Origin of the sequence: Mycobacterium sp. E2733, assembly GCF_001667585.1 — a bacterium.
In the GTDB taxonomy this organism is placed as follows: Bacteria; Actinomycetota; Actinomycetes; order Mycobacteriales; family Mycobacteriaceae; genus Mycobacterium.
Genome location: NZ_LZJZ01000012.1, coordinates 114,755 through 171,216, shown reverse-complemented (window position 1 = coordinate 171,216; position 56,462 = coordinate 114,755). Strand labels below are relative to the sequence as shown.

General features: G+C 66.1%; 53 protein-coding genes and 2 pseudogenes (1 of these 55 cut by a window edge). 30 read left to right on the top strand and 25 right to left on the bottom strand.

Annotation, left to right across the window (positions count from 1 at the left end):
* Positions 1-130 carry the 5' portion of a DUF1508 domain-containing protein gene (locus tag A5678_RS01325; RefSeq protein ID WP_068037244.1) on the bottom strand. 71 nt of this gene lie to the left of the window's left edge, so the window shows 130 of its 201 coding nt (coding positions 1-130); the start codon lies at positions 128-130; its stop codon lies off the left edge, out of view.
* A 1,264-nt stretch (positions 131-1,394) separates the two neighbouring features.
* Between A5678_RS01325 and A5678_RS01320 the strand changes: the two genes are divergently transcribed.
* The gene (locus A5678_RS01320; protein ID WP_068037243.1) at positions 1,395-1,703 is read left to right on the top strand and encodes a hypothetical protein; all 309 of its coding nucleotides are present in this window, start codon (positions 1,395-1,397) and stop codon (positions 1,701-1,703) included.
* Here A5678_RS01320 and A5678_RS01315 read toward each other — a convergent pair.
* Positions 1,700-2,122 carry a thiol-disulfide oxidoreductase DCC family protein gene (locus tag A5678_RS01315; RefSeq protein WP_068037240.1) on the bottom strand — a complete coding sequence of 141 codons (423 nt, stop codon included), beginning with the start codon at positions 2,120-2,122 and terminating at the stop codon, positions 1,700-1,702. The genes A5678_RS01320 and A5678_RS01315 overlap by 4 nt on opposite strands.
* Before the next feature lie 145 nt (positions 2,123-2,267).
* Here A5678_RS01315 and A5678_RS01310 point away from each other — a divergent pair, with 145 nt between their 5' ends.
* The 3 genes from A5678_RS01310 (at position 2,268) to A5678_RS01300 (ending at position 7,750) form a co-directional block, all read left to right on the top strand.
* The gene (locus tag A5678_RS01310) at positions 2,268-4,850 is read left to right on the top strand and encodes an ABC transporter ATP-binding protein/permease (protein ID WP_068037237.1); all 2,583 of its coding nucleotides are present in this window, start codon (positions 2,268-2,270) and stop codon (positions 4,848-4,850) included.
* A complete protein-coding gene (locus A5678_RS01305; RefSeq protein WP_068037547.1) occupies positions 4,847-6,586 on the top strand; it encodes an ABC transporter ATP-binding protein in 1,740 nt (579 codons plus the stop codon). Before A5678_RS01310 ends, A5678_RS01305 begins: the two co-directional genes overlap by 4 nt.
* 87 nt (positions 6,587-6,673) lie before the next feature.
* Positions 6,674-7,750 (top strand): phosphotransferase family protein, encoded by a 1,077-nt coding sequence (locus tag A5678_RS01300; protein ID WP_068037545.1) that lies wholly within the window; start codon positions 6,674-6,676, stop codon positions 7,748-7,750.
* A gap of 4 nt (positions 7,751-7,754) precedes the next feature.
* Here the strand turns inward: A5678_RS01300 and A5678_RS01295 are convergent, their stop codons facing one another.
* The 3 genes from A5678_RS01295 to A5678_RS01285 are packed head-to-tail and all read right to left on the bottom strand — an operon-like array spanning position 7,755 to position 10,258.
* The gene (locus tag A5678_RS01295; protein ID WP_068037234.1) at positions 7,755-8,183 is read right to left on the bottom strand and encodes a pyridoxamine 5'-phosphate oxidase family protein; all 429 of its coding nucleotides are present in this window, start codon (positions 8,181-8,183) and stop codon (positions 7,755-7,757) included.
* Between the two features lie 51 nt (positions 8,184-8,234).
* The gene (locus A5678_RS01290) at positions 8,235-9,056 is read right to left on the bottom strand and encodes a mycofactocin-coupled SDR family oxidoreductase (RefSeq protein WP_068037231.1); all 822 of its coding nucleotides are present in this window, start codon (positions 9,054-9,056) and stop codon (positions 8,235-8,237) included.
* Positions 9,057-9,085: 29 nt separating this feature from the next.
* The gene (locus tag A5678_RS01285) at positions 9,086-10,258 is read right to left on the bottom strand and encodes an acyl-CoA dehydrogenase family protein (protein ID WP_197502001.1); all 1,173 of its coding nucleotides are present in this window, start codon (positions 10,256-10,258) and stop codon (positions 9,086-9,088) included.
* Between the two features lie 111 nt (positions 10,259-10,369).
* On the opposite strand from A5678_RS01285, the gene fabG reads away from it, so the two are divergent.
* The 6 genes from fabG (at position 10,370) to A5678_RS01255 (ending at position 15,887) form a co-directional block, all read left to right on the top strand.
* Positions 10,370-11,119 carry a 3-oxoacyl-ACP reductase FabG gene (gene fabG / locus A5678_RS01280; RefSeq protein ID WP_068037543.1) on the top strand — a complete coding sequence of 250 codons (750 nt, stop codon included), beginning with the start codon at positions 10,370-10,372 and terminating at the stop codon, positions 11,117-11,119.
* Positions 11,116-12,342, top strand: coding sequence for an acetyl-CoA C-acetyltransferase (locus tag A5678_RS01275; protein WP_068037226.1), 1,227 nt, complete (start codon positions 11,116-11,118; stop codon positions 12,340-12,342). Before fabG ends, A5678_RS01275 begins: the two co-directional genes overlap by 4 nt.
* Positions 12,343-12,407: 65 nt before the next feature.
* A complete protein-coding gene (locus A5678_RS01270) occupies positions 12,408-13,532 on the top strand; it encodes a CoA transferase (RefSeq protein ID WP_231983550.1) in 1,125 nt (374 codons plus the stop codon).
* A 25-nt stretch (positions 13,533-13,557) separates the two neighbouring features.
* The gene (locus A5678_RS01265; RefSeq protein ID WP_068037220.1) at positions 13,558-14,751 is read left to right on the top strand and encodes an acyl-CoA dehydrogenase family protein; all 1,194 of its coding nucleotides are present in this window, start codon (positions 13,558-13,560) and stop codon (positions 14,749-14,751) included.
* Positions 14,752-14,753: 2 nt separating this feature from the next.
* Entirely contained in the window at positions 14,754-15,446 is a 693-nt protein-coding gene (locus tag A5678_RS01260; RefSeq protein ID WP_068037217.1) for a GntR family transcriptional regulator, read from the top strand.
* A gap of 78 nt (positions 15,447-15,524) precedes the next feature.
* Positions 15,525-15,887, top strand: a complete 363-nt coding sequence (locus A5678_RS01255; protein WP_068037213.1) for a hypothetical protein — start codon at positions 15,525-15,527, stop codon at positions 15,885-15,887.
* Here the strand turns inward: A5678_RS01255 and A5678_RS01250 are convergent.
* Genes A5678_RS01250 through A5678_RS01225 form a run of 6 tightly spaced genes read right to left on the bottom strand, consistent with a single transcriptional unit; the run spans position 15,884 to position 22,900 of the window.
* Positions 15,884-17,410 (bottom strand): class I adenylate-forming enzyme family protein, encoded by a 1,527-nt coding sequence (locus A5678_RS01250; RefSeq protein WP_068037209.1) that lies wholly within the window; start codon positions 17,408-17,410, stop codon positions 15,884-15,886. The two genes, A5678_RS01255 and A5678_RS01250, sit on opposite strands and share 4 nt — an antisense overlap.
* A complete protein-coding gene (locus A5678_RS01245) occupies positions 17,403-19,007 on the bottom strand; it encodes a class I adenylate-forming enzyme family protein (RefSeq protein WP_068037206.1) in 1,605 nt (534 codons plus the stop codon). Before A5678_RS01245 ends, A5678_RS01250 begins: the two co-directional genes overlap by 8 nt.
* A complete protein-coding gene (locus A5678_RS01240; RefSeq protein WP_068037203.1) occupies positions 18,997-20,475 on the bottom strand; it encodes a class I adenylate-forming enzyme family protein in 1,479 nt (492 codons plus the stop codon). The genes A5678_RS01245 and A5678_RS01240 overlap by 11 nt, the downstream gene beginning before the upstream one ends.
* Complete coding sequence (locus A5678_RS01235) at positions 20,475-21,275, bottom strand: enoyl-CoA hydratase/isomerase family protein (RefSeq protein WP_068037201.1); 801 nt, start codon at positions 21,273-21,275, stop codon at positions 20,475-20,477. Before A5678_RS01235 ends, A5678_RS01240 begins: the two co-directional genes overlap by 1 nt.
* Entirely contained in the window at positions 21,266-22,078 is an 813-nt protein-coding gene (locus tag A5678_RS01230) for an enoyl-CoA hydratase/isomerase family protein (RefSeq protein WP_068037199.1), read from the bottom strand. Before A5678_RS01230 ends, A5678_RS01235 begins: the two co-directional genes overlap by 10 nt.
* Before the next feature lie 9 nt (positions 22,079-22,087).
* On the bottom strand, positions 22,088-22,900 hold the full coding sequence (locus A5678_RS01225) for an enoyl-CoA hydratase/isomerase family protein (protein ID WP_068037197.1): 813 nt from the start codon (positions 22,898-22,900) through the stop codon (positions 22,088-22,090).
* A 131-nt stretch (positions 22,901-23,031) separates the two neighbouring features.
* Between A5678_RS01225 and A5678_RS01220 the strand changes: the two genes are divergently transcribed.
* Both A5678_RS01220 and A5678_RS01215 read left to right on the top strand, forming a co-directional pair.
* Positions 23,032-23,727, top strand: coding sequence for a hypothetical protein (locus tag A5678_RS01220; RefSeq protein WP_068037195.1), 696 nt, complete (start codon positions 23,032-23,034; stop codon positions 23,725-23,727).
* The gene (locus A5678_RS01215) at positions 23,724-24,620 is read left to right on the top strand and encodes an enoyl-CoA hydratase/isomerase family protein (protein WP_068037192.1); all 897 of its coding nucleotides are present in this window, start codon (positions 23,724-23,726) and stop codon (positions 24,618-24,620) included. Before A5678_RS01220 ends, A5678_RS01215 begins: the two co-directional genes overlap by 4 nt.
* Before the next feature lie 19 nt (positions 24,621-24,639).
* Here A5678_RS01215 and A5678_RS01210 read toward each other — a convergent pair whose 3' ends face one another.
* Positions 24,640-25,452 (bottom strand): TetR/AcrR family transcriptional regulator, encoded by an 813-nt coding sequence (locus tag A5678_RS01210; RefSeq protein ID WP_068037189.1) that lies wholly within the window; start codon positions 25,450-25,452, stop codon positions 24,640-24,642.
* A gap of 223 nt (positions 25,453-25,675) precedes the next feature.
* Here A5678_RS01210 and A5678_RS01205 point away from each other — a divergent pair, with 223 nt between their 5' ends.
* Complete coding sequence (locus A5678_RS01205) at positions 25,676-26,473, top strand: SDR family NAD(P)-dependent oxidoreductase (RefSeq protein WP_068037184.1); 798 nt, start codon at positions 25,676-25,678, stop codon at positions 26,471-26,473.
* Positions 26,474-26,514: 41 nt separating this feature from the next.
* Positions 26,515-27,522, top strand: coding sequence for a dihydrodipicolinate synthase family protein (locus A5678_RS01200; RefSeq protein ID WP_068037181.1), 1,008 nt, complete (start codon positions 26,515-26,517; stop codon positions 27,520-27,522).
* Positions 27,523-27,602: 80 nt separating this feature from the next.
* On the opposite strand, the gene A5678_RS01195 is transcribed toward A5678_RS01200, so the two are convergent.
* On the bottom strand, positions 27,603-27,839 hold the full coding sequence (locus A5678_RS01195) for a general stress protein CsbD (RefSeq protein WP_068037179.1): 237 nt from the start codon (positions 27,837-27,839) through the stop codon (positions 27,603-27,605).
* Positions 27,840-28,134: 295 nt separating this feature from the next.
* Between A5678_RS01195 and A5678_RS01190 the strand changes: the two genes are divergently transcribed.
* Genes A5678_RS01190 through A5678_RS01165 form a run of 6 tightly spaced genes read left to right on the top strand, consistent with a single transcriptional unit; the run spans position 28,135 to position 34,948 of the window.
* Positions 28,135-28,977 carry an enoyl-CoA hydratase gene (locus tag A5678_RS01190; protein ID WP_068037175.1) on the top strand — a complete coding sequence of 281 codons (843 nt, stop codon included), beginning with the start codon at positions 28,135-28,137 and terminating at the stop codon, positions 28,975-28,977.
* A 29-nt stretch (positions 28,978-29,006) separates the two neighbouring features.
* Positions 29,007-30,209 (top strand): amidohydrolase family protein, encoded by a 1,203-nt coding sequence (locus A5678_RS01185; RefSeq protein WP_068037540.1) that lies wholly within the window; start codon positions 29,007-29,009, stop codon positions 30,207-30,209.
* An 11-nt stretch (positions 30,210-30,220) separates the two neighbouring features.
* On the top strand, positions 30,221-31,888 hold the full coding sequence (locus tag A5678_RS01180; protein WP_068037172.1) for an acyl-CoA synthetase: 1,668 nt from the start codon (positions 30,221-30,223) through the stop codon (positions 31,886-31,888).
* The gene (locus A5678_RS01175; protein WP_068037167.1) at positions 31,869-32,705 is read left to right on the top strand and encodes an amidohydrolase family protein; all 837 of its coding nucleotides are present in this window, start codon (positions 31,869-31,871) and stop codon (positions 32,703-32,705) included. Before A5678_RS01180 ends, A5678_RS01175 begins: the two co-directional genes overlap by 20 nt.
* A 2-nt stretch (positions 32,706-32,707) precedes the next feature.
* Positions 32,708-33,754 carry an acyl-CoA dehydrogenase family protein gene (locus tag A5678_RS01170; protein WP_068037163.1) on the top strand — a complete coding sequence of 349 codons (1,047 nt, stop codon included), beginning with the start codon at positions 32,708-32,710 and terminating at the stop codon, positions 33,752-33,754.
* Positions 33,755-34,948 carry an acyl-CoA dehydrogenase family protein gene (locus A5678_RS01165; protein WP_068037160.1) on the top strand — a complete coding sequence of 398 codons (1,194 nt, stop codon included), beginning with the start codon at positions 33,755-33,757 and terminating at the stop codon, positions 34,946-34,948. It abuts the gene before it with no gap.
* 25 nt (positions 34,949-34,973) lie between these two features.
* Here the strand turns inward: A5678_RS01165 and A5678_RS26920 are convergent, their stop codons facing one another.
* On the bottom strand, positions 34,974-35,147 hold the full coding sequence (locus A5678_RS26920; protein WP_156746712.1) for a hypothetical protein: 174 nt from the start codon (positions 35,145-35,147) through the stop codon (positions 34,974-34,976).
* A gap of 12 nt (positions 35,148-35,159) precedes the next feature.
* Positions 35,160-36,617, bottom strand: coding sequence for an NAD(P)/FAD-dependent oxidoreductase (locus tag A5678_RS01160; protein WP_068037157.1), 1,458 nt, complete (start codon positions 36,615-36,617; stop codon positions 35,160-35,162).
* A 222-nt stretch (positions 36,618-36,839) separates the two neighbouring features.
* On the opposite strand from A5678_RS01160, the gene A5678_RS01155 reads away from it, so the two are divergent.
* On the top strand, positions 36,840-37,217 hold the full coding sequence (locus tag A5678_RS01155) for a carboxymuconolactone decarboxylase family protein (RefSeq protein WP_068037154.1): 378 nt from the start codon (positions 36,840-36,842) through the stop codon (positions 37,215-37,217).
* 88 nt (positions 37,218-37,305) lie between these two features.
* Positions 37,306-37,679 (top strand): annotated as a pseudogene (locus A5678_RS01150) (thioredoxin family protein).
* Positions 37,680-37,860: 181 nt separating this feature from the next.
* On the opposite strand, the gene A5678_RS01145 reads toward A5678_RS01150, so the two are convergent.
* From A5678_RS01145 to A5678_RS01115, 7 genes are all read right to left on the bottom strand, one after another.
* Positions 37,861-39,006 carry a thiolase family protein gene (locus A5678_RS01145; RefSeq protein ID WP_068037151.1) on the bottom strand — a complete coding sequence of 382 codons (1,146 nt, stop codon included), beginning with the start codon at positions 39,004-39,006 and terminating at the stop codon, positions 37,861-37,863.
* Positions 39,007-39,060: 54 nt separating this feature from the next.
* Positions 39,061-40,278, bottom strand: coding sequence for a CaiB/BaiF CoA-transferase family protein (locus A5678_RS01140; protein WP_068037537.1), 1,218 nt, complete (start codon positions 40,276-40,278; stop codon positions 39,061-39,063).
* A 22-nt stretch (positions 40,279-40,300) separates the two neighbouring features.
* Positions 40,301-41,506 (bottom strand): cytochrome P450, encoded by a 1,206-nt coding sequence (locus tag A5678_RS01135; protein ID WP_068037148.1) that lies wholly within the window; start codon positions 41,504-41,506, stop codon positions 40,301-40,303.
* Positions 41,507-41,713: 207 nt separating this feature from the next.
* Positions 41,714-43,366, bottom strand: a complete 1,653-nt coding sequence (locus A5678_RS01130) for an acyl-CoA synthetase (protein ID WP_068037145.1) — start codon at positions 43,364-43,366, stop codon at positions 41,714-41,716.
* An 8-nt stretch (positions 43,367-43,374) separates the two neighbouring features.
* Positions 43,375-43,995 carry a PaaI family thioesterase gene (locus tag A5678_RS01125; RefSeq protein WP_068037143.1) on the bottom strand — a complete coding sequence of 207 codons (621 nt, stop codon included), beginning with the start codon at positions 43,993-43,995 and terminating at the stop codon, positions 43,375-43,377.
* Positions 43,992-44,612: a cysteine hydrolase gene (locus A5678_RS01120; protein ID WP_068037140.1), complete on the bottom strand. Its 621-nt coding sequence runs from the start codon at positions 44,610-44,612 to the stop codon at positions 43,992-43,994. Before A5678_RS01120 ends, A5678_RS01125 begins: the two co-directional genes overlap by 4 nt.
* Positions 44,609-45,601 carry a Rieske 2Fe-2S domain-containing protein gene (locus A5678_RS01115; protein WP_068037137.1) on the bottom strand — a complete coding sequence of 331 codons (993 nt, stop codon included), beginning with the start codon at positions 45,599-45,601 and terminating at the stop codon, positions 44,609-44,611. The genes A5678_RS01120 and A5678_RS01115 overlap by 4 nt, the downstream gene beginning before the upstream one ends.
* 90 nt (positions 45,602-45,691) lie before the next feature.
* Between A5678_RS01115 and A5678_RS27715 the strand changes: the two are divergent.
* The 4 genes and pseudogenes from A5678_RS27715 to A5678_RS01100 form a co-directional block, all read left to right on the top strand.
* Positions 45,692-45,790, top strand: a pseudogene (locus tag A5678_RS27715) (DUF4440 domain-containing protein); the annotation flags it as partial.
* Positions 45,791-45,879: 89 nt separating this feature from the next.
* Entirely contained in the window at positions 45,880-46,998 is a 1,119-nt protein-coding gene (locus A5678_RS01110; RefSeq protein WP_068037134.1) for a PHB depolymerase family esterase, read from the top strand.
* Positions 46,998-47,378, top strand: coding sequence for a nuclear transport factor 2 family protein (locus tag A5678_RS01105; protein WP_068037131.1), 381 nt, complete (start codon positions 46,998-47,000; stop codon positions 47,376-47,378). The genes A5678_RS01110 and A5678_RS01105 overlap by 1 nt, the downstream gene beginning before the upstream one ends.
* The gene (locus A5678_RS01100) at positions 47,375-48,418 is read left to right on the top strand and encodes a TIGR03857 family LLM class F420-dependent oxidoreductase (RefSeq protein WP_068037534.1); all 1,044 of its coding nucleotides are present in this window, start codon (positions 47,375-47,377) and stop codon (positions 48,416-48,418) included. Before A5678_RS01105 ends, A5678_RS01100 begins: the two co-directional genes overlap by 4 nt.
* A 6-nt stretch (positions 48,419-48,424) precedes the next feature.
* Here A5678_RS01100 and A5678_RS01095 read toward each other — a convergent pair whose 3' ends face one another.
* Entirely contained in the window at positions 48,425-49,921 is a 1,497-nt protein-coding gene (locus A5678_RS01095) for an acyl-CoA carboxylase subunit beta (protein ID WP_068037128.1), read from the bottom strand.
* Positions 49,922-50,023: 102 nt separating this feature from the next.
* On the opposite strand from A5678_RS01095, the gene A5678_RS01090 reads away from it, so the two are divergent.
* The 4 genes from A5678_RS01090 to A5678_RS01075 all read left to right on the top strand — a co-directional run bounded on the left by A5678_RS01090 (position 50,024) and on the right by A5678_RS01075 (position 54,045).
* Complete coding sequence (locus A5678_RS01090; protein ID WP_068037125.1) at positions 50,024-51,046, top strand: LLM class F420-dependent oxidoreductase; 1,023 nt, start codon at positions 50,024-50,026, stop codon at positions 51,044-51,046.
* Positions 51,043-52,278: a cytochrome P450 gene (locus A5678_RS01085; protein WP_068037121.1), complete on the top strand. Its 1,236-nt coding sequence runs from the start codon at positions 51,043-51,045 to the stop codon at positions 52,276-52,278. Before A5678_RS01090 ends, A5678_RS01085 begins: the two co-directional genes overlap by 4 nt.
* A gap of 79 nt (positions 52,279-52,357) precedes the next feature.
* Entirely contained in the window at positions 52,358-53,179 is an 822-nt protein-coding gene (locus A5678_RS01080) for an SDR family NAD(P)-dependent oxidoreductase (RefSeq protein WP_068037117.1), read from the top strand.
* A 113-nt stretch (positions 53,180-53,292) separates the two neighbouring features.
* Positions 53,293-54,045, top strand: coding sequence for an SDR family NAD(P)-dependent oxidoreductase (locus tag A5678_RS01075; RefSeq protein ID WP_068037114.1), 753 nt, complete (start codon positions 53,293-53,295; stop codon positions 54,043-54,045).
* Here A5678_RS01075 and A5678_RS01070 read toward each other — a convergent pair.
* Complete coding sequence (locus A5678_RS01070; protein WP_068037111.1) at positions 54,038-55,195, bottom strand: Zn-dependent alcohol dehydrogenase; 1,158 nt, start codon at positions 55,193-55,195, stop codon at positions 54,038-54,040. The genes A5678_RS01075 and A5678_RS01070 overlap by 8 nt on opposite strands.
* Before the next feature lie 9 nt (positions 55,196-55,204).
* Positions 55,205-56,431: a cytochrome P450 gene (locus A5678_RS01065; RefSeq protein WP_068037107.1), complete on the bottom strand. Its 1,227-nt coding sequence runs from the start codon at positions 56,429-56,431 to the stop codon at positions 55,205-55,207.
* Positions 56,432-56,462 lie beyond the last annotated feature (31 nt).

The following is a 56,462-nucleotide window of genomic DNA, read 5'->3' as shown; positions in this document are numbered from 1 at the left end:
CGATGCCTTTTTCGGCGCCTGCCTTAGTGTCATAGGCCTGGCTGGCGGCGATGATTTCGCCGTTGGCGGCTTTGAGGTGGAACCGGAATTTGCCGGACTTGTCCCTGCTGACTTCGAACTTGGCTGCCATGGCAGTTCTCCTCGTTCGCTTACTCAACAGCGAAAACGCTACGCCTCTACGGCTTGTGGCGCACGTGCGGAGCCTACGGGTTGCAGCCGTCCGCTAGCTCGAAGACGCTCGTCCAGCAGCGCATCCACCGCGACTACCGACGGCAGCGGCCTGCCTTGTTCCCGAGCCGCACGGCGAAGGATCACCAGCATTCGCAGCTCCGCATCAATAGTTCCGAGGTCGCGCGTGCGGGCCGAAGCGGCCTTAGACCCGCCCAGCGAGACATCTTTTCGCCTCATTGAACGGGATTACCCTGCCATTGGCGGTCTAAGCACGCGCAGCCCGTTGGAGAGGCAGGGGTAGCCCAATCAACTATTCAGTCGTTGTTATTCGTCCGCAAAGATCCAGCGAGCTTCGTTGTCGCGCAAACGAGACCGTGGTCTGCATAAAACCGGACGACCACCCGCACCGCGGACTACTCGTTGATGGGGAGCCTTTGACACGGCGGAGGCCGTCGTCGCTCGACTGCGGGCCGCCTTCGTCTGCGAGCGCAGATGTGAGCCATACGTGTGTTGAGGGTGCGCGGCCTACCGTCGGCATAACTTATGTAAAGCGGCGCCTCGCAGCCCGGCATCGCACGCTTGATCGCATTGGCGTACAGATATTTGGCGGTCCCCTTAGTGGGTCCCGATGCTCTCGTGGCACGTCGACACCCTACAAGCCAACTACAACACCGCCGCGTGCATCGTGTGCCTGTCGCCGGTCAGGTCATATCTAGGTCTCGCAGCAAAATATCGGGTGTCAAAATGCGGCATGAACTGCTCGAACTCTGGTGCGCAATACTGGGATTGAATCAGTCAACGCACTGATGAGGCGGGAAGATTGCCGCGTGAGAACCAACTGAGCCGGACCGAAGGTCGCGTCATCACGGTCGTCGACGGCAGGAGCACTATCTGCACTGGGGCTGCCTTGGGCTTGTCCCGCTGCCGAGACGGTTTGCTGGCTGCGAATGCCCTTAGCTGCCGGTAACCCTCTTTCTTACCGGCGGTCTCTGTCTAACCGCTATCGGACACCGTGGCCGCGGCGTGGCCACAATCTGGCCATGGTCACAGTTAACTCAGGTGAACTACGGTGATGTGTTTCAGCAGCTAGAGCTGAAATGGGCGCGTTGATCAGGTAGCTGAACAGGGTTCGAGTCCCTCCGCCCGCACAATCAGTTCACCTTCATCAGGCGTCAAATCCTCTCTGCGGGGTACATGGACTGCACGGGACACGAGGAGACGCCATGGCCACCGGAAATCAGCCACGCGAGGAAGCTCTGAGCGCGAAAGATGCCGAGCTCGCCGAACGCAGGGCTGCGGCCGCTCGCGAACGCGCCGCGCACGCCGGGCTCTCGGCCGCCCGCAGCTTCGAAGAATCGGCCCGCAAACACGAACGAGTGGCGCGGGTGCAAGACCGGGCGGTCGAACGAGGCGTGTCCGATGTGAGTGAACATCGCGACTCGGCGGCTCACCATCGCGAGTTCGCCGCAGAAGACCGCAAGCTCGCCGAACTGAAGCGAAAAGAGTCCGAGGCCGACCTAGCCATGGACTAGGCGTCCAGGAAGCGCGCTCGAACCTCCGGCGGCGGCAGCGGACAGGTGTCGTACTTGCCGAAGACGCGATAGCGGACGTCGGCGACCCTATCGTAGAGCCAGTCGCGTAGGGGAGCGGGGACGACGCGGGCCACCTCGAGCAGCTTCCACGGCCCGCCAAGGTAATCCACCACCCGCAATGCAGCGGCGGATCGGACGGCGACGCGTTCTCCCGGCTGGTCGGGTTCGTCGACGAACACCACAGAGTCCACGTCTTTGATTGCCGGGTGCCGCGCAAAGACCGCTTGGGCGAAGTCGCTGTCGAGGGCCGCAAAGCGCAGGGTGCCGTGGCGATCGAACCGAAGTATCGTTCGCACCGCCGAGTTGCAGACGCCGCAGACCCCGTCGTAGAGCAACACGGGCGCCGGTTCACCGCTCACACCGCCAGGCTACTGGCCAACCGCCCACGAGTTGACCTTTGGTAAGGCAACCCTTAGTTTTGCGGTAACTTATCGAGCAAGGGGTCCGCCGGGCCGTCCGCTCGCCGAAGTCGCCGCGGAGTTGAGCGCCGCGAGGAAGGACCCTATGTCACGCGGGTTCCAGGGTGTGATGTTGCGAAGCTTCGGTGCCCGTGACCATGCCGCAACGGTGGTCGAAAGCGTCCAGATCGCACCGCATTTCGTGCGGGTGCGCATGACGTCGCCGACGTTGTTCGAAGATGTGGACGCCGAGCCCGCCGCATGGCTGCGGTTCTGGTTTCCGGACCCGGACGGATCCAACGCCGAATTCCAGCGCGCCTACACAATCTCCGAGGCAGACGTGCCCAACGGGCGCTTCGCGGTCGACATCGTGCTGCACGAACCCGCCGGCCCGGCATCGAAGTGGGCGCGCACCGTGCGGCCCGGCGCGACGATCGCCGTCATGGCGCTGATGGGCTCGTCGCGTTTCGACGTGCCCGACGAACAGCCGGCCGGCTATCTGCTGATCGGAGACTCGGCGTCGATCCCGGGCATGAACGGGATCATCGGCGTGGTCCCCGATGACGTCCCGATCGAGATGTATCTCGAGCAGCACGACGACAATGACGTCCTGATCCCGATCGCGCGGCACCCGCGGCTGCACGTGCACTGGGTGGCCCGGCGCGACGAGAGATCCCTTGCCGCGGCGATTGATAACCGCGACTGGTCCAACTGGTACGCCTGGGCCACGCCCGAGGCGACGGTGCTCAAGCACGTGCGGACTCGGCTGCGCGACGAGTTCGGTTTCCCCAAGTCCGTAGTCCACGCCCAGGCGTACTGGAGTGCCGGGCGTGCGATGGGCACCCGCCGGGGCGACGAGCCGGAGCCCGTGAACAGCGTTGTCCCCGAGCATGTTTCCGCGCCGAAGCCGTCAGACGATACTCCCGCCCCGGCGGCCCGCGGAAGTTGGCGCGCCCAGGGCGCCGGCCGGTTGCTCGCGCCGCTGCGCTCGGCGCTGATCCTTTCCGGCGTGTTGCAGGCGCTCATCACGGTGGTGCAGCTGGCGCCGTTCGTACTGTTAGTCGAGCTGGCTCGGCTGCTGGTCGCCGGGGCGCCCGCATCGCGACTCTGGAACGTCGGGATCGCAGCCGTCGCACTGCTGGGAACGGGAACCGTGCTCGGTGCGGCGCTCACGCTGTGGCTGCACGTCGTCGATGCGCGGTTCGCCGCCGACCTGCGTTCGCGGTTGTTGCACAAGCTATCTCGGCTACCGCTGGGCTGGTTCACCGCGCGCGGATCGGGCTCGATCAACCAGCTGCTGCAGGAAGACACGCTGTCGCTGCACTATCTGGTCACCCACGCCATCCCGGACGCGGTCGCGGCAATCGTCGCCCCAGTCGCGGTGCTGGTCTACCTGTTCGTCGTCGACTGGCGCGTGGCGCTCGTGCTATTCCTGCCGGTCCTGGTGTACCTGGTGTTGACGTCGTCGCTCACCATTCAATCGGGCCCGCGCATACCGCAATCCCAGCGCTGGGCCGAGAAGATGGGCGGCGAGGCCGGCGCCTACCTGGAAGGCCAGTCGGTGATCCGCGTCTTCGGCGGCGCGGCCGCATCCAGCTTCCGACGCCGGCTGGACGAGTACGTCGAATTCCTGGTCTCCTGGCAGCGCCCACTGGCCGGCAAGAAGACGCTCATGGACTTGGTCACCCGGCCGTCGACCTTCCTGTGGCTGATCGCGCTCACTGGGACCCTGCTCACCGTCACCGGGCGGATGGACCCGGTGAATCTCTTGCCGTTCCTGTTGCTGGGCACCACCTTCGGCGCCCGACTGCTCGGGATCGCTTACGGGGTCGGCGGTATCAGCGCCGGCATGCTGGCCGCCCGGCGCTTGCAGAACACGCTCGACGAACCCGAGCTCGAGGTGCGAGAGCAGGACCAGTCCGGAGATTCGTCGGCGACGGTGGTGTTCGACGACGTCAGTTTCGGCTATCGCCCGGGTGTTCCGGTGATCCAGGGGGTGTCGCTGACGCTACGGCCCGGCACGGTCACCGCCCTCGTGGGCCCGTCCGGATCCGGAAAGTCGACGCTGGCCGCTCTGCTGGCTCGGTTTCACGATGTCGACCTGGGTGCGATACACGTTGGCGGACAGGATATTCGGTCGATGACCGCCGACGAACTCTACGCAAGGGTCGGGTTCGTCCTGCAGGAGACGCAGCTGGTGCACGGCACCGTCGCGCAGAACATCGCGCTGGCCGTCCCCGGTGCCACCGCGGCGCAGGTCCAGGAGGCGGCGCGCCAGGCGCAGATACACGACCGGATCATGCGATTGCCCGACGGCTACGACACCCTGCTGGGCGCGGGGGCCGGCCTTTCGGGCGGCGAGCGGCAGCGGCTGACCATCGCCCGGGCGATCCTGGCGGATACCCCGGTGCTGATCCTCGACGAGGCCACGGCGTTCGCCGATCCGGAATCGGAATACCTTGTGCAGCAGGCACTTAACCGGTTGACGCGCGATCGTACGGTGCTGGTGATCGCACATCGATTGCACACCATTACCGGAGCCGACCAGATCGTTGTGCTTGACCACGGCCGAATCGCCGAACGCGGCAGTCATGACGAGTTGTTGGCCGCCGACGGTCGGTATCGACGGCTGTGGGAGCGCGGCCGTCGAGACCCGGTCGCGGCCACCACGGTTCAGGGGGCGCGATGATTCGCACGTGGTTAGGCCTGGTGCCCGGCGATCGGCGCGCCAGGGTGATCACCTACGCCGCGCTCACGGTGCTCTCCGTGGTGGCGCGGGCCGCGGCCACCGTCCTGCTGGTGCCCCTGGTGGGCGCCCTGTTCAGCGACGTTCCGCACCGCGCGCTGGTGTGGCTGGGCTGGCTCTCCGCCGCCACCGTGATCGGATGGGTGATCGACACCGCGACGGCGCGCCTCGGCTTCAGCCTCGGCTTCGCGGTGCTGGACCACAGCCAGCACGACGTGGCGGACCGGTTGCCCGGCGTGCGGCTGGACTGGTTCACCGCCGAGCACACCGCGACCGCACGGCAGGCGATCGCCGCGACCGGGCCCGAACTGGTTGGCCTCGTCGTCAACCTGCTGACGCCGCTGGTCTCCGCCATCCTGCTCCCCGCCGCCATCGGGCTGGCCCTACTGCCGATCTCATGGCAGCTCGGCGCGGCCGCGCTGGGCGGCGTGCCCCTGCTGCTGGGGGCGCTGTGGGCATCGGCACGGCTGACGCGGCGCGCCGACGCCGCGGCCGACGAAGCCAATGGCGCCCTCACCGAACGGATCATCGAGTTCGCCCGCACCCAGCAGGCGTTGCGGGCCGCGCGGCGGGTCGAGCCCGCACGCAGCCTCGTCGGCGATGCGCTCGCAGCGCAGCACGGCGCGACCATGCGGCTGCTGACCATGCAGATCCCGGGCCAGCTGCTGTTCAGCCTGGCCAGTCAGCTGTCCCTGATCCTGTTGGCGGGGGCGACGGCGGCGCTCACGGTGAACAAGGCCGTCACGGTCCCGGAAGCCATCGCCTTGATCGTTGTGATCGTGCGCTACCTGGAGCCGTTCACCACGATCAGCGAGCTGGCCCCGGCGTTGGAGAGCACCCGCGCCACGCTCGACCGCATTCGCTCGGTCCTCACCGCGCCGCTGATGAACGCCGGGACGGCCGCGCTGCCAGATGCCGCCGCGGCGCCGCGCATCGAGTTCGACGACGTCACATTCCGCTATGCCGGGGTGACCGTGCCGGTGCTCGACGGGGTGAGCTTCACGTTGGCGCCCGGGAGCACGACGGCGATCGTCGGACCGTCGGGATCGGGCAAGAGCACCATCCTGGCGCTGATCGCGGGCCTGCACGAACCCACCCGCGGCCGGGTGCTGATCGACGGCGTCGACGCGGCGACGCTGGACGCCGAAGCGCGCCGGGCGGCGAGCAGCGTGGTGTTCCAACATCCCTACCTGTTCCACGGGTCCATCCGCGACAACGTGTTCGCCGGGGATCCCGGCGCCGGCGATGACCGGTTCACCCGGGCCGTCTCCCTCGCCCGCGTCGACGAACTCATCGAGCGGCTACCCGACGGCGCCGACACGATCGTCGGCGAGGCCGGCTCCGCGCTGTCGGGTGGCGAACGCCAACGGGTCAGCATCGCGCGGGCGCTGCTCAAGCCGGCGCGGATACTGCTCGTCGACGAGGCGACCAGCGCCCTGGACACCGAGAACGAGGCCGCGGTGGTCCGCGCACTCACCCTCGACCCCCGCTCACGCACCCAGGTGATCGTCGCGCACCGGTTGGCCAGCATCAGCCACGCCGACCGCGTCCTGTTCCTGGACGACGGCCGAGTGATCGAGGACGGAACGGTCGACGAATTGCTCGCCGCGGGTGGGCGTTTCGACGAGTTCTGGCGCCAGCAGCGCGAGGCCGCCGATTGGCGGATTCTGGCCGGCTAGGCCACCGTAGTTGACCGCAGCGTTTGCGGTATGCCTTACAGTTTGTCAGTCGGACGGAGCTGTCCGGGTACAGGAGGCGTGCTGTTCATGAGTGCTGTGGTGTCGATTCCGCGGTATCCCGGCGACGTGACCCCGCAATGGCTGTCGGCCGCGCTGAGCGGGCGTGGCGCTCCCGTCGAGGTGGCCGCCGTGGAGGTGATCGCGATCGGCACCGGGCAGACCGGCGCCACCTACCGGGTGTGCGCCCGGTACGCGACGGACCCCGGTGACCTGCCGCAGACCTTCGTCATCAAACTGCCGGCCCAGGACGACACCGTGCGCGACCGGGTCGTCATCGGATATCGCAGTGAATGCGCGTTCTACTCATCCGTGGCGGACCGGGTGCAGGTGCCGACGCCGCAGTGCTTCTACTCCGAGATCACCGAGGACGCAATGGAGTTCGCCTTGCTCCTCGCCGACCAGGCGCCGGCGGTGCAAGGTAATCAGCTGGCCGGGTGTGGCGAAGTGGAAGCACGCCTCGCGGTTACCGCTCTGGCCGGCCTGCACGCGCCCAGCTGGTGTGATCCCGTTTGGCTCGACTTCCCGGGCATCGCGTTCGCCAGGCCGGACGAGGCCGGCGCCGGCGGCATGGGCGAGGTGGCGAAGATGAGCGCGGACATCACGCTGGGCAAGCTGGGCGACCGAATGAGTGCCGAGGACCGCGAGACCTTCAGCGCGGCAATGGGTCTGGTCACGCCGTGGCTGCTTTCGGAGTACGATCGGTTCGCCCTGCTGCACGGCGACTATCGCCTGGACAACCTGCTGTTCGATCCCGGCCGGACCCGCGTCAGCGTGGTCGACTGGCAGACGCTCGGCGTCGGTTTGCCGGCCAGGGATCTCGCCTACTTCACCGCGACGAGTCTCAACTCGCAGCTGCGCGCCAGCATCGAAGAACGGCTCGTCGCCGACTATCATCGCGCCTTGGTGGCCTGTGGCGTCACCGACTACGATCGCGAAACATGTTGGCGTGACTATCGGCTCGGGGTGTTGCAGGCGCCGCTGATCTCGGCGCTGGGATTCGCGTTCGCCGCCGCCACCGAACGCGGCGATGACATGGTGCTGGCCATGCTCGGCCGTGGCTGCCAGGCGATCCGTGAGCTCGGGACCCTGGAGCTAATCGGCTGAGACGTCAGAGGTCGCCGGTGAAATCCGCGCTCAGCCAACGGTCGGGGCGGATGGTGAACAGCACTTCTTCCACACCCTCCATGCTGCGGATGAACGCGCGACCCCCTTCCTCGCCGAGGTAGCGGATGGCGACGGCCTCCTGCACGTCGGCCGGGGCGGGCTTGGTGGTCTCGACGATCGTGCCCTCGACCACCACGTATTGGTAGGGGGGCTCCTCGCGCTGGACCACCAGCGTCACCTTGCCTGCCCGCTCGATGAGCCGCGCCTTGCGGCTGGACGTCCCGGTCATGATCCGGATGTCGCCACCCGGGGCGTAGTCGTACCAGATCGGGACGCTGGCGGGCGGTCGCCCGTCGGCGGCGTCGACGGACAACACGGCCACGTGCTTGCCGGCCAGAAACTCCTGACGTTCGCTCTCGGTGAAGGCTTTCATGTGCGCTGCAAGCGTCGACCGCGGGGAATATATTCCCGGAATCGGCGAGGGTCAGTATTGCGTCGAGCCCTGATCGACCGGGATCCGGGCGGCGGTGACCTTGCGGGACTCCTCGCTGGCCAGCCAGCACACGGTGTCGGCGATCTCCTCCGGCTCGGCGACCCAGTCGGGCAGGAACGGGGTGAGCACGCTGGACAATTGCGGGTTGGTCTCCATGGCCTTGCCCACCGCGGCGACCATGTCGCCGGTTCCCATCGGCGTGTTCACCGGCCCGGGATGAACGCTGTTCACGCGGATCGAATGCTTGCCCAGCTCGGCGGCGAAAGCCCGCGCCATTCCGGTGACCGCGTGCTTGCTGGCGGTGTAGTGAATCATGAAGGGCTGCATCTTCATGCCGGCCGCGGAACTGATCAGAATGATCGAGCCGCCGCGACCCCCCGCGATGATCTGGTCCGCACCGGCCATCACGGTGTTCCACGTGCCGGTCACGTTGATGTCCATCACGTCGCGGAAGTTTTCCGGCGTGATGTCGTTCCAGGCCTGGGGAGCCGCGACCCCGGCGTTGGCAACGATGATGTCAAGCCGCCCGAGGGCGGCGACACCGTCGTCGACGGCCGCGCGGAGCCCCTCGAAGTCGCGGGTGTCGACGACCGAGGCGATGATCCGGCGGTTCGTTTCCTCGACCAGGCGGACCGTCTCGCTCAGATCGTCGGGAGTCGCCGGGTCGTAGGGGACGCAGGACGGCAGCTTGCCGGCGATGTCGACGGCGATGATGTCGGCGCCCTCCCGCGCCATTCGAACCGCGTGCGCCCGGCCCTGGCCGCGCGCCGCTCCGGTGATGAATGCCACTCTGCCCGCAAGCTTTCCGCTCATAGTTTGCTCCCCTGTTGGTCCGGCCGCTCTTATCGGTGAGCCGCCTTGACGAGGTTCGATCCGATGATCAAACGCTGAATCTCGCTGGTGCCCTCGTACAGCCGCAGCAGGCGCACGTCCCGGTAAATGCGCTCGACGGCAACGCCGCGCATATAACCGCTGCCGCCGTGAATCTGGACCGCGAGATCCGCCACGTCGCCGGCCATTTCGGTGCAGAAGAGTTTGGCCGCCGATGGGGCGATCCGGCGATCCTCGCCCGCTACCCACTGCCGAGCGGCGTCGCGGACCAGCGCCCGGCCGGCCATCACCGCGGTCTGCTGGTCGGCGAGCATCGCCTGTACCAGCTGAAAGTTTCCGATCGGTGTTCCGCCCTGGGTTGCGGTGGCGGCGTAGGAGACCGATTCGTCGAGCGCTCGCTGAGCGGCGCCCACCGCGAGGGCGGCGATGTGCACGCGTCCCCGGGCCAGCGAAGTCATCGCCGCTCGATATCCGATGTCTTCGCTGCCGCCGATCAGCGCGTCGGATCCGACGCGGACGTCGTCGAAGCTGACGTCGGCCGTCCAGGCGCCCTCCTGACCCATCTTGGCGTCCTTGGCCCCCACCTCGACGCCCGGAGCATCCGCGGGCACCAGGAAGACGGCGATTCCGGGGCCCTGGTCGTCGGCCGGGCGGGTTCGCGCGAACACCACGAACAGATTGGCGACGGGCGCGTTCGTGATGAAGCGCTTCTGCCCGGAGATCACCCAATCACCGTCGTCGCGAACGGCTTTGGTGCGCAAGCCGGCTGAGTTGGATCCAGCGCCGGGTTCGGTCAGCGCGAAGGAGGCGACGACGTCGCCCGCCGCGATTGACTCCAACCAGCGGGATTTCTGTTCGTCGGTGCCGAAGCCGACCAGAACTTGCCCGGCGATGCCGTTGTTGGTGCCGAACATCGAACGCAGCGCCAGCGACGTATAGCCCAACTCCATCGCCAGCTCGACGTCTTGCATGAGGTTGAGGCCAAGGCCTCCCCACTCCTGCGGAATCGCGTACCCGAACAGGCCCATCTTCTTGGCTTCGTCGCGGAGGTCGTCCGGAACGCGATCCCGATCGAGGATCTCCTGCTCGCGGGGGACGACGGCGCTGCGGACGAATTGCCTTGTCTGAGCGAGGATCTCTCGGAAATCTTCGTCCGAGACCTCGGCGAATTCGGCGGTGGCCATCGGCTCCATACTCCTCTCCTGGCCCGGGGCACCCCGGTTCAGGAGAGGATCCTATATCAAATATGATATTTGCCTTGAGGATGCCCGAGGGCGGCAATAACAGTGAAGGATGTGACCCAGGTGTCGTTGTTGGCAGGTCAGACCGCGGTAATCACGGGCGGAGCGCAAGGATTGGGTCTTGCCATCGCGGAGCGCTTTGTCGCCGAGGGAGCCCGGGTTGTGCTCGGTGACGTCAATCTCGAGGAAACCCAGGTCGTGGCCAAGCAGCTGGGAGGTGATGACGTCGCGGTCGCGGTCCGGTGCGACGTCACACAGGCTTCCGACGTCGAAACCCTGATCCAAACCGCGGTCGAGCGCTTCGGCACCTTGGACATCATGGTCAACAACGCCGGAATCACCCGCGACGCGACCATGCGCAAAATGACCGAGGAGCAGTTCGATCAGGTCATCGCCGTGCATCTGAAGGGGACCTGGAATGGCACCCGGCTGGCCGCCGCGGTCATGCGGGAAAACAAGCGTGGCGCGATCATCAACATGTCCTCGGTGTCGGGCAAGGTCGGGATGGTCGGGCAGACCAACTACTCCGCCGCCAAGGCGGGCATCGTCGGCATGACCAAAGCGGCGGCCAAAGAGCTTGCCTACCTGGGCGTCCGCGTGAACGCGATCGCCCCCGGATTGATCCGCTCCGCCATGACAGAGGCCATGCCGCAGCGTATTTGGGATTCAAAGGTTGCCGAGGTGCCGATGGGCCGGGCCGGTGAGCCCAGCGAAGTCGCCAGCGTGGCGCTGTTCCTGGCGTCCGACTTGTCGTCGTACATGACCGGCACCGTCATGGAAATCACCGGCGGCCGACACCTATGAGTGTGATCCGCGAAGCCGTTATCTGTGAACCCGTCAGGACACCGATCGGGCGTTACGGCGGAATGTTCAAGGCGCTGAACGCCGTTGACCTCGGCGTCACCGCGCTGAAGGGCCTGCTGGAGCGGACCGGGTTGGCGCCCGAGTCGGTGCAAGACGTCATCCTGGGTCACTGCTATCCCAACAGCGATGCGCCGGCGATCGGGCGCGTCGTGGCGCTGGACTCGGGCTTGCCGGTGACGGTTCCTGGCATGCAGGTCGACCGGCGTTGCGGCTCGGGCCTGCAGGCGGTGATCCAGGCGTGCATGCAAGTGGGTGGCGGCGACAACGATCTCGTCATCGCCGGTGGCTGCGAAAGCATGAGCAACGTCGCGTTTTATTCGACCGACATGCGCTGGGGCGGCGCTCGCGGCGGCGTCCGGGTGCATGACGGGCTGGCCCGCGGGCGCACCACCGCCGGTGGCCGGCACTACCCGGTCCCCGGCGGCATGCTGGAAACGGCCGAGAATCTGCGCCGCCAGTACGAAATCTCACGCCAGGAGCAGGACGAGCTGGCGGTGCGATCGCACCAGCGTGCGGTGGCCGCGCAGAAGTACGGCATCCTGTCCGAGGAGATCATCCCGGTGGCGGTGCCCACCCGAAACGGCGAGGAACTGATCGACACCGACGAACATCCGCGCGCCGACACGTCGGTCGAGTCCTTGAGCAAGCTGAAACCCGTCCTGCTGAGCCAGGATTCAGACGCCACGGTGACCGCCGGCAACGCCAGCGGGCAGAACGACGCGGCGTCGATGTGCGTGGTGACCACGCCCGAAAAGGCCGCCGAGTACGGTCTGAAGCCCTTGGTTCGCCTGGTGTCGTGGGGGCTGGCAGGGGTGGCGCCCGACATCATGGGCATCGGTCCGGTGCCGGCCACCGAGGTGGCGCTCGCCAAGGCCGGCCTGCGGCTGTCCGACATCGACCTCATCGAACTCAACGAAGCGTTTGCCGCGCAAGCGCTCGCCGTCATGCGGGAATGGAACTTCAGTGCCGCCGACCACGAGCGCACCAACGTGCACGGATCCGGGATTTCCCTGGGCCACCCGGTCGGTGCGACAGGTGGGCGGATGCTGGCCAGCCTGGCGCGCGAGCTCAACCGTCGCGAGGCGCGCTATGGGTTGGAGACCATGTGCATCGGCGGCGGCCAGGGACTGGCCGCCGTGTTCGAGCGGGTCGCCCCGACGTGACCGGTCCCCTGAGCGGCCTCACCGTCGTGGAGGTGTCCAGCTTCGTCGCCGCCCCGCTGTGTGGCATGACGCTCGGTCAGCTTGGCGCGGAGGTGATCCGCATCGATCCGATCGGTGGCGCGTCCGACGTCCAACGGTGGCCACTTTCAGCGGACGGCACATCGATCTACTGGACCGGCCTCAACAAGGGAAAGCGTTCGGCCACCATCGATTTGCGGTCTCCCGACGGGCAAGAGCTGGTCCAGCGGCTCATCGTCGAGGGGGACGGCGTGGTGGTGACGAACGCCGCCGGCCTGTCCTGGCTCAGCCACGACACATTGACGAACAAGCGTCCCGACGTCATCCACGTACAACTGCTCGGACGCGGCGACGGTTCCACCGCAGTCGACTACACGGTCAACGCCGGCATCGGATACCCGCTCGTCACCGGCCCCGCCGATCACGCCGGCCCGATCAATCACGTGCTGCCGGCCTGGGACGTGTGCTGCGGCTTATACGCCGCGCTGGCCGTCGTCACCGCCGTCCGCCGCCGGGACGGAAGCGGTGCGGGCGCGCGGATCAGCCTGGCGCTCGAGGACGTCGCCCTGGCCACCGCCGGGAACCTCGGACTGCTTACCGAGCCGCAAGTCACCGGCACGCAACGGCAGCGCCTGGGCAACGCCATCTACGGCCAGTACGGACAGGACTTCACCAGCGGCGACGGCGCCCGCTTCATGGTGGTCACCCTGACCCGCCGGCACTTTCGCGACCTGGTCGACGTGACGGGCACCGGTACCGCGGTAACGGCGCTCGCTGAGGCGCTGGGTGTCGACTTCGGCTCCGAGGGTGACCGCTACCGATACCGCGACGTGCTGTCCGGCCTTTTCGGCACCTGGTTCGCCGACCGCACCGCCGAGGAGATCGCCGACGCGCTGTCGGGCACCACGGTGCTGTACGAGCGGTACCGCACCTTCGCGGATGTCGCGGCGGGCCCGAAAGTGACCGCCAACCCCCTGTTTTCCCTCCTGCGCCAGGAGGGCCTGGGGGACTATTTCGCGGCCGGCCTGCCGGTCGCGTTCGACGGCGCCCACCCCGCCGCCACATCCGCGCCGGGCCTGGGGCGAGACACCGCCGACGTCCTGGAGCGGCGTCTGGGACTGACCAGGGCCGACATCGAACGCCTGACCGAAGCGAAGACAATCGCTTGCTGAGCAAGCCAAGACGAAAAGACAGCGCATGACGAAACTCGCCCAGACCCTCGGGTTGACCGAATTCCAGACCGAAATCATCGGCACCGTACGGCAATTCGTCGACAAGGAAGTCATCCCCAACGCCGCAGAGCTCGACCGCGGGGACACCTACCCACAGGACATCGTCGACCGGATGCGCGACATCGGCCTGTTCGGGCTGATGATTCCGGAGGAGTACGGCGGCTTGGGGGAATCGCTGCTGACGTATGCGCTGTGCGTCGAAGAGCTGGCGCGCGGCTGGATGAGCGTGTCCGGGGTGCTCAACACGCACTTCATCGTGGCCTACATGCTGCGCCAGCACGGCACCGATGCGCAGAAGGAGCGGTATCTGCCGCGCATGGCGACCGGCGAGACGCGGGGGTCCTTTTCGATGTCCGAGCCGGAACTGGGCTCCGATGTCGCCGCGATTCGTACTCGGGCGGCGCGGAACCCGGATGGCGACTACACCATCACCGGCCAAAAGATGTGGCTGACCAACGGCGGAAGCTCGACGCTGATCGCGGTGCTGGTTCGCACCGACGAAGGGGCCGACAAGCCGCACCGAAACCTGACCACCTTCTTGGTGGAGAAGCCAACAGGTTTCGGCGAAGTCGTGCCCGGCGTCGTCATACCCGGCAAGATCGACAAACTGGGCTACAAGGGGATCGATACCACCGAACTCATCTTCGACGGCTACCAGGCAAGCGCCGACGACGTTCTCGGCGGTAGCCCCGGGCAGGGCTTCTTCCAAATGATGGACGGCATCGAAGTCGGCAGGGTCAACGTGTCGGCCCGAGCGTGCGGTGTCGGCATCCGGGCCTTCGAGCTTGCGGTCCGCTACGCCCAGCAGCGCCACACCTTCGGCAAGCCCATCGCCGAGCACCAGGCCATCGCGTTCCAACTGGCCGAGATGGCCACCAAAATCGAAGCGGCACATCTGATGATGGTTAACGCGGCCCGGCTGAAAGACTCGGGGGAGCGTAATGACGTGGCCGCCGGAATGGCCAAATACCTGTGCAGCGAGTATTGCACCGAGGTCACCCAGCAGAGTTTCCGGATCCACGGCGGCTACGGCTATTCCAAGGAGTACGAGATCGAGCGGCTGATGCGTGACGCTCCGTTCCTGCTGATCGGCGAGGGCACCAGCGAAATCCAGAAGAACATCATCAGCAAGCGACTGCTCGCCGAATATCGGGTGTAGCGATGACTATCCCGGATTTCGCCGCGCGACCGCAACTTTCGGACGATGTCGCGCGCTTCATCCGTCGGAGGATCTTCGATGGAACCTACGTCGCGGGATCCTACGTCCGCCTGGATCAATTGGCCGCCGAGTTGGGAATCAGCGTCACACCGGTGCGGGAGGCCCTCTTCGCCCTGCGCGCGGAAGGCCTGATCGCCCAACAGCCCCGACGGGGCTTCATGGTGTTGCCGGTGACGGGTCGCGACGTCACCGACGTCGCGAACCTGCAGGCTCATGTCGGTGGTGAACTCGCCGCGCGGGCCGCGTCCAACATCACCGATGACCAACTGCGCGAACTCAAACAGATCCAGGCGGAACTCGAAGACGCGTACGCCGGTGATGATGACGAGCGCACGGTACGTCTCAACCACCAATTCCACCGCGCCATCAACGTTGCCGCAGACTCACCGAAGCTCGCCCAGCTGATGTTGCAGATCACCCGCTACGCACCGGAATCGGTGTTCCCCGCCATCGAAGGTTGGCCGGAACAGTCGATGAGGGACCATCGGCGCATTTTGTCCGCGCTGAAAAAGCGTGACGACCAGCTTGCCCGCGCGGCGATGTCGCAACACCTTGCCGCCGGCGCGATTCCACTGATCGATCACCTCACCGCCCGCGGGGTGGTCATGGACGCGGGTCTTCCGCCGTCGCGCTGAACTCGACTGGCTATTGTCGCGCGGATAGGCCTCGGCCTACGCTGCATCTGCGGGGGCGACCAGGCAGAGCGAGGAAACATGTCCCGAACGCTTCGCGCATCCGCCGTCTTCATTGCAACGGTGACGGCTATGGCCGTCGCGGCACCGGCGCACGCCGACCCGCTCGACCCGATCCCCGGCAACGGCGTTTTCGTCGTAGGGCCTGACATCGCACCGGGCCTCTACCACACGGGCGGCTCGGGGTCGGCCTTCGGCGTGTGGATCAACAACGTGCCGACCCAGGACTCCATGTGCTCATGGTTCACCTACAGCACACCGGATGCGAACAAGGACCATGTGCTCCAGACGAATACGTCGATCGGTCCGATGTACGCGAATATCAACACGTCGGTGAAGGCCTTCGAGTCGCAGAATTGCCAACCCTGGACTCGCGTTTCCTAGGGTCGGTCCGCGTCGACCAACATCGCACGCAACCGGCCGGTATCGACCTTTCCGGTGCCGCCACGCGGGACGTCGTCGTCGGTTTCCAGCAGCAGCCAAACCGCCGGTACCTTGAATGCGCTCAGCAACTTTCGCGCGGCCCGAGCGAGTCCATCGGCGGTCACCGCGCCCTCGCACACCACGGCCGCGCCCACCCGTTCGCCCGCCGTTCCGGGCACGCTGGTGACGAAGGCGCTCTGGACGCCGTCGATGGCGCGCAGCGCGCGTTCGACCTCGCTGGGGTAGACGGTGGCGCCGCTGACCTTGAACATGTCGTCGGAGCGTCCGCGGTAGAACAGGAATCCGTCTTCGTCGAGCCGGCCCAGGTCGCCGGTGGGGTAGAAGCCGTCGGCGGTGAAGAGGTCTTCTCGGCTGCGACCGCAGATGCCGCGCAGTGTGTGCGGGCCTCGAATCTGGATCATGCCCACGGCGGACGCCGGCGCGGGCTCGCCGCTCTCGGGATCCACGATGCGAACTTCCATGCCGGGGAAGGGCTTTCCGCAACTGCCCCACGCCGCCTCGGGCATGTCGGTGTCGGCGGGGTAGCCGCAGTATGGACCGAACGCCTCGGTCATGCCGAACAGTGTGGCCCGAGCGCCGGGCCGGGCCCACTGGTCGGGCGGGAGCAGGGCCTGCAGGCTCCCCGGTCGCAGGGCCGACAGATCGGCGCCGGCCGTGGCGGCGTGCCGGGCCAACGTCTCCGCTTGGTCCGGCCACCCGCGAAACAGCGTCACCCGCTCGGCTTCCAACAGGCGCAGTGTGGTCTCCGGCCGCGGTATCTCCTCGGTCACCAGGGTGGCGCCGGCCACCAGGGCGGAGAGGATTCCGCTGCCGAACCCGCCCACCCAGAAGAACGGCATGGGTAGGTAGAGCCGGGTGTCGGCGGTGATGCAGCGCGCGGCCAGGCCCGACCGTACGGCGCCCAGAGCGCTGCCGTGAGAATGCACGACCCCCTTGGGCGCACCACTGCTGCCGGAGGTGAACATGATGGCCAACGGATCGGCGGCCGTGACCGCCTCCGTCATGGCGCCGACGATTCGGCGGACCCGGTCGCCGGCGGTGGCGTCGGCGAGCTCGTCGGCCGTCCAGACCTGGCGCAACGCAGGGAGTTCGGGCTGCAGGTCGTGGAGTTCGTCGAGGTAGCGATGACCGCGGAATTCGTCGACGCTGACCAGGAATTGCACGGCCGCGACACGCAACTGCGCGGCGAGCTCGCCGGCTTGCAGCAGCGTGCTCAGCGGTACCAGGACAGCGCCGATGCGGGTCAGTGCGATGGCGACCTGCACCCAGCGAGTGCTGTTGGGCATGACCAGCCCCACCCGGGTGCCTTTGCCCACACCGGCTTCGACGAACGCCGCCGCCAATGCATTTGTGCCGGCATCGAGTTCCCCATAACTGATCCGGGACGCAGGGTCGATCACCATCGGTGTGTCCCCGTTGCGTTCGGAGCGGAACCGTATGAGTCGGTCGATGGTGTCAGGCATCGAAGAGCTCTCTGAGTCCCCGTGTGTCGACCTTGCCGCTGGAGAGCAACGGTAGTCGGGAGCGCGGCACGGCGAGAAACCGTCGCGGGACTTTGTACGCGGACAATTCCGCCTTCAGCGCCCCGCGCAGCGCCGCCTCGTCCAACGCGGCGCCGTCCGGAACCACCACGACCGCCGCGACCAGCTGTCCGCGTTCGGCATCGGGGACACCCACGACATGGGCGTCCAACCCGCCGGTGACTCTGCCGATAGCCCGTTCCACCTCGTCCGCCGAGACGTTGGCGCCCGCCGTTTTGATCATCGTGCTGAGCCGGCCGAGGTAGTAGAAGAATCCGTCGGCGTCGGCGCGCAGCAGATCGCCGGTGTAAAACCAGCCGTCGGCGTCGAAGCACTCCTCGCGACTGCGTCGGTAGTAGCCCTGCATCACGTACCCCCCACGGATGCACAGCTCCCCGATCTCGCCGACGCCAACCGGTAGTCCGGTTTCGGTGTCGATGATTTTGGTGTCGAAGCCGGGTGCCGGCTTGCCGAACGATCCGCGCCTGTTCTCGGGCTGATCGGTTTCGTCGTCGCTGATCAATACGACGCTGCCGGCTTCGGTCATGCCCAGCATGTTGTGCCGCAGTTCCGGATCGGCCGGCCGAACGTCGGGCGCCATGATCGGGTACAGGTTGCCGCGTCGCATCGAGGACAAATCCCGGCGCGGGAAGCTCGGATGATCGGTCAGCTGTGCGATGCCGGCGCTGAAACCATTGGCCATGGTGGGTCTTTCGGCTTCGAGCAAGTCGAGCGTTTCACCGGGATCGACGGCATTGGAGCACACCAGCGTCGACCCGGCGACCAAAGTGGCGAGCAGCCCGAACGCGAAGCCGCCGATCCAGAAGAAGGGCGAATTGCAGAAGAGCTTGTCGTCGGCCGTCAAACCACGAATCCTGTTGAGGTTATGCTGATGTCCGAGCAGCGCGGCCTGTGTGTGCACGACCCCTTTGGGAGCACTGGTGGAACCCGACGTGTACACGATGGCCAGGGGATCGCAGCCGCGGACATCGTCTTCCGTCGCCTTGAGCAGCGCGGGGGTTACGGTCGCGGCCAGCCGGTAGAACCGTTCGATGTCGCGGACGCGGCGCACCGCGCCCGCGCGATAACCGATGCCGACCTGCCGCAGTTGGGGTGCGGTTGGGGCGAACAGCCGACGGTCGGATTTGAAGTCAGGGTCCGCCAGCACCTGTTCGAGCCGTTGAACGTAGTCGTGGTTACGGAATGCCGCTGCACTCAAAAAGATTTCGACGTCGCTGTCGAGCAGCTGCTCGCGCATCTCGCGGGGCGTGACGAAGGTGGAGAAGGGCACCACCACCGCGCCGATCCGCCCCGCCGCCAGCATTCCGACGACGAACTCGGTCCCGTTCGGGTAGAGCAGGCCCACATGGGTGCCCTTGCCGGCCCCGATGGCGATCAGCCCGCGGGCGAGCTCGGCCGAGCGAACCTCGGCTTCCCTATAGCTGATGCGGTTCCCGTCGCAGACGAGTAGCGGGTGGTCTCCGCGCGAGTGAGCCTGGTGTTTCAGGACCTCGGCGACCGTCGGGGTGTCACCGCGCATGGTCGCTGTGGTCGGCTGCGCTGAAGAACCGCTGGACCGCACCCAGATCGGCTTTGCCCGACGGTGTCCGCGGGATGGCGTCGACGATCGCGATCTCGGTGGGAATCTCGTAGCGCGCCAGCCGACTTCGCAGATGGTCCACCAGTGCGTCGGGTTCGACGGATGCCGGCGCGCGCAGTTCCACCATGGCGACCGGTATCGCGCCGAGGCGCTGGTCGGGCCGGCCGATCACCGCCGCCCCGGCCACCGCGGGGTGGCTCTCCAGGGCGGTGCGCACGTCGTCGGGCATCACCTTGAACCCGCCGCGGATGATCGCCTGGTCGGCCCGCCCGACGATCCAGACGAAGCCGTCCGGGTCGATGCGCGCCATGTCCGTGGTCCGCATCCACTGAGTGGACGGCCCCAGCTGGGCCGGCTTGACTTCGAGGAGACCGACCTCGTCGGGGCCGAGCGGCGTGCCGTCGTCGGCGACCACCCTGAGCTGCGCGCCGGGGTTGGCGCGGCCGACGCTACCCCGTTTTGTGGTCCAATATCGCTGGTAGTCGGGCAGCGTCCAGCCGGCCACGCCGCCACCGAACTCCGTTGCTGCATAGGAGGTTAAGACCGGGATGCCGTACTTGTCGGTGAAGGCATCGGCGTCATCGGCCGTCAGGGCGGCCGTGCCGCAGGTGACGGCGCGGATGCTCTCCAGGTCGGCTTTCGGCACGTCGGAGTGCAACACTGTCCGCAGGGCCGCGGGCACCAGCGAGACCGTGCGCGGCCGGTGCCGGCGCACCGCCTCGGCCCATGCGTTCAGCTCGAATCGTTCCAGCAGTGCGAACGGCCTCGCCTCGGCGATGCATTGCAACACGCGGAACACGCCACCAATGTGCACCAGCGGCGAGTTGACGATCGCGACGCCGCGCCGTAGCTCGGTGGGCGACGGGCCGCGGTCGGTCTCGGGGCCCATCACGCTGCGCGCCAGCATGTCGTAGCCGAGGTCGATTCGTTTGGGCGGGCCCGTCGTACCGCTGGTCAACATGCGCACCGCGACGCCGGGGCGCGGGTCGGTTTCGGGCGCGGGAGGAACCGTCTTGCAGGCGGGCTGATCGTCCAGGCGACCCGAGATCGCCACCGCGGTCGCGCCGGTCGTCGCGGGCACGAGTGCCGCCAGGTCGTCGTGTTCCCCGATGATCAGCGGCAGCCGCAGTCCGGCGATGTCGGCCCTGGTGCGCTCGTCGCCGCGAGACGGGTTGATGACGACGACGGTGCCGCCGCCGAGCAGCACCCCGAGAAACGCCGCCACCTGACCGGGGCGGTTGCGCAGCAGCATTCCGACTTCTGCGCCAGCGGTAAGGACAGCGATGTGCTGTGCCATGGCGCCCACTCGGGCCCACGAAATCCATTGGCGGTCGTATTCGATCGCGTGCGCGTCCGGCGCCAGGTTGACTACGTCGGCGATGCGTTGACTGAGCGGGTGCGGAGGCATCAGCGGATTTTCGGCGCGCGTGTGGCGCCTTCGCCGCTGGAATTCTTCTGGGCGGCAAGCTCCGCTGCGCCGAGCGGATTCCCCAGCCGGGTATAGATCAGCCCTTGCTCCATGGCCGTGCGGTAAGGCTTGTCGAGCGACTCCCAAATCGCCTTCACCGTGCCCTGAGTCGCGGTCGGTGGCTTCGCGGCGATCGTCGCGGCGATCTCGTGTGCCCGATTCCAGAGCCGATCGGCGGCGACCACCTCCGACACCAGCCCGATCCGTAACGCGGTGTCGGCGCCGACCCGCTCGTCGTTGCCCATCAGGGCGACGCGCAATGTCTCGCCGAGGCCGATGCGCCGCATCAGGCCGATCGGCTCCAGCGCGCAGACCAGGCCGGCCGATACGTGCGAGTCGAAGAACGTGGCGTCCTGCGAGCAGATGACCACGTCGGATTCATTGATGAAGTAGAACGCACCCGCGGTGCACATGCCCTGAACGGCGCAAACGACCGGCTTCCACATCTTCTGCCACTTGGGGCTCAGCGCTTCGCCGGGATCCTCGTGATTCCAGATGTTTTCGGGTTGCCCGTAAGGGGCTTTGATGTCCAGGCCGGCGCTGAACGCACGGTCGCCGGCCGCCCGCAGCACCACCGCATTGACCGACTGGTCGAGTTTGACCATGCGCCACGCGCGGGCCATCTCCTCACACATGGTGCGGTTGAACGCGTTCAGCTGTCCGGGCCGGTTCAGCGTGATGGTGGCGACCCGGTCGGTCTCGTTGACCTCGAGCAGGATGGTCTCGAACGTCATCGACATTGCCAATCGGGCTTGCGTTTCTCGACGAAGGCTTTGGGCCCTTCCGCGGCGTCCTCGGTCCGCAGCACGCGCTCGCGGAACGTTTCGGCCATGATCTCGGCTTCGTGCAGCGGCACATTGAGGCCCTTGAGGATGGCCAGCCGGGTTCCCCGAACCGCCAGCGGCGCATTGGAGTTGACGATGTCGGCGATGTCGTGTGCCCGCTCGAGAAGCCGGTCGTGTTCGACGATTTCGCTGATCAAACCGAGTTCGTAGGCGCGTTGTGCGCTCATCCGTTCGTGCTTGCCCATCAACGCCATCCGCAGCGCAATGGAGCGGGGCAGCGCGCGCGACACCCGCACCATTTCCCGTCCGGCCACCAGTCCGATGCTCACATGCGGATCGAAGAAAGTTGCTTGCTCCGAGGCGATCACGATGTCCGATGTGGTGACCCAGTCCATACCGGCGCCACAGCACAACCCGTTGACCGCGGCGAGCACGGGCTTGGCGGCCGTGCGAAACGGGGGAGTGCCCTCCTGCGGAGCCTCCCATTGGTCGTAGGTCGACAGGTACGGGCGCTCGTAGATCACCTTGCCGTCTTCGGGGATGGCCTTGACGTCGGCGCCCGTACAGAACGCCCGCCCCGTGCCGGTGACGATGGTGAGCCAGACCCTGTCGTCGTTCTCGGCCTCGTCGTAGGCGGCCCGCAGTTCGGTGATCATGTGCGGGCTGAGGGCGTTGAGGGCGTCCGGACGGTTCAGCGTGATCGTGGCGGTATGCCCGTCGACGTCGTAGTTGATGGTGTCGAACGAGTCAGTAGGCATCCTGCTCCCTCATCGGCCCTGAAATTTCGGTGGGCGCCGCTGGCGGAAAGCTTCCAGGCCTTCCTTGAAATCGGCTGTCCGGCAGGACAGCTCGAGATTGAACAACTCCTGGGTCATAGATTGGCTCAGCGTCGAGTGCTGGCCGAAGCTCAGGGCCTGCTTGGCCAGACCGATCGCCGCGGTCGGTCCGGAGGCCAGGCGCTCGAGCAATTCCTCGGCTGCGCCGTCGAGCTCGGCGGGGTCTAGGGCTTGGTGGATCAATCCCCAGTCGGCAGCGTCCGCCGCGCCGACCTTTTCCCCGAGCAGGAGCATTCGCCTGGCTCGTGCCAGGCCGACCAGCCGGGGCAGCAGCCACGTGGCGCCCGAATCGGGGCTGAAGCCCCGGTCGACGAAGGGCTCCCAGAACACCGCATCGTCGGCGGCGACCGTGAAGTCGGCTGCCAGCGCGAGGTTGCAGCCGAACCCCGCTGCCCATCCTCGCACGCTACAGAGCACCGGCAGCTGGATGCTCGCGACGAGCTCGATCACCCGATGAGCGGCATGGGGGATCCGCCGCACCAGATCACCGCTGCGGGGGCGCTCCCGGTCGTTGGTGGCCACCCAATCCACTCCGGCGCAGAAGTCGTCACCGCCCCGGATTTGAACCGCACGCAACGAATCGTCGGCGGCGGCATCGGTCAGCGCCTCGACCAAGGAGCCAATCATCGCCTGAGTCAACGAGTTACGTCGGGATGGGCGATCCAGCGTCAGCCGCAGCACGGCGCCGTCCCGGTGCACTGTCACCGAACCGTCGGTACCGGCCGCGTCGGCCTCCTGACTCACCGTCGAATCCGGCCTTTCTGCCGATACGGTTACCCATACAGTAGGCAATACGATTGATACGCTGTATAAGTTAGCAGGGTACGCTGCCGCCGGAAATAGCCGGGCCGGAACCCGAGCGAAAAGAGACGAGCATGGCCTTGCAAAAGGGGCGAGCCGCACCGGTGTCGCCGGGCGCCGGCGACGCCAAATTCGGCGAGCGGCCCCTTGCCCAGACCATGGCCGCCGCCGACGCGATGAGACGCCTGAGTTCGCTGCTGCTGTCACTCGAGCATCCGCATCCGACGGTTGACACCATGGTGGACAAGTTCGCGCAGTGGGAGCGCGAGCTGGCTGCCGCAGCTCCGGTGGACAACGCACCACGAATCGGCGACATCCCCGACGACCCCCGCCGGGTGTATCTCAACCACGCGACCGACATCGGCGCATATAACCCGTGCTTTCCGAAGTATCTGTTCGACCACCTCGACGCTGAGAAGGCTACCGGGCGGGTCGATTTCCCGATGGTCTACGAGGGCCCGCCGGGATTGGTGCACGGCGGCTTTCTCGGCGTCTTCTTCGACTGCGTCATCCAGCACCACAATTGCGTCGCCGGCCTTTCGGGCAAGACGCGGTCACTGACCGTGACGTTTCGTCGACCGACGCCGATCTTGACCGAGATGCGGTTCGACATCGCTCGCTCTCAGATCGAGCGCGGCATCGCATCGACGGCGCGGTTGCTGCTCGACGATGAGGTGCTCTGCACCGGCGAGGTGAACACTCTGGCGTCGCCGCCGGAGAAGCTGGCCGGGTTTCAATTCGGCAGGCGCCGAAAGGAGTCCGATACATGACTGCCCCGAACGCCCCGGACGATCGCGTGCTGTTCGAGGTCGACCGCGACCGCCGCATCGCGACGATCACCCTGAACAATCCGGCGCAACGCAATTCCTACGACGCGGCCATGCGCGAGGCCGTCGCCCGGTGTCTGGATCGGGTGGCCGAAGACGACGACCTGACGGTGGTGCTGTTGCGCGGAGCCGGTGGCGTCTTCTCCACCGGGGCCGACATGAACAACGCGTATGGCTGGTACGGGCAGCAGAGCCAAGCGGGCGATGACCCGTCGACCAGGCGCCGCCCCAGCCAGCGTCGGCGACTCACCGTGGACCGCAAGTCTTTTGGCTTCTACCACAACTTCATGGGGTTCCCCAAGGTCACGGTGGGTGAGATCGCCGGTTATGCGCTCGGCGGAGGGTTCGAGATGGCACTGATGACCGACATCTCCGTGATAGCGCGCGACACGAAGATCGGCATGCCGGCGACCCGCTTCCTCGGCCCCGCGCTCGGCAGCCTGCACATGTTCTTCCACCGGCTGGGGCCGGTGCTGGCCCGGCGCCTACTGCTCACCGGCGACATTCTCGAGGCCCGCGAGCTCGAGCATCTCGGGATCTTCACCGATACGTGCGATTCAGCCGCTGTCCCGGCGCGGGCGCGGTACTGGGCCGAGAAGGCGGCGAAGATGCCCGCCGACGGAGTGGTGATCGCCAAGGAAGCGTTCCGTCTCGTCGAGCAAAGCCAGGCGTACCAGGGCGAGGAAGTTGCCAGCTATCTCTTCCACGCCTTCGGCACCAACCTGCAATTCGGCCCGGACGAGTTCAACTTCGTCAAGACCCGCGCACAGCACGGAACCAAGGAAGCGTTCCGGCTCCGCGATGAATACTTCGACGTGCCGGAACCCGAAGCATAGTAAGCTGATTCGAGGTCTGCTACCGTGCGGCCGGGGCTTTGGTGCGCGCCCGCGACGCAGGGGACTTGGCGGCCTTGCGTTGCCGTGGCGGCGCCGCCTTGCCGGCCTTCGATCCCTTGGCATCCTCGATCAGCCGGCCGGCGTGATCGAGGATGCAACCCAGGCCGTATTCGAAGTTGGTCTCGTCAGGGGCGCCGATCCGGTGACCGATCCGGGTTACCTGAGCGAGCAAAGGGGTCTTCTCGGGATCGATGGCGACGGCGTCCTCGATGGCACGCGCACCCACGTCGGAGGACTGGTTCTTCTCGTACAGCCGCTGCAGCACCACCGATCCGCGGACGTGCACCGAGACCGCCGAGTAAGTATCGAAGGCATCCTCCGGCGTCAGGCCGGCCTCGACCAAGTTGGCGATCGCCTTCTCCATCTCCTCGGCGCCCAACCGCGCCGCCTTCGGGCTGAGCGCGGCCCGGATCAGAATCAAGTCGCACAGAATCGGGTTGCCCATGAACGTTTTACGCATCAATCGCGCGTGGTTACGCAGCGTCTCGCGCCAGTCGCTGGCCTCGACGTAGGGGGTAGCGAACACATACTTGCTCAATGCGCGATCCGTCATCGCGTTGAGCAGGTCGTCCTTCTTGCGGAAGTACCAGTAAATACTGGTGACCCCGACCCCAAGATGTTTGCCCAGCAGCGGCATGCTCAAGTTATCGATCGATACTTGCTCCGCGAGTTCGAATGCGCCACTGATAATGTCATCGGGATTGATGGATCCGCGTTCGCGTCGCTGACGCTTATCGGCGGTAGCTTGCTTTGCCACTACGGGCACCTCCATCAGGATGTATCCTGTGCATACGGTCGGCGAGGCCATGCCGGCTCACCTGCGCATACGTGGGCGTTTTCACCGCTCGACGATGACCGTCAACCGGGGTTTTCTGCGCTTTTCCATCTGCTACTGTAATACCTATCGTAGGCTTTTTGGTAACGAAGGCTGGACGGGCGAAGATGACCGGGCGCCCGCCATTGACTGAGTCACCCGATGGGGCACTGGAATTGCCATGGATTTAGGCCTTGCGAGTGCCGCAACGGTAGTAGTCGGCGGTAGCCGCGGGATGGGTTTGTCGGCGGCCCGTTGCCTTGCGGACGAGGGTGCGCGGGTGGCCGTGGTCGGCCGCAGCCGTGACGCGCTCGACTCCGCGGTCGCCGATCTGAGAGCACGCGGTAGCGCGGATGCTCTTGGACTCGTCGCGGACATCGGCGACGCCGGGCAGGTTGACGAGGCATTCGCCGGCCTCGCCCGGCGATGGGACGGCGAACTCAATGTGCTCGTCAATACGGTCGGGCCGGGCGCGGCGGGCACGTTCGAAGATTTGACCGACGAGGAGTGGCGCCAAGCCGTCGAAGACGGCGTGCTGGGGATGGTGCGCTGCGTCCGAGCGGCACTTCCGCTGCTGCGCAAGGCGCAATGGGCGCGGATAGTCAACTTCTCGGCGCATTCGACCCAGCGGCAGAGCGTCATGCTGCCCGCCTACACGGCGGCCAAGTCGATGCTGACGAGCGTCTCGAAGAACCTGTCGTTGCTGTTGGCCAAGGATGAGATCTTGGTCAACGTGGTGTCGCCCGGCAGCATCGCGTCCGAGTCGCTGGTCGGCTGGGCGAAGTCGGTGGGTGTCGACGGCGACGACCCCTACGCGCTAATGGACGCCATCGCCAAGCACTTTGGCCATCCGGCGCACATGCCGCGGGCGGGCCTGCCCGAGGAAATCGGGCCGGTGGTCGCCTTCCTCGCCTCGCGGCGCAACTCGTACATGACGGGGGCCAACATCAATGTCGACGGTGGTTCGGACTTCACCTAACCGCCCGGATCGAAGAAAGCTCGGCTGAGAAGGAGTCGACTGTGGCGACGGCAAGTGAGGCGCGCGCCTGGGCGCGGGGGGCGTTGCGCGGTATCGGCGACTCCCTGTACACCCCGTTCTGCGGCCCGGACGGTGACGACATCGACTGGGAGGCATACCGGACGCTGGTGCGGTATTGCGTCGGCGACCTCGGACACCCCATGTTGTGGTGCACCAGCGGCCTGGCCGAATTCTGGTCGCTGACCATCGACGAACGAAAACGCTTGCTAGAGGTGGCGATCGAAGAAGCCCGCGCCGTCAACCCCGACGTCGTCGTGCAGGCTTGCACGGCGGCTATCGCGGCGAAGGACTGTCTGGACTTGACGCTGCACGCGCAAGAGGCCGGCGCCGACATCGCCTACATCCAAACGCCGATGATGGAGGCGCACGGGGGCGAGGGTGTGCTGCGATTCTTCAAATACGTCGCTGCCCGCACCGACATCGCCCTGGGCATGTTCAACTCACCGTCGTCGGGTTACGTGCTGACCGCAGCCGAGAGCGCGCGGATCTACGACGAGGTGCCCGCGGTGTGCGCCACCAAGGAGGGCGCCTTCCGGCCGGCGAACAGCCGCATGCTGCACCAGCTGGCGCCCGGCCTGGTGCTGTGGGAATGCGACAGAACGGTCTATCGTGCGGGATGGCTGCGCGACGGGATCGTCTGCCCGGCGCAACTGGGTACCGCGGGCTACCTGTTCGAGACTCCGCAGCGGCGATTGTTTTCCCATTATTGGGATTTGGTGCAAAGCGACAAGCTGATCGAGGCCATGGATTTCGGTCGTGAGTCGAGGCTGGACCAGTTCGATCTCGACGTCGGATCCTGGTGGACCTGTTACCCGGCGCGCCCGGATTACTTCACTCATTGGGGCGGCGCGTTCAAATACGCGGCCTCGCTACTGGGCTTGCCGATAGGCGCGTATCCGCATTCGCGGCCGCCGCAAGCGGAGTTGCCACCCGAGGCCAAGTCGCAGATCGCGGAGGCCTACCGCCGCCTCGGGCTTATCGGCACCTAGCGTCCAAACGCCTGCGCTGCAAGCGAACTCATAAGCGAAGACCCGGCCACCGCCACGGTGACCGGGCCCTCACCAGCTGATTACTGTTCGGCCTTCTGGCGCGCCTCCGCCGTCTTCGCCCTGCCCCGGGCCTTCTCGGCGGCGGCTTCCTTCTTCGCCGCGCTACGCTGCGCATCGGCCTTGTCCTGCTGGGCCTGACCCTCGTTGACCAGATCGTTGCGGCCGATGATCGTGCCGATGATCTCCTTGGCCTTACCGAACACAGCCTCAACGATGCCCTGGATCGCCTCAACCGGGCCGCTCTTGATGTCAACCATTGCGTTTCCCCTCCTTGGTAGTGGGTATCTATGTTGGCTTTCCCGATCCGGCGGTCGGAGAAAACGTGATTGGGACGTGGCGCTCGCCACACTGCTGGTGCGGGCCGCCGGCCGGCCGATCCGCGGTCCCACCGACCGCGGTCGTCGGTCCGGTTCACTGGCGAGAAATGCGCTGTTCGGCGGGGGTGCGCAGGGGCGTGGCGGCGGTTGTGGAAAACGGTACCGATAGGTATACAGTATGCGTACAAAATATCGCGGAAACCGGTCGGCGATTGGCGAGGAGGTACCGGGGGAGATGTCCGGCAGCGACGGCGCTTCCGACGACGCAGTGCTCTACGAGGCCACCGGCAGCGGCGTCGCGATTTTGACCTTCAACCGTCCGGACCGCCTCAACGCCTGGGGGCCGGACATCGCCGCCGCGTTCTACACCGCGATCGACTGCGCCGACCACGACCCGGCCGTCCGGGTGATCGTGCTGACCGGGCGGGGCAGGGGTTTCTGCGCCGGCGCGTATCTGGGCACGCCGAGTTCTGCACCCACCTACGGCGACACGATGGAGAAGGCGAGTCAGACCAACATTGCCGACTTGGTCGGGGAACGGCCGCCGCATTTCGTGACCACGCTGCGCAAGCCCGTCATTGCGGCCATCAACGGCGCCTGCGTCGGGATCGGCCTGACCCAGGCGCTCATGTGTGACGTCCGGTTCGCGGCCGCCGGCGCCAAGTTCGCCGCCGTCTTCGCCCGGCGCGGGCTGATCGCGGAGTTCGGCATCTCCTGGATCTTGCCGCGCCTCACCACGTGGGGCGTCGCCCTGGATCTGCTGTTGAGTGGCCGCACCTTCCTCGCCGAAGAGGCGGCCGAGCTCGGCCTCGTCAAGGAAGTGGTCCCGCCCGAGGATCTGATGAAGCGTGCGCTGGACTACGCGGAGGACATCGCCCGCAATTGCTCACCGGCTTCGATGGAAGTGATCAAGAGGCAGGTATACGGCGACGCCACCAGCGATGTCGTGGACGCCACCTCGCGCGCCGAGATCCTGCTACACGAAGCCATGCCGCGGCCGGACGTCATCGAAGGCATCACCAGCTTCCTCGAGAAGCGGCCCCCGCAGTTCCCCTCGCTCGACTCGACCGACGCTTAACGTTGCCGGTAATGCCGGAAAGGAACATCATGGCCACTTTGGATTACAAGGCGATTGACGTCGACAACCACTACTACGAGCCGTTGGACGCCTTCACCCGCCACCTGGACAAGAAGTTCAAGCGCCGCGGCGTGCAGATGCTCAGCGACGGCAAGCGCACCTGGGCCGTCATCGGGGACCGGGTCAACCACTTCATCCCCAACCCCACCTTCGACCCGATCATCGTGCCCGGCTGCCTCGACTTGTTGTTCCGCGGCGAGATCCCCGAAGGCGTCGACCCGGCATCGCTGATGAAAGTCGAGCGGCTGGCCAGCCACCCCGAGTACCAGAACCGCGACGCGCGGATTGCGGTGATGGACACCCAGGAAATCGAAACAGCGTTCATGCTGCCGACTTTCGCCTGCGGCGTCGAGGAGGCGCTCAAGCACGACATCGAGGCGACCATGGCGTCGCTGCACGCATTCAACCTGTGGCTCGACGAGGACTGGGGTTTCGACCGGCCCGATCACCGGATCGTTGCCGCGCCGATCGTCTCGCTGGCCGACCCGGCCAAGGCGCTCGAAGAGGTCGAGTTCGTGTTGGCGCGCGGCGCCAAGCTGGTGCTGGTCCGCCCGGCGCCGGTGCCCGGTGTGGTGAAGCCGCGCTCACTGGGCGACCACAGTCACGACCCGGTATGGGCCCGGCTGGCCGAGGCGGGGGTGCCGGTGGGGTTTCACCTCAGCGACAGCGGCTATCTGCACATTGCGGCCCAGTGGGGCGGCAAGGCGACCTTCGAGGGATTCGGCGAAAAGGATCCACTGGATCAGGTACTCCTCGACGACCGTGCCATCCACGACACGATGGCCTCGATGATCGTGCACGGTGTGTTCACCCGCCACCCCGAACTCAGGGCGGTCAGCATCGAAAACGGTTCATACTTCGTGCATCGTCTGATTAAACGCCTCAAGAAGGTCGCCAACAACTACGCGCGGCATTTCCCCGAGGATCCGGTGGAGCAGTTGCGCAACAACGTGTGGATCGCTCCCTACTACGAGGACGATCTGCCCGAGCTCGCCGACGTCATCGGCATCGACAAGATCCTGTTCGGTTCCGATTGGCCGCACGGCGAAGGCCTCGAGTCGCCGGTGTCTTTCGCCGAGGAACTCAACGGCTTCAGCGAATCCGATATCCGAAAAGTGATGCGGGACAACGCTCTGGATCTGCTCGGCGTTCCGGTCGCGTCGGCCGTCTAGCCGCTCGCACAATGAGTGAATGGACTGTAGGCGCGGTTCTCGACGCCATCGCCGACGTGGTGCCCGACCGCCTGATGACCGTATGCGGAGACCGCAAAAGCACCTTCGCCGAATCCGCGTGCCGCACCAATCGGCTGGCGAATTATCTCGAGGCCAAGGGTTTCGGCGTCTACGCGGAGCGTGATGGGCTGCAGCGTTGGGAATGCGGCCAGGACCGCGTCGCACTTCTCATGTACAACGACCTGTACCCCGACATGGTGATCGGATGTCTCAAGGCACGCACCGTCCCGGTCAACGTGAACCACCACTATTCGCCCCGCGAAATCCGTGACCTGCTCGACTACGTCCGTCCCCGGGGGATCATCTACCACCGCTCACTGGGCGCCCGGTTCGCCGACGTGCTGCCCCCGATCGGCACCGAGCTGCTGATCTCCATCGACGACGGCAGTGCCGTTCCCCAGCTGCCGAAAGCCATCTCGCTCGACGATGCCCTGGCCGCCGCCGGCGCCGACCGCGGGGACGCCGGGTCTCCGGATGACCTCATCATGATGTGTACCGGCGGGACGACGGGACGCCCGAAGGGTGTGCTGTGGAGGCAGAGCGACATGTACGTGTCGTCAATGGTGGGCGCCGACCACGCCAGCGTCACCCAGATCCACGACAAGGTCGCCGCGGGCGGACAGCCGTGGTTCGCTGTCTCTCCGCTCATGCACGCCGCCGGGATGTGGACCGCCTTCTCCGCGCTCTGCGCCGGCCTGCCCGTGGTCCTCTACGACGACCGCAACAAGCTGGACGTACGGTCGGTGTGGGAGACCGCCGAGCGCGAGAAGGTAGGCATGATGACCATGGTGGGCGACGCGTACGCCGTGCCGCTGATCGCGGAGCTGCGCGCGCGCTCCTACGACCTGTCCTCGTTGAATGCGATCGGCACCGGGGGGGCCGCGACGAACGCGAAACACAAACGCGCACTAATGGAATGTTTGCCGCACATCACCATCATCGAGGGCTACGGATCGTCCGAGAGCGGCAACATGGCGTTCGGGCACAGCCGCGAAGGGAACGCGAGCGAGACCTTTCAGCCCAGGGAAGGGGCGACCGTCGTGTCGGCCGACCGGAGCCGGTTCCTGCAGCCCGGCGAGCAGGAGGTCGGCTGGGCCGCGCGGACGGGCCGGATTCCGCTCGGCTACTTCGGCGACGCGGAGGCCACGCAACGAACCTTTCCGGAGATCGAAGGACGGCGGGTGGTGATCCCCGGCGACCGAGCCACCCTCGAACCCGACGGCACCATCCGCTTGCTCGGCCGCGATTCGCTGGTCGTGAACACCGGCGGCGAAAAGGTATTCGTCGAAGAAGTCGAGGAAGTACTGCGGGCGCAGCCGGGCGTCTTCGATGCCCTGGTTGTCGGTCGGCCGAGCGAGCGGTGGGGACAAGAGGTCGTCGCGCTCGTCGCGACGCATCCTGATGCGCACGTCACCCAGGACGCCCTCTACGACGCGTGCACCGCGCAACTGGCGCATTTCAAGGCGCCCAAGGCCTTTCTCTTCGTCGAGCAGATCGAACGCCTCGGCAACGGCAAGCCCAACTACCGATGGGCCAGAGAACAAGCCATTCAACATGTTCCGGTGATCGCGCTGGTCCCGTCCGACCACGAAGGAAGTCATGAACACGAAAGCGATTGACTGCCTGGTGAACGTCCACTTCGGAGAGGCCGAATCTCAGCCGAGCTGGATGCTCAAGGTCAGGGACGACTACTTCAAGGGTCCTGAGTCGATGTTCGCCCCCGTCGACCTCTCCGAATTACTCGCCGAGATGGACGAATTGGGTGTGCAGAAAGCGATCCTGATGGACTCGCTCGCCAACCCTTCCACTACCGCGCGCAAATTCGTCGAGGCCAGGCCGGATCGGTTCGCGCTCGCCATGGGCGGGGTCAACCTGCTGCGGCCGGTGCGGTCGTTGCGCGAATTGTCGGCCGTCGCGCGCGAGCTACCCGTCGCATATGCGGTAGTGGGACCGAGCTTTTGGGGCGACGGTCAATATCCGCCCAGCGACGCCGTGTACTACCCGCTCTACGCCAAGTGCGCGGAACTGGAGCTTCCGCTGTGTATCAACACAGGCATCCCGGGACCGCCGATCCCCGGCGAGGTTCAGCATCCCATTCACCTGGACCGGGTGTGCGTGAGATTTCCCGAGCTGCGGCTGTGCATGATTCACGGCGCCGACCCGTGGTGGGACGTCGCGATCCGGCTGCTGCTGAAGTATGCCAACCTGCGCCTCATGACCTCGGCGTGGTCGCCCAAGCGGCTGCCGGAGAGCCTGCTGCATTACATGCGCACGCGCGGTCCCAAAAAGGTGATCTACGCGTCGGACTGGCCGGTATTGCCCATGCGTCGGGTCATACCCGAAGCCCGGGCGCTGGACCTACCCCCCGAGGTACTCGACAACTACCTTTTCAACAACGCACACGAATTCTTCTTCGGTGGCCAGGAGGAACGCTGAGCATGGACCGTTACGAACTACGTAGGCTCGACTACAGCCAGACGGCGGATCACGAGGCGTTGCAAGCCGCGTACCGAGACTTTTTCCAGACGCATTGCTCGATCGAAACCGTGCGCGCAGCAGAGGAAACCGGCTTCGACAAGAACCTCTGGGAGCGGTTGTGTGCGATGGGCGCAACAACGATGGCGCTGCCGGAATCCGAGGGCGGGGACGGCGCGACACTGGTTGATCTGACGTTGGTAGCCGAGGAGATCGGCCGCGCACTGGCGCCAGTGCCGTGGATCGACCAAGTCTGTACCGCCCGACTGCTGGCCCGACTCGGCTCGGTGGACTCGGACGTCGTACAGGGCACGCGACTCGCGACGCTTGACCCGCAACACGACAGCGTCTCGGGGATTCGGCTCATCCCCACCGGCTCAATTGCCGACCAGATCATCGTCCGTGACGGCGTGGACGTCGTTGCAATGACGTTCGGCACACGCCCGACGAAGGTGGACAACATTGGCCGGCTGCCGATGGCCTGGGTGGATCCTGATGCCGCCGACGGCCACACCGTCTTGGCCAGCGGATCCAACGCGATAGCGGAATATCAACGGGCACTGGATGAGTGGCGGGTGCTGACCGCGGCGGCACTGGTGGGCCTGGTGGAGGAAACCATGACGATCGCGGCCGAGTTCGCCAAGACGCGTTACACGCTGGGTGTGCCGATTTCGACGTTGCAGGGCATCTCCCACCCGCTCGCCAACATCGCGATCACAGTTCAGGGCGGTCGCAATCTGGCACGTCGCGCCGCCTGGTTCCTGGATAACGAGCCCCAGGAGCGCCCAGAACTGGCGCCTTCGGCGTTCGTGTTCATGGCGGAGGAGGCGGCCAAGGCCGCGACCATGGCGGTGCATGTGCAAGGCGGCCTCGGGGTTTCGGCGGAAGCCGCAGCGACGGCGTACCTGGTGCGCGCCCGTGGCTGGGCCCTGGCCGGTGGGGATCCCGGAGCCAGCGCCAAGTACATCGGCGAACTGGTGGCCGCGCGCGAAAGTGGAGAGGACGCATAAGTGGATTTCTCACGGGTCACGCTGTCCGCGGAGGATCAGCAGTTCCTCGACCAGGCTCGCGACTTCCTGTGCACGCATGTGACGGAAGATGTCAAGCGTCGAGACCGCGAGACGGGCGACAACTTCGACGAAGGGGTGCACCTGGCGCTGGGTGCCGCCGGTTACCTCGAACGCGAATGGAAGCCGGAGAGCGAGGGCGGCTTCACCCGGGTGCGCCGCCGCATCTGGGAGCTGGAGAAGCGGCGCGCACACGTGCCCTGGGTGACGTGGGGGACCACCGCCATGGTGGCCCGTTCCGTCGCGAAGTTCGGTTCCACCGAGTTACGGGAAGAGGTGCTGCCGGGCGTCTTCAGCGGGCATGTCCGGCTGTGCCTGGGCTATACCGAGCCCGAGGGTGGTTCCGATGTGGCCACCTGTAAGACTCGCGCGGTTCGCGACGGCAACGGCTGGGTTATCAACGGGTCCAAGATGTTTACCACCGGCGCGCACAATTGCCAATACGTTTTCTTGATCACAAACACCGACCCGGACGCCCCGAAGCACAAGAGCCTGACGATGTTTCTGGTTCCGCTGGACTCCGCGGGCATCGAGATCCAGGGCATTCGCACCGTCGACGGTGACCGCACCAACATCGTCTACTACAGCGACGTGCGGGTTGACGACAAGTATCGCCTCGGCGACGTGAACGCCGGTTGGACGGTGCTGCGCGAGCCGCTCAACGTCGAACATGGAGCAGTGTCGGCCGCCCCTGACGGGCTGCAGGACGTGTCGATCATGATGCACCAGGCCAGTTTTATGGCCGATGCGGTGGATAAGGCCGCCGGTAAAGTGGCGCAGCGGGACCCGAACGGACACAGGCTCATTGACGACGCATCGGTGGCATACCGACTGGGGCGCAGCGCCGCGCGGATGGAAGCGGCGCTCAGTGCGCCGAGCATCTACGGCCGGGTCGCCCTCGCCCAGACGATGCGCGACGTCTCCCCGGACCTGATGGACCTCCTCGGCACGGCGTCCGCGCTGCCGCTCGGCACCGACGGCGCGGCCGACGACGGTGCCGCGGAGTACGTTTTCCGATTCGCGCCGTTGGTCGGGATCTACGGCGGCACCCTTGAGGTGTTCCGAAATATGATCGCGCAGTACATGCTGGGGCTGGGCAAACCCGCTTACGCGCCACCGGTCAAGAAGGTCCCCTGATCCGTCGCCCAGTGTCGAGCACCCGTCAGTTGTGCCCGTAGATGATCCGCAGCATCTTGACGTTGATACGGAGGAAACGCCCGAACTGCGCGAAGACGTTCTGACGCATCCGCAGCGTCGCAGGGGTAGGGAGTGGTGCGTCGGCAATACGCTCGGCGGTCAGCGCATTCACGTCTGGATAATTGTTTTCGTCGTCCATCGGACGTGCCTTTCACTCGGGGATCAGCCACCAGAATGGGCGGGCTTTCGCCTTATAGATGAACAGGTGATGCAGCAGTAGCTTGATCCAGTGGCCGGCCAGGCCGAGCTCACCGGAGGTGCCGGCGATGTCGCGACCCGTTTGCGGGTACCTCACCGGGTCGGGGACGACTGGGAACATCGTCATCGCGGCTGCCGACCCCTTACGAAAGCCGGTGCCTGCCGATGCGACGCAGGCGGCGCCCATGCTCGCCATCGAGGCGCGGTGCGCAATAGTTGGCGTTCCCTTGGTGATTCGATCGCGGATCGTTTCGGCAACCGTCTTGGCCATGATTCCCGACGGCATGCCGGTCCGGGGCGGGCTGGGCGTGATGGCGGTGCCGTTGGGGCTCGTCCGCGGCCGGGAGATGGGATGCGGGGGCGCAAACGCGATGCCCGGCGCGAAGATGTTCGGATATGCAGGGGACTCGTAGGTGTGTGGCCAATCATCGGCCGACCATGCGTCATACGGCTTGCCGGAGTAGTCGGCGTCGACCTTCATGAAACCCGACGGTGCGAACACGGCAGAGGAGATGTCGTTGCCTTGCTTGTCGTATGCCGCGAGGTCGGCTCCCCGGAACGGGGGCAGCAGCATGGCGAAGTCGAAGTCCAGCTCGTGTTCTTTGCCGTCGAGTTGCTCGTATCGCAGCTTCCCGTCCATCACCTCGTGGACGGCCGCTTGTGTGATGGCCCTGACGCCGCGCTCGCGGAACAGCGACTCGGTCCACAGCCGACTGGACTGCACGAAGCCCTTTTCGACGAAACTCATGCCGCCGACGCCGAAGTCGCCCAGTTCGTACTCGTTCGTCAGGTAGACGATGTCGGCGAGGTCTCGAACACCGGCAGCTCGCAACGTGTGCTCGACATTGAAGGCGTATTCGAACGCCGCACCCTCGCAGGTGCAGGTGCCGTGCCCGACGCCAATCACGAGGCGCTGCTTCTCGCCGGCCTTGAGCCTGGCGATGATCCGGTCGAGCGCCTCGGCTGCCTCGACGGCGTGGGCCGCGGTGCACACCGAGTATGAGTGGCCGGCAGGCCCGAGCCCCGGAGTGGCCGCGAAGTTCAGTCGTGGTCCGGTCGCATTGATGAGGTAGTCATACGTAATGGTGCCGGTCTGGCCGTCGTGCTCCTCATCGGTGTAGGTGAAGTCCACCGATGGTGCGGAGTCGTCTTCGGTGCCCTCCGGATGGATTGCCGTGGCGAGCGCTTGGTGGAACGCAATGCCCTTGCGTCGGTAGATCGGCCTGAGCGGGATAAGCACCTTGGCCGCATCCATCCGGCCCACGCCGACCCAGATGTTCGACGGGATCCAGTTCCAGTCGGCGTTGGGAGAAATCACGACGACCTCGTGACTACGGCCCAGCCATCGGCGCAGATGTAGAGCGGCGGTATGCCCGGCGATACCAGCGCCGAGGATTACGACTCGTGCCATTGGTGCTCCTCCGTCGATATTCGCGACCCCATAGCCGATATCGGCCAAACCCCTGCGGCACAGCTGCCCGCGTGGGAATTACCGGGTGCTCCGAGGTCAGATTGCGCCCGGCGACGACGCCTTCCTAGGGTCGATGGACTCTATTTGGCAGAGATATGGGCACCGACGGGCAAATTCGGCTGGCAGTGGAATACCCCTACCCGTATAGGTATTGTACTTGACATGACGGAACACAACCACTACCAGCAGGTGCTGGACGACCTCAACCCACAGCACCGCGCCCTGCGCAAGATGATCCCGGAGGTATACCGGGGTTTCGCCGAGATGAGCAATGGCGCACTGACCTCGGGCGCCTTGGACAAAAAGTTCAAGGAGCTGATCGCGATGGCGATCGGCGTCGTAGCCGGGTGTGACGGCTGCATCGCCTCCCACGCCCAGGGGGCGGCTCGCGCCGGCGCATCCAAGGAGGAGGCCGCCGAGGCTATCGGCGTCAGCATTCTCATGCACGGTGGACCGGCCACGATCTACGGTGCTCGCGCCTACACCGCTTTCTGCGAGTTCGCCGACAAGGCCTCCGATGCCGGCCCGGGACCGCAGTAGTGATTACGCGAGGAGGCGTGCAGCAGCCCGCCGCACCCTTTTCAGACCCAAAGCAGGTCGTAACCCCGCAAAGCCGAAAGGAACAACGATGACCGTCGAAACACTGACCCTCGCCGATTTCGAGTCGACGATACTTGCGAGTCCGATTGTCCTAGTGGACTCTGGGCCCCTTGGTGTGGGCCATGCCGGGCTTTCGCGCCTGTCTTCGAACGCTCCGCGCAAAACCATCCGGACATCGTGCACGCGAAGGTGGACACCGATGCCGAGCGCGAACTGGCCGCCACCGTGGGCATCCGCTCAGTTCCGACCATCATGGCATTCCGCGAGGGCGTCCTCATTTACAGCCAGCCGGGAGCGATGTCACCAGCGGTGCTGGACGACTTGATCGACAAGGTCAAGGGTCTCGACATGGATGGGGTCCGCGCCAAGATTGCCGAGCGCAAAGCTGCCGTGCAGGCATAGTGGCGCGGCCACTTCCCTGAGTTACTGGTGAGCAATCATGTGTTACCCCGTGCGCTGTCGCCACTGCGGAAAGATCACCTGGGCGGGCTGTGGCCAGCATGCCGAAAGCGTGATGAAACGAGTGCCGACCGACCAACGATGCACCTGCAGCCATAGCATCGCCAGGTAGTGCACCCCGCGCTCAGGCCGTCAAGATGGTGGCCGCGGCGGTGCCGGGTGCCCCGTAGAGCTGGGCGAAGCCCACCTTCGGATGGCCGGGGACCTGACGGTCGCCGGCCTCGTCGCGGAGTTGGCGAACGATTTCGTGGATCTGGCGCAGACCCGACGCCCCGATCGGCTCCCCGTTCGCGATGAGCCCGCCGTCGGTGTTGACCGGCATTGACCCGCTGATTTCGGTTGCGCCATCGGCCAATAGCTTCTCCTGCTCGCCGTCGGCGCAGAACCCGCATTCGGCCATATGGATGATCTCCGCACCCGCGTCGGTGTCCTGCAGCTGGATGACATCGATATCCTCCGGCGCCACGCCCGCCTTCTCGAACGCCGCCCGCGACGCATACACGGTCGGCGAGACGTCCTCGTCGACTGGAGCGAAGGTGGTGTTCACCTCGTACGCGCCGTAGCGGCGGGTGCGGATTTCCGCGGCCCGCAAGTACACCGGCTTGGAGGTGAAGCGGTGCGCGATATCGGCCCTGCACATCACCACGGCGGCGGCGCCCTCGTCGGGCGCACAGAACATGTACTGGGTGAGCGGGTAGTTCAGCATCGTCGAGTTGAGGATATCGTCTTCGGAGATCGGCTTGCGGCGAAAGGCGTTGGGGTTCAATGCCCCATTGCGGAAGTTCTTGGCGGCCACCTTGGCCAACGTCTGCTGAGAGATGCCATGCTCGTGCAGGTAGCGGTTGGCCTTCATGCCGAAAAACTTGGTCGTCAGGTACTGCCCGTTCTCGGCGTACCAGCGCGGCATCCCCACCAGGGCCGGGTCCTCGGTGAAGGCGCCGCGCGGGTGCTTGTCCAGACCGATGGCGATCCCGATGTCGTAATCGCCCAGCCGGATGCCGTCGGCGCACGCCTTGGCGGCGCTGGCCGCGGTCGCGCACGCGTTGAACACGTTGGTGAACGGGATGCCCGAAAGTCCGACCATGGCCACGATTGCGTCGGGATTGGCCACCGTCCAGCTGCCTCCCGTGGCGGCTTCGATGTCCTTCCACTCGATGCCGGCGTCGGCGACCGCGAGTTGTATGGCGTCCGCGGCCATCTCCATCGCGGACTTGCCCTCGAAGCGGCCGAACGGATGCAAGCCGACCCCGATGATGGCCACGTCACTCATGAGCGCCGTCCCCCGCAAGCCGGCGGTACCCCCGCTGCATCGTCGCTGCGCGGCTCATGCAATGGCTCCCGACTCCTTCAGCTCCTCGATACGGTCCCAATCCATGCCCAGCTCCATCAGCACGATCTCGGTGTGCTCGGAGGCCTGGGGCGCCCGCGTGGTCACCAGCGGCTCGTGGTTGAACTGCACGGGGCCGCGCACGACGCGGAAAGGTTTTCCGCCGCTGGCGAGCTCGACCTCGCTGACCATGTCGTTGGCAAGGGCTTGCTCGTCCTCGACGAGGTCGAGGAGGCTCTGGAACGGCGCCCATTGACCCTTCATCGTTTTCAGGTGCTGCCGCCAGTAGTCGAAGGGCTTGCCGGCGAAGGCCTTTGCGATCAGTTCGGCGGCCGCGTTGGCATTCTGGATCAGCGGAAGCACGTCGGAGAAGCGGGGATCGTCGGCCGCCTCGGGGATGCCGAGATGCTCGAAGGTATCGCGGATCAACCCGGTCGGGCTGATGATGCACAGATTGATGGTGCCGCCGTCGGACGTTTCGTAGTTGCCCATGAAGGGGTTCACCGACATCGCGGTAGCGGAGCCCGGCATGGGAGTGCGCATCACCTGTCCGGTCTCCATCCCCTGCGTCACGCTCGCTCCCGCCGCCCACCAGGCCGTGCTCAGCAACGACACGTCGAGCTCGAGGGCTTCGCCGGTGCGCTCGCGATGCAGCAGCGCCGCCGAGATGCCGCCGGCGATGAACATGCCGCCGATGGAGTCGCCGAACGCGGGAATGCCTTGCCCCAGTGCGCCACCCAGCTCCTCGGGCGTCAGTGCGTACCCGATGCCGCTGCGCGTCCAGAACGCCGTCCCGTCATAGCCGCCCACGTCACGCTCGGCACCCTTGTCGCCGTACGCCGAACCGCGCGCGTAGACGATGTTCGGGTTCACCGCTCGAAGGTGTTCCACGTCGAACTTGTGCTTCTGCCTCTGAGCGGGCATGTAGTTGGTGAGGAACACATCGGAGGTCCTGGCCAGTTCGTAGATCACTTCCTGACCGCCCGGGGTGGACACGTCGATCCCCACGCTGCGCTTGCCCCGGTTGGGATGCTCCATCAGAGGGTGCCGCTCCGGATCGAGTTGGATGCCACCCATGTTGATGAAGCCGCGTTGGGTGTCGCCACGCAGCGGGTGTTCGACCTTGATCACGTCCGCGCCCCAGTCGGCCAGGATGGCGCCCGCCGCCGGGACGAAGGTGAATTGCGCAAGTTCCAGGACCCGGAAGCCCGACATCACTTTGGTCATTTTCCGGACCCTACTTTGCGTTGAACGTCACGGGAAGCGCCGTCGGCGAACGGAAGGGCTGGCCGTGGATGTGTGGGTCGTCGTCGGTGAGCAGCCTGATGTTGGTCACCCGATCCAGCAGGCATTCGACTGCCACGCGGGTTTCCAGCCGGGCCAGGTGCAGACCCAGGCACGTGTGCTCACCGGCGGCGAAGGAGATGTGCGGGACGTGATCGCGGAAGATGTCGAATTCTTCCGAACGATCCCAGCGGCGCTCGTCGCGGTTCGCGGATCCGATGCACACGCCGACCACCGAACGTGCCGGAATCTCGACACCTTCCAGTTCGGTGTCCGCGGTGGTGAATCGCTGCACGGTGGTCAGCGGCGTTTCGAAGCGCAACCCCTCCTCGATGGCCTGCGGCAAGAGCTTGCGGTCGGCCTGCACCGCGGCGAACTGGTCAGGATGGGTGAGCAGCAGGTACAGCAGGTTACCCGACGACCGGTAGGTGGTCTCCAGCCCGGCCGGCAGCAGCAGCCGCAAGAAGGAGTAAATGGCTTCGTCGCTTAGCTTTTCGCCGTCGATCTCCGCGGTGACCAGATCGCCGATGATGTCCTCGGTGGGCTGCGATTTGCGCTGTTCGATCTGCTCGACGAAGTAATCCTTGAGCGCCGCCGACGCCTCGAAGGCGCCTTCGTAGTTGACGTGGTAACTGATCAACTGCACGGCACGCTTGCGGAACATCGGCAGATCGTCGGCGGGCAGTCCCAGTAGCTTGGCAATGACGCGGGTGGGGAATTCGAAGGTGAAATTCCGGACCAAATCGGCTTCGCCAGTCTCGATGAAGTCGTCGATCAGCGCGTTGCAGATCGGTCGCACAATGGTGTTCTCCCATCGAGCCAGCGCCTTGGACTTGAAGGCCGCCGAAACCAGGTTGCGATGGTCGCGGTGCTTCTTTCCCTCCATCGCCAGGATGGTCGGCCCCATGAAGAGGCCGATCGTCTTGTCGTACGGTGCCGAGCTGAACACCCGGCCGTCCCGGAACACCGTGTTCACCGCATCGAAGGACACGGCGGAGTACTCGCGCTTGGGCATCAGCGACTCGGGCGTTTTGGAATAGTCCATGACCGTGCCCCGGAACACCCCGGATTCGCGGCGCTTTCGCGCGAAAAACGGGTAGGGGTCGCGGAGGCTGACAATCCGACCGTCGGCACCGGCGGCGTGAACGTTGGTCGTCACCTGGGCTCTCCAGCATCTTCGGCGTGAACGGCATGGCCTTGCGTAAGATCGTACTGTAATTCTTACAGTAGACAATATGGGCAGACCGGAAGTTGTGTGCTGGGCGATCGCCTCAGCGAGTGCCGTGGGTCAGTGCGCGACCGATGCCCGATCCGGCGACGGTGACCACGGCGACGCGGTCCCGGTAGGTCGTCGACTCCCAGCCGATCAGCCGTTCACCGCCTGCTCGCGGGCCCACCGGTAGTCGGCCTTGCCCGACGGGCTGCGCTCGATTGCCGCGCGGAACACGATCGCTTTGGGAAGCTTGTACCGAGCCAACGATTGCCCGGCGTGGGCGACCAACTCCTCGGCGTCGACGCGGGTGCCTTCGGCCAGCGCGACGACGGCCACGACCTCCTGGCCCCACCGCTCGCTGGGACGTCCGGCGACCACTACGTCGGCCACCGCCGGGTGCGACGCGATCGCCGTCTCGACCTCCTCGACGAAGATCTTCTCGCCGCCCGAGTTGATCGTCACCGAGTCGCGGCCGAGCAATTCGACTCTGCCGTCGGCGTGGTGGCGGGCCCGGTCACCGGGAATCGCGTACCGCACCCCGTCGATGACGGGAAACGTCTTGGCAGTCTTGGCCGCATCGCCCTTGTAGCCCAGCGGAACGTATCCCCGCTGCGCCAGCCAGCCCATTCCGTCGTGACCCGGGCGCAGGATGGATTCCAGGTCCTCGGCCGCCACGAACGTGTCCGGTCCCGCGTTGAAGGTGCCGGTCGACACCGACCCCGACATCGACATGTGGTGCATCTGCGCTCCGGTCTCCGAGGATCCGACACCGTCGACGACGACGGCGTTCGGCAGCACTTCGATCAACCGCTGCTTGACGAACGGGGTGAGCAACGCCCCCCCGTTGGCCACCACGGCCAACGACGACACGTCAGCGGTCCCTTTCTCGATGGCCGCCACCAAGGGGCGGGCCATCGCATCACCGACCACCGTCACCACGGCCACCCGTTCGCGCTCGATGGTGCAGACGACCTCGTCGGCGTCCAGACGATCGACGACCGACGGGAAGACGACGGATTGTCCGGTCGTGATCGCCGTCATCACGCTCCATTGGGCCGCGCCGTGCATCAGCGGCGGCAGGATCATCAGCTTGGTTCCGGGACCGGCGGCGACCCCCGCCGTGATCTCCTCGACGGATCCGAACGGCTCACCGGTCATCAGGTTGCGTCCCCCGAAGGACGTCATGAAGATGTCGTGCTGGCGCCACAGCACGCCTTTCGGCATTCCCGTCGTGCCGCCCGTGTAGAGGACGTACAGGTCGTCGGGGGAAGGCTGCACCGTGGGTGGCTCCGGGGCGCAGGACGCAAGAGCGCTCTCGTAATCCACTGCGCCATAAATCAATTCATTGCCGGAGTCATCGGCGATCTGGATCAGCACGCGCAGCTGGGGAAGGTCCGGCAGGATTTCGGCGACCCGCGGCGCGAACGTGGAGTGGTAAATCAGCGCGGTCGCCCCGGAATCCGCCAACAGGTACTGCAGCTCGCTCTTGACGTAGCGGAAGTTGACGTTGAACGGGGCGACTCGGGCTCCGAACGCGCCCAGCAGCGCCTCGACAAATTCATTTCCGTTGTAGGCGTAGATGCCGACCAGGTCCTGACCGACCTCATGGCCGGGGAGCGCGGAGCGTTCGGTGTGGCACCCCAAGCCACGCGAGTGCAGGTAAGCGGCGAGGCGGTGCGACCGTTCGACCACCTGTGCGTAGCTGTACCGCCGTCCGCCCTGGATCAGCAGCTCCCGATCGGGAATCGCGGCCGCGACGGCCGTCGCGACAGCGGGCACCGTGAACTCTGTTGCTGTGTCGGACATTAGGCCTCTCAAGGCTGGTGGGGGAGCAGTCGGACCATCAGGCCGTTGGCTTCGGTGAGCAGCGTGCCGTCAGCGGCCGTCATCGTAGCCGAGATGAATATCTTCCTGCCGTCGACATCGGTGATGCCGCCGCGGGCGGTCAACGGCTCGTTGATCGGAGTGACGGCTCGGTAGTCGACATGCAAGTATGCGGTCCGGGTGGGTGGCGTGCCCGCAGTGGAGACCACCATCCCGAACAGCCAGTCGTAGAACAGCGGGATCATGCCGCCGTGTACGGCGTTGTTTCCGCCCACGTGGGATCGGGTGAAGAGTCCGTCCATGGTGACGCCGTTCGGCCCGGATTCGGTGATTGTCCACGGCGGCAGCAGCGGATGACCGAGGCCGGGCAGTTCGATGACGCGGCCCGCCGGCGCCATGCCTTCGGGTACCTGGTGGCCGTCCAACAGGACGCAGGCGTTTTCGACGTGCTGCGCCGCAGTGGTCCACGCGGAGCTGTCCGGGTCGCTGGCGACGGTCAGATCCTGCAGGCGGCGCATCGCGTCGACGAACCGGCCGAGACCCGCCGGCGCATGATCGACGGGCCGGATGTCGGGGAACCCGCCGCGAACTCCGGGTGCGGTGTCGGTCATCGCTGGGTCCACACGTCGAGCAGCTCGTCAGTGGTGGTAATGGTCGCAAGCAGGGACAGGGTGTTGGCGATGATGGCATCTCCGTATTCGGTGGGTATGCCGGCGACCGCATCGCGGGGCACGATGACGCGGTAGGCGGCGTTGACGGCGTCCATGACGACGTTGGGGATGGCGATGTTCAGCGATACCCCGACGACGACGATGGTGGATACCCCCAGGTTGCGCAGTATCGCGTCCAGGTCCGTGCCGCCCATCGGTCCGACGCCGTGCCAGCGGCTCAGCACCAGATCGTCAGGCTCCGGGCCTAATTCGGGTAGCACGGCCGCCCCGGGGGTGCCGGGGGTGATGTCGACTTGCCCATGCCCCATGGCGAAGATCTTGGCGTTGTGGTTGGAGCCGAGCCCGTCGGGCCGCTGCTGCACCAAGCAGTGCACGACGCGCGCCCCGGCCGCCCGGGCCCCCGGCAACAGCCGCACGATATTCGGCAGGGCAACCCGACGTGCTTCCTCGGCCAGCATCACCAGTCCGGCGTTGGGGCCGATGACGGCGCCCTGGCATTCCTGCGTGACGACCGCGGTGTGCTCGGGCGCCGCGATCTCGGCGAGTTTCGCTGTCATGCCGGCACTTCGTAGAACTGTTTGGCCCACTTCCGCAGCGCCATATACCCTTTCGCGTCGACCTTGGAGAGCGCCGGATTTTCCACGTATTTCTGGTAGCGCCAGATCTGCAGATCGTCGAAGACGGTGGACAGGAATTGCCGTTCGATAACGTCGCGTAACTCGCCCTGCGGTACGTCGGAGGTGTCGCCGGACTCCCGCGGCCACCAGATCGAGTAGAACAGGTCCGAACACTCGTCGTCGACCGGCGTGCAGGTAAAGATGAGCCGATGGTTCTGTGCCCCCTCGAAGACGCTGATCGCTCCCCCCAGGCCGAACAGGTGGCTGTGGAACCGCAGCGCGAGATCGTCGGGGCTGTCACTGCGCGCGTCCGGCCACCCCGCGACGAACTGCCACTCGTGGTCGACGATCTTCCAGTCCAGCACCCGCGGCGTCACCGTGGCGTGGTGTACGTATTCGAAATGCGCGCTGTCGGGGGCATTCTCCGCGACGATCTGCGGATGCACCGGTTCGCGTTCAGCGCGCCGGGAGAACTCCGGATACGCGCGGTAATAGGCCGCCGGGTCGGTTTCGAATTGCGGAAATTTCCGAAAGATGTCCGGCATGTCCCACTGCGGCTCCTTGCCGTCCGGCTGATGCCAGATGAACACGCAGTCGTACTGCTCGCGCACCGGGTACACGCGCAGACGCAGCGCGCGGTTGGGCCGGTCGGGTTGGTAGGGGATGTACCGGTTGCTGCCGTCCGGGCCCCAGCGCCAGCCATGGAAGGGACATTCGACGCAGTCGCCGAGCACCTTGCCACCGTGGCCGAGGTGGGCGCCGAGGTGTTTGCAGTGCGCTTCCAGGACGTGCAGCTCGCCCGACTCGTCGCGGTAGGCGACCAGGTCCTCGCCGAAGTAGTGCAGCGGCCGCACCTCGCCAACCGAGAACTCGGGCGACCATCCGACCATGAACCACCCGGTCACCTTCCAGGTGAATGGCACTTTCACGCAGAAGCCTCCGATTGCCTGATACTAAGTCCGTTACAGTATAGATTTCAGCAGTCCGGCCTGTGCACGGCAAGGAGCGAAATGACAGAGATGGTGATGGGCGGGCTCGAGACCGTGCCCACGATGCACCACTGTCACACCCCGGAGATCGCGCTGACCTCGCCCACCACCGCGACGGGCATCTGGGCTACACCGGGGGAATCCCCGAATACCGGCGCCGCTGCGACGAAATCGCGGCCGCCGGATACACCGGTTTCAAGCTGGCGTAGGTGATTGGAATGTCGAAGTTAATGCAAGGCCTGGGCCTCGCCAGGGACGTCACGCGCGAGTTCGGCATGTTGGTGCCCCGCACGGTGGCCGGCCTGAACCAGTCGACCCGCTGGGCTCCGGCGTCCCCGCGCGGAGTGCGCCAGTTCGGCGAGGTGATACTGGACGAGCTTGTCCTGAGCGGGTTTTCGTTGCTGGGCGGAAGTCCCGCGGGCATGCGGTCGCTCGACTGCTGCACCGCCGCCGCCGAAGAATTGTCCGCCCTGGGTATCGACCGTGCGCACGCCGAGCCGGCGCCGTTGCGGGCGACCTCGGTGCGGCGACGGCGCATCGGCAACCTGTCGTATGAGCGGATGACATTCGAGCACGACCCGGTGCTGCCGAAAACCCTTGCAGCCGAAGGGCTGGGCGGACCGGCGCGGGCGGTGGTGCACCTGTGCCGGCACCGCGACGGCTTAAGGCCGTGGCTGATCTGGGTGCACGGCGCCGGTCAGGGCGGCACCGAAGACCTCTTGCTGAGTCGCATCGGCCGGATACACCATAAACTCGGGTTCAACGTCGCACTCCCGGTGCAGCCCGGTCACGGCTGCCGACGCCGCGAGTGGCCCGCGTACCCGGACATGGATCCATTGGGCAACGTCGCTGGCATGATGCGTTCGGTGTCGGAGATTCGCGCGGTGGTGCGCTGGGCGCAGCCGCAGGCCAGTGCCGTTGTGGTAGCCGGGATTTCGATGGGAACCCCGGTCGCCGCCTTGGTTTCCCATCTGGAGAGGCAGGTCGATGCGGTCGCGCTGTACACGCCGATCCTGGGACTCAACGCGATGATCGCCCGGCACTTAGGGCGCTGGGGGTCGTCCCGCGACGGGTTCCGCGACCTGCTGGCGTCCCCGGAGGCGGCGAAGCTGACCTCGGTGATCGATCCGCTGCGGGTCGACCCGGCGCCGCCGCCACATCGCCGGCTCATTGTCGGGGCCTGGCACGACCGGATGGCGATGCGCGACCCCGCGGTCGAGTTGCAGGAGCGCTGGGGCGGCCAACTCTACTGGTACGACGGCAGCCACGTCGGCCACATTTTCTCCCGGCGCGTGCAGCGGGTGACCGATCGATTCCTGCGTGAGGTCAGCGGCTGATGGGAACCGCCCGCACGGCCCGCGAAGTGGTCGAGCTCTACAACCTCGTGGTCTGGAACGAGCGCAACCTCGAGTTGGCCGAGGAGTTGTTCGCCGACAACGTGATCCGGCACGGGGTGGGTGAGGTGCACACCCTGACCCGCGCCCAGGCGGTAAGCCGGGTCAGGGACGTCTGGGCGATGTTCGACAAGTTACGGTTCGATCTGAACGTCGTCGCCGCCGGCGACGACGGCGAGCACGTCGCGATCGTTTACGACTCGTCGATGACCACCAATGACGGCGCCGAGACCAACGTCGCCAGCATCGAGGTGTTCCGCGTCGTCGGCGGGAAGATCACCGAAGTCTGGAATTGTGGCTATCAGCAAGGAGTTTGGACTTGAGCGATCGTACGCTTGATGAATTAGGCTATTACCTGCTGGCCGGTGCCGGCGGGGAAGGCCCGGCGACGCTGGTCGACGAGGCCCGCCGCGGCGAGGAGCTGGGCATGGGTACTGCGTTCATCTCCGAGCGCTGGAACGTCAAGGAAGCGGCCTCCCTTGTCGGCGCGGCGTGCGCCGTGACGACCAGAATGCAAATCGCCACAGCCGCAACGAATCACAACACCCGCCACCCGCTGATCACCGGATCGTGGGCCACCACCATGCACCGGCTCTCGCGCGGGCGCTTCACGCTCGGCATCGGGCGCGGCATCGCGGCGATCTACGGGGCGTTCGGCATACCGCCCGTCACCACCGCGCAGATGGAGGACTGGGCCCAGGTCATGCGCCGCCTGTGGCACGGCGAGCTGATTTTCAACCACGACGGCCCTATGGGCAAATACCCCATCCTGTTCCTTGACCCCGACTTCAACGAGGACATCCGGTTGGCGCTGGTCGCTTTCGGGCCGAAGACGCTCGAACTCGGGGGCCGCGTGTTCGACGACGTCATCCTGCACACCTACTTCACCCCGGAGACGCTGCAACGCTGTGCCCAGACCGTCAAAGCCGCGGCCGAGAAGGCCGGCCGCGACCCGGGCAGTGTGCGGGTGTGGTCGTGCTTTGCGACCGTGGGCGACCACCTTCCCGAGGAGTTGCGGCTGAAGAAGACGGTCGCCCGCCTGGCCACCTATCTGCAGGGCTACGGCGACCTGATGGTGCGCACGAACAACTGGGATCCGGCCGTGCTGCAACGCTTCCGGGAAGACCCGGTGGTGACGTCGATCGCTGGCGGGATCGACCACAAGGCCACGGCCGAACAGATCGAGCACATCGCGACGTTGATCCCCGACGAGTGGCTGGACCCCTCGGCCACCGGGTGCGCCCGGCAGTGCGCGGATCGTATCCGCAAGGAATTCGGCTACGGGGCCGACGCCGTGATCATGCACGGCGCGACGCCGGACGAACTGGAGCCCGTGATCGCGGCCTATCGAGCGGGGGATTAGCGCCAGTCAGGGCATGATGACGGTCCGGCTGACCGGCTCCGCCGCGGCCTGCCGGCTGGACAATCCGCGAAGCAGTGAACTGAGCAAGGCGTCACGGGTTTCGCGGGGATCGATGAGCTCGTCGAATCCCAAATGTTCGGCCGAGCGATAGGACGCCTGCAACTCGGCGTCGCGCAGCTTCGCGGTGATGTCCTCACCGGCATGCGTCGCCCGTCCCAGCGCTGCCGCACTCATGGCGCCCATGGTCGCGCCCGGGTAAGCGAAAGTCGCGCTCTGGTGATCGAAACCCAACAGCGACATGACCATGGAGCCGAATCCGTATGCCTTGCGCAGCGTGACATGCAACTTGACCGTGGTTGCCGCCGTCTGCGCGGCGAACATCCGCGCACCGGCGCGCAGCACGCCGTTGCGCTCGGACCGACTACCGGGCAGCATGCCGGGGTTGTCGGCAAGGAAGACGATGGGCAGGTGGAACGAGTCGGCCACCATGATGAAATGTGCCGCCTTGTCCGCCGCGTCGGCGTCGATCGAGCCGGCGATCACCTGGGGTTGGTTGGCCACCACCGCGACCGGATGCCCCCCAAGATGGGCCAACGCGCAGATGATCGCTTTGCCGTACAGCGGCTGCACCTCGAACCAGTCGGGCCGGTCGAAGACCACGTCGAGCACGGCGCGCATGTCGTAGACGCGGCGGTTGTCGCGGGAGACGATGTCCAGCAATTCGGGTGTCGCACGCGGCTCGCTGTCCTCGTCCGGCGGCAGCGGCGCCGGGTACGACCACGCACTCGGCGGGAAATACGACAGGTACCGCCGAATATCGGCCATCACGGCTTCGTCGTCCTCGGCGACGTTGTGGATCACCCCGCTCGGCAAGGCGGTGACGGGTCCGCCGAGGTCCTCCTTCGAGATCTCTTCTCCGGTGGACTCTTTGACGACGGGCGGGCCGGCGGTGAAGATGGCGCCCTGCCTGCTCATGATCCGGAAATCGCACACCGGGGCGACGAGGGCGCCATGTCCGGCCGAGGGGCCGAGCACGGCGGCGACGGTCGGTACCCGGCCCGAGCACTGCGCCTGGGCGAGCAGGTCGGTGGGGGTGCGTCCGTAATGTCCACCGCCAGGACGAAACCCGGCGCCTTCGAGCAGCATCACCAGGGGAACCTTGTCGCGCAGCGCGAGTTCCGCGATGCGGTAGCGCTTGGAGTTGCCGCCCGGTCCGATGCTGCCGGCCATGGTGGTGAAGTCCTCCGAGCCCAACATCACCGGCGAACCGTTGATCGACCCGGAGCCGACGACCAGCCCGTCGGCCGCGATCTCGCCGCCGACCAGCGTGCCGATTTCGCGGAAGGTCCCGGGATCGAGGAGGCGCTCGATGCGCGCGCGGGCGTCGAGCTTGCCCTTGCCGCGGTGCTTGTCCAGGCGTTCGGGACCACCCATACCCCACGCGCGCTGCCGGCGACGGTCGAGGTCCTCGAGCGTCTCCTGCCAATCCGGGGGTTTTGTCATGCCTATGTCCTACCTCATGGGGTTTCGTCACGCGACTAATCCGATGGTGGTGACTTGATCTGCAGGGTCACATACTGGATTGCTTACTGTAAAGTTACCCGCATGGCCGACGCCGCCCGCCTCAAGGTCGACGGGGGCATCCCCAATCAACTGGCACGGGTGACCGAGGCGGCGGTCACCCTGGAACGAGATGGGTATGACGGGGGCTGGACGGCGGAGACCAGTCACGACCCATTTCTGCCCCTGCTGCTGGCCGCCGAGCACACGTCGCGGCTCGAACTAGGCACCAACATCGCGGTGGCGTTCGCCCGCAATCCGATGATTGTGGCCAACATCGGTTGGGACCTGCAGGCGTATTCGGAGGGCCGCTTCATCCTCGGGCTGGGCACCCAGATCCAACCCCACATCGAGAAGCGGTTCAGCATGCCGTGGAGCCATCCCGCGCGCCGGATGCGCGAGTTCGTCTCCGCCCTGCACGCGATCTGGTCGGTGTGGCGAGACGGCGGGAATCTGTGTTTCGAGGGAGATTTCTACACGCACAAGATCATGACCCCGATGTTCACCCCGGAGCCGCAGCCCTATTCCACGCCCAAGGTCTTCATCGCGGCCGTGGGTGAAGCGATGACCGAGATGTGCGGCGAGGTGGCCGACGGCCACCTCGGACACCCGATGGTTTCCAAGCGCTACCTGGACGAGGTCACCGTGCCGGCGCTGCTGCGCGGTATGCAGCGAGTCGGCGGGTCGCGGAGTGACTTCGAGGTGTCCACCGAGGTGATGATCGCCACCGGCGAGAACGAGGATGAACTGGCGGCCGCCACCGCCGCCGTGCGCAAGCAGATCGCCTTCTACGGGTCAACGCCCGCTTATCGCAAAGTTTTGGAGCTGCACGGCTGGGGAGACCTGCAGCCCGAACTGCACCGCCTGTCGCTCGCGGGCGAGTGGGATGCCATGGGTTCGCTGATCGACGACGAGGCGCTCGCGGCCTTTGCGGTCGTCGGCCCGGTGGACACCGTCGCCGGCGCCCTGAAGGACCGCTGCCACGGCGCGGTCGACCGGGTGCTACCGATCTTCCTGAACGCGTCACAGTCCTGTATCACGGCCGCACTGAAGGAGTTTCGCGAGTGAGCACCACCACGGTAGACGAGTCCGCCAAACTGCTGGCAGATCCCTTGGCCTACACCGATGAGCGGCGATTGCACGCCGCGCTGACCCACCTGCGCGCCAGCGCGCCGGTGTCGTGGGTCGAGGTGCCGGACTACCGGCCGTTCTGGGCGATCACCAAGCACGCCGACATCATGGACATCGAACGCGACAACATGCTGTTCACCAACTGGCCCCGCCCGGTCCTGACGACGGCAGAGGGTGACGAGATGCAGGCCGCCGCGGGCGTGCGCACGCTGATCCACCTGGATGATCCGCAGCATCGGGTGGTGCGCGCGATCGGCTCCGACTGGTTTCGCCCGAAGGCTATGCGGGCGTTGAAGATTCGTGTCGACGAACTCGCCAAGATCTACGTCGACACGATGATGGCCGCCGGCCCGAAGTGCGACTTCGTCCAGGAGGTGGCGGTCAATTACCCGCTCTACGTGATCATGTCGCTGCTGGGGCTGCCGGAGGCCGACTTCCCGCGGATGCTCAAGTTGACCCAGGAGTTGTTCGGCAGCGACGACTCGGAATTCAAAAGGGGCACCACCAACGAGGATCAGCTGCCCGCGTTGTTCGACATGTTCCAGTACTTCAACGGGGTGACCGAGTCCCGCCGCGAGCACCCCACCGAGGATCTGGCGTCCGCGATCGCCAACGCCCGCGTCGACGGCGAGCCGTTGTCGGACATCGACACCGTGTCGTACTACCTCATCGTCGCCACCGCCGGGCACGACACCACCAGTGCGACCATCTCGGGTGGCCTGCACGCGCTCATCGAAAATCCCGACCAGCTCGACCGCCTGCGCGACAACCTGGACCTGATGCCACTGGCCACCGAGGAAATGATTCGGTGGGTCACCCCGGTCAAGGAATTCATGCGCACCGCCACCGAGGACACCACCGTGCGCGGGGTGCCCATCGCGGCGGGGGATTCGGTGCTGCTGTCCTACGTGTCGGCCAACCGCGACGAGGATGTCTTCGTAGACCCGTTCCGCTTCGACGTCGGGCGCGACCCCAACAAACACCTCGCCTTCGGCTACGGGGTGCACTTCTGCATGGGCGCCGCGCTGGCCCGCATGGAGGTCAACAGCTTCTTCACCGAGCTGCTGCCCCGGCTCAAATCCATTGAACTGACCGGTGACCCGGAACTGGTGGCCACCACCTTCGTCGGCGGCCTCAAACACCTGCCGGTTCGCTACTCATTGGCGTGACGCGCCGCCCGGTAAGCGGCCCGCTTAGTCGGGGTGTGCGACGATCGCGGTCGTTACGCTCCCCGTGGAGGACTAGGCAATGACGCGCAGGACGATCGTCATCACCGGTGCCAGCGACGGCATCGGCGCCGCGGCGGCCCGCCGGATGCACCGCAGCGGCGCGAACCTCGTACTGGTCGGACGCACGGAGAGCAAGGCCGCCGCGATGGCCGCCGAGCTGGACGCCGACTATTTCGTCGCCGACTTTGCCGACCTGTGTCAAGTGCGGGCCCTGGCGGACAAGCTCCGCTCCAAGTACCCCCGCATCGATGTGTTGGGCAACAACGCCGGAGGCGTGTTCAGCAAGCTGCACAAGACCGCCGATGGGCATGAGATCACGCTTCAGGTCAACTACCTGGCGCCGTTTCTGCTCACCACGGCATTGCTCGACGTACTTGTCGCGTCGCACGCCACGATCGTCAACACGTCGAGTTCGTCGCAGCGGCTGCTTCGCAACGTCACCCTCGCCGATTTCGAAACGACCGAGCGACGCAGGCCGAGCACCGCTTACGCGCTGGCCAAGCTGGCAAACATCCTGTTCACCAAGGAATTACACCGGCGCTACCACGCCGACGGGCTTTCGGCCGCCGTCGTGCACCCGGGTTTCGTCAACACCAACATCGGTCACTCGTCGGGTTCACGGTTCCTGACGACCATGCAGCGCACCCCGGTCAGCCGCCTCATCAAAACTCCGGACCAGGGTGCCGAACAGCTGGTGTGGTTGGCCTCCAGCACGCCCGGTGTCGACTGGGCTCCCGGCGAGTACTACGCGAAGGGCAAAGTCGCGAGGGCCAACCGCGCGGCCGACGATCCCGTGCTCGCGCGTGAGCTGTGGGATCGCACCTTGGCCAAGGTCGTTTAGCGGCCGCTGCGAGCGCCGAGCGTCACGCCAGTGTGGCAACGGGTGCCTAGTGTCACGCCAGGGTGGCAACGGGTGCCGAGCGAGGCGGTGGTACCGGACTAAACTCGCACCTTGTGCAAAGTGATCACCACCCGGCGCTGGTGACCGGAGGAGCGTCCGGCATCGGGCGTGAGGTTGCCGCGCGGCTGCGCGAGGCGGGACACCACGTAGTGGTGTGGGATCTCACGGATGCCGACATCGCCTGCGACGTCAGCGATCCCGACGCGGTGTCGGCCGCCATGGAGCAAACGGTGCGCGACCACGGGGCGCCCGCGCGGATCGTCACCTGCGCCGGAGTCGGTGCGTCGGGGCTGTTGCTCGAACAGTCGCCCGCGGAATGGAACCGGGTGTTGGGGGTCAACCTCACGGGCACCTGGCTGACCATTCGCGCCGGGGCGCGGGCGATGGTCGACGCCGGCTTCGGCGGCTCGATCGTCGCGGTCTCCAGCATCAGCGGCACCGTCGCCGACCGTGACATGGGTGCCTACTGTGTGTCCAAGGCGGGAGTGGACATGTTGGTGAAGGTCGCCGCGGCGGAGTGGGGCGTGCACGGCATCCGGGTGAACGCTGTCGGACCGGGCGTCACGCGCACGCCGATGCTGGCGAAACCGGAACAGCTACCCGGCTGGGTGGAAGCTTTGTCCGAACGGACGCCGCTGGGCGGTCTGGGGAACGCCGTGGACGTGGCCGGGGCGATCGTCGGTGTCCTGGAATTGCCTTGGGTGACCGGCCAAGTCGTGCACGCCGACGGCGGGCTCGCGCTGCACAGTCCCATCGACGCGTACGGCCAACTCCAGCGGGTGATGGGCCGAAAAGGCCTCAGCTGATCCCGAAATCGATGATGCCCCGGATGATTTTGCCGTTGCGCAGGTCGTCGTAGGCATCGTTGATCTCGTCGAGGCGATAGCGGCGGGTGATCATTTCGTCGAGCTGGAGTTGCCCGGTTCGATAGAGCCTGGCCAGCCGGGAGATGTCGGCCCTCGGGTTGCACGAGCCGAATATCGTTCCCGCGAGCGTCTTGTTCATCAGGATGAAGTCCTGCAGGTCGATCTTCACCGATCGGGTCAGCTGCGACGTCATACCGGTGAGCACGCACGTCCCGCCCTTGCGGGTCAGCTGCAGCGCATCGCGGACGTCGTCGGCGGTGATCAGCGAAGGGGAGACCACCACGGCGTCGGCCATGACGCCGTATGTCAAGTCCCGCAGCAGCTCCTGTGCCTCGGCGATCGTGGCCGCACTGTGTGTCGCGCCGAACTGCAGCGCCGATTTCTGCTTGAAGTCCACCGGGTCCACGGCGACGATCTGCGCGGCGCCGCTGATCCGCGCGCCCTGGATCGCACCGGTGCCGATTCCGCCGACGCCGATGACGACGACAGTGTCACCGCCGCGCACCCCGGCACGGTTGGCGGCCGAACCGTAGCCGGTGGGAATGGCGCATGACAGTAACGCGCTCGGCGCCAGCGGCAGGCTGGGCTCGATCTTGACCAGCGAATTCGTCGACACGACAGTGTGTTCGGCGAATGCCCCGACCTTGGCCAGATGCCCCAGTGGCCGGCCGTCGGCGGTGTGATGCCGGAAGGTGCCGTCGGTGGGCATCCCCGGGGTGAGGGTAAAAGCGCCGACGTCACAAATGTACTCCATGCCCGTCGCGCACCAGCGGCACTGTCCACACACCGCGACGAACGACATCACCACGTGGTCGCCGGGCGCGAAATCGGTTACGCCGTCACCAACTTGCCGCACGATGCCGGAGCCCTCATGGCCGCCGACCGTCGGGAACATGGTCGGTAGGCCGAGCGAGCGCATCACCTCGTTGGGCGCCGACATGTCGCCCTTGAGGATGTGGTCGTCGGAATGGCACAACCCGGCCGCCGCCATCTCGACCAGGACCTCGCCGGCGCGGGGCGGGTCGAGCTCGAATTCTTCGATCGACCACGGCCCGCCGACGTCGTGCAGGAGCGCTCCCTTAGTTTTCAAGCGGCTTCCCTATGCGGCAGGGGAGAAGGTGACCGGAAGCTTGTTGGGGGACCGGAACGTAAGCCCGACGATCTTGGACTCCTGGCCGGTTCCGTCGTCGGCCACAAAGGCCAGGTCCTTGACGCGGTCGAACAGACTGTTCAGCATCACGCGCGTCTCGAGTCGGGCCAGATGCATGCCGAGGCACATGTGGATCCCGCCGGCGAAGGCGATGTGGGCGTTGCGGGGGCGGGTGATGTCGAATACATCGGGGTCGGCCCAGCGTGTTTCGTCGCGGTTGGCCGAGCCCATGCACAGGTCTATCTGCGCGTCGGCCGGGATCGTCTTGCCGCCGATCTCGATTTCTTCGGTGGTGGTCCGCATGACCATGGTCAGCGGGGTTTCGACCCGCAGGCCCTCCTCGATGGCGACGGGTATCAACGACCGGTCCCGGGACACCATCGCCAGTTGCTCGGGATGGGTGAGAAGCAGGTACAACAGGTTGCCCGACGATCGATAGGTGGTCTCCAGTCCGGCGGGCAACAGTAATCGAAGGAAAGCGATGATGGCCTCGTCGCTGAGTTTTTCACCGTCGATCTCGGCCGTGACCAAGTCGCCGATGATGTCGCTGGTCGGTTTGCGGCGCCGTTGCTCGACCTGATCGAGGAAGTAGCCGCGCAACTCCTCTGCGGCGTTCAGCCCCGCCATGATGTCGGCCTGGATCGAGATGAGGTCGAGAGACAGCCGTCGGAACATGTCCAAATCCTCCGGCGGCAGACCGAGCAACGTCGAGATGATGCGGGTGGGAAATTCGAACGTCAGCGCCTTCACCAAGTCGGCGTGTCCATCGTTCTTGATCTCGTCGATCAACTGATCGCAGACCGGCCCGATGACCGACGGCTCCCAACGTTCCAGCGCGGTCGCACGAAATGCCTTCGCCACCAGGCTGCGGTGGTCGTGGTGCTCCTTCCCGCCCATCGCGAGGATGGTGTGGCCCATCACCAACCCGATCGTCTTGTCGTAAGCGGCCGACGTGAAGATCCGGTCGTCGCGGAACGCCCGGTAGACCCCGTCGTAGCTGAACAGGACCCACTCGTCGCTGGGCCGCAACTCCTCCGGTATCTGCTCACGATCGCTCAGCGCGCCATGCCACACCGGATCCTTAAGCCTCATGTACTCGAAGAACGGGTAGGGGCTGGTTTCGCCGGTGAAGTCGAGCGTGACGGGCTGGTTGGCGGGGTCGGTGCTGAGCGTCATCAGCGCTCCTCCTGAACAGCCGGTAAGCGGA

What these genes read in the sequence shown, in the direction of transcription:
- A5678_RS01065 (WP_068037107.1), bottom strand. Translation starts at nt 56,431, where the DNA reads ATGACGCTCAGCACCGACCCCGCCAACCAGCCCGTCACGCTCGACTTC.
- A5678_RS01095 (WP_068037128.1), bottom strand. Translation starts at nt 49,921, where the DNA reads ATGACAAAACCCCCGGATTGGCAGGAGACGCTCGAGGACCTCGACCGT.
- A5678_RS01305 (WP_068037547.1), top strand. Translation starts at nt 4,847, where the DNA reads ATGATTCGCACGTGGTTAGGCCTGGTGCCCGGCGATCGGCGCGCCAGG.
- A5678_RS01240 (WP_068037203.1), bottom strand. Translation starts at nt 20,475, where the DNA reads ATGCCTCCGCACCCGCTCAGTCAACGCATCGCCGACGTAGTCAACCTG.
- A5678_RS01255 (WP_068037213.1), top strand. Translation starts at nt 15,525, where the DNA reads ATGTCCCGAACGCTTCGCGCATCCGCCGTCTTCATTGCAACGGTGACG.
- A5678_RS01105 (WP_068037131.1), top strand. Translation starts at nt 46,998, where the DNA reads ATGGGAACCGCCCGCACGGCCCGCGAAGTGGTCGAGCTCTACAACCTC.
- A5678_RS01265 (WP_068037220.1), top strand. Translation starts at nt 13,558, where the DNA reads ATGACGAAACTCGCCCAGACCCTCGGGTTGACCGAATTCCAGACCGAA.
- A5678_RS26920 (WP_156746712.1), bottom strand. Translation starts at nt 35,147, where the DNA reads ATGGACGACGAAAACAATTATCCAGACGTGAATGCGCTGACCGCCGAG.
- A5678_RS01250 (WP_068037209.1), bottom strand. Translation starts at nt 17,410, where the DNA reads ATGCCTGACACCATCGACCGACTCATACGGTTCCGCTCCGAACGCAAC.
- A5678_RS01190 (WP_068037175.1), top strand. Translation starts at nt 28,135, where the DNA reads ATGTCCGGCAGCGACGGCGCTTCCGACGACGCAGTGCTCTACGAGGCC.
- A5678_RS01170 (WP_068037163.1), top strand. Translation starts at nt 32,708, where the DNA reads ATGGACCGTTACGAACTACGTAGGCTCGACTACAGCCAGACGGCGGAT.
- A5678_RS01220 (WP_068037195.1), top strand. Translation starts at nt 23,032, where the DNA reads ATGGCCTTGCAAAAGGGGCGAGCCGCACCGGTGTCGCCGGGCGCCGGC.
- A5678_RS01290 (WP_068037231.1), bottom strand. Translation starts at nt 9,056, where the DNA reads ATGAGCGGAAAGCTTGCGGGCAGAGTGGCATTCATCACCGGAGCGGCG.
- A5678_RS01185 (WP_068037540.1), top strand. Translation starts at nt 29,007, where the DNA reads ATGGCCACTTTGGATTACAAGGCGATTGACGTCGACAACCACTACTAC.
- A5678_RS01210 (WP_068037189.1), bottom strand. Translation starts at nt 25,452, where the DNA reads ATGGAGGTGCCCGTAGTGGCAAAGCAAGCTACCGCCGATAAGCGTCAG.
- A5678_RS01310 (WP_068037237.1), top strand. Translation starts at nt 2,268, where the DNA reads ATGTCACGCGGGTTCCAGGGTGTGATGTTGCGAAGCTTCGGTGCCCGT.
- A5678_RS01230 (WP_068037199.1), bottom strand. Translation starts at nt 22,078, where the DNA reads ATGCCTACTGACTCGTTCGACACCATCAACTACGACGTCGACGGGCAT.
- A5678_RS01235 (WP_068037201.1), bottom strand. Translation starts at nt 21,275, where the DNA reads ATGTCGATGACGTTCGAGACCATCCTGCTCGAGGTCAACGAGACCGAC.
- A5678_RS01180 (WP_068037172.1), top strand. Translation starts at nt 30,221, where the DNA reads ATGAGTGAATGGACTGTAGGCGCGGTTCTCGACGCCATCGCCGACGTG.
- A5678_RS01080 (WP_068037117.1), top strand. Translation starts at nt 52,358, where the DNA reads ATGACGCGCAGGACGATCGTCATCACCGGTGCCAGCGACGGCATCGGC.
- A5678_RS01295 (WP_068037234.1), bottom strand. Translation starts at nt 8,183, where the DNA reads ATGAAAGCCTTCACCGAGAGCGAACGTCAGGAGTTTCTGGCCGGCAAG.
- A5678_RS01090 (WP_068037125.1), top strand. Translation starts at nt 50,024, where the DNA reads ATGGCCGACGCCGCCCGCCTCAAGGTCGACGGGGGCATCCCCAATCAA.
- A5678_RS01320 (WP_068037243.1), top strand. Translation starts at nt 1,395, where the DNA reads ATGGCCACCGGAAATCAGCCACGCGAGGAAGCTCTGAGCGCGAAAGAT.
- A5678_RS01205 (WP_068037184.1), top strand. Translation starts at nt 25,676, where the DNA reads ATGGATTTAGGCCTTGCGAGTGCCGCAACGGTAGTAGTCGGCGGTAGC.
- A5678_RS01175 (WP_068037167.1), top strand. Translation starts at nt 31,869, where the DNA reads ATGAACACGAAAGCGATTGACTGCCTGGTGAACGTCCACTTCGGAGAG.
- A5678_RS01140 (WP_068037537.1), bottom strand. Translation starts at nt 40,278, where the DNA reads ATGTCGGGCTTCCGGGTCCTGGAACTTGCGCAATTCACCTTCGTCCCG.
- A5678_RS01275 (WP_068037226.1), top strand. Translation starts at nt 11,116, where the DNA reads ATGAGTGTGATCCGCGAAGCCGTTATCTGTGAACCCGTCAGGACACCG.
- A5678_RS01110 (WP_068037134.1), top strand. Translation starts at nt 45,880, where the DNA reads ATGTCGAAGTTAATGCAAGGCCTGGGCCTCGCCAGGGACGTCACGCGC.
- A5678_RS01125 (WP_068037143.1), bottom strand. Translation starts at nt 43,995, where the DNA reads ATGACCGACACCGCACCCGGAGTTCGCGGCGGGTTCCCCGACATCCGG.
- A5678_RS01245 (WP_068037206.1), bottom strand. Translation starts at nt 19,007, where the DNA reads ATGCGCGGTGACACCCCGACGGTCGCCGAGGTCCTGAAACACCAGGCT.
- A5678_RS01195 (WP_068037179.1), bottom strand. Translation starts at nt 27,839, where the DNA reads ATGGTTGACATCAAGAGCGGCCCGGTTGAGGCGATCCAGGGCATCGTT.
- A5678_RS01155 (WP_068037154.1), top strand. Translation starts at nt 36,840, where the DNA reads ATGACGGAACACAACCACTACCAGCAGGTGCTGGACGACCTCAACCCA.
- A5678_RS01260 (WP_068037217.1), top strand. Translation starts at nt 14,754, where the DNA reads ATGACTATCCCGGATTTCGCCGCGCGACCGCAACTTTCGGACGATGTC.
- A5678_RS01300 (WP_068037545.1), top strand. Translation starts at nt 6,674, where the DNA reads ATGAGTGCTGTGGTGTCGATTCCGCGGTATCCCGGCGACGTGACCCCG.
- A5678_RS01285 (WP_197502001.1), bottom strand. Translation starts at nt 10,258, where the DNA reads ATGGCCACCGCCGAATTCGCCGAGGTCTCGGACGAAGATTTCCGAGAG.
- A5678_RS01130 (WP_068037145.1), bottom strand. Translation starts at nt 43,366, where the DNA reads ATGTCCGACACAGCAACAGAGTTCACGGTGCCCGCTGTCGCGACGGCC.
- A5678_RS01215 (WP_068037192.1), top strand. Translation starts at nt 23,724, where the DNA reads ATGACTGCCCCGAACGCCCCGGACGATCGCGTGCTGTTCGAGGTCGAC.
- A5678_RS01270 (WP_231983550.1), top strand. Translation starts at nt 12,408, where the DNA reads ATGACGCTCGGTCAGCTTGGCGCGGAGGTGATCCGCATCGATCCGATC.
- A5678_RS01160 (WP_068037157.1), bottom strand. Translation starts at nt 36,617, where the DNA reads ATGGCACGAGTCGTAATCCTCGGCGCTGGTATCGCCGGGCATACCGCC.
- A5678_RS01120 (WP_068037140.1), bottom strand. Translation starts at nt 44,612, where the DNA reads ATGACAGCGAAACTCGCCGAGATCGCGGCGCCCGAGCACACCGCGGTC.
- A5678_RS01145 (WP_068037151.1), bottom strand. Translation starts at nt 39,006, where the DNA reads ATGAGTGACGTGGCCATCATCGGGGTCGGCTTGCATCCGTTCGGCCGC.